The organism is Pseudomonas sp. SJZ103 (genome assembly GCF_007828335.1).
In the GTDB taxonomy this organism is placed as follows: domain Bacteria; phylum Pseudomonadota; class Gammaproteobacteria; order Pseudomonadales; family Pseudomonadaceae; genus Aquipseudomonas.
Map to the genome: position 1 here is coordinate 1 of NZ_VIUN01000017.1, position 56,302 is coordinate 56,302.

General features: G+C 60.8%; 54 protein-coding genes and 2 tRNA genes. 24 read left to right on the top strand and 32 right to left on the bottom strand.

Annotation, left to right across the window (positions count from 1 at the left end; genetic code table 11):
* Nucleotides 1-96 precede the first annotated feature (96 nt).
* Nucleotides 97-660 (bottom strand): NAD(P)H nitroreductase, encoded by a 564-nt coding sequence (locus FBY10_RS26935; RefSeq protein ID WP_145338419.1) that lies wholly within the window; start codon nt 658-660, stop codon nt 97-99.
* A 140-nt stretch (nt 661-800) separates the two neighbouring features.
* Between FBY10_RS26935 and FBY10_RS26940 the strand changes: the two genes are divergently transcribed.
* From FBY10_RS26940 to FBY10_RS26950, 3 genes are read left to right on the top strand one after another with little or no spacing between them, the layout of a single operon-like run.
* The gene (locus tag FBY10_RS26940) at nt 801-2,240 is read left to right on the top strand and encodes a di-heme oxidoredictase family protein (protein WP_145338418.1); all 1,440 of its coding nucleotides are present in this window, start codon (nt 801-803) and stop codon (nt 2,238-2,240) included.
* A gap of 31 nt (nt 2,241-2,271) precedes the next feature.
* Complete coding sequence (locus FBY10_RS26945) at nt 2,272-3,336, top strand: imelysin family protein (RefSeq protein WP_145338417.1); 1,065 nt, start codon at nt 2,272-2,274, stop codon at nt 3,334-3,336.
* Nucleotides 3,337-3,338: 2 nt separating this feature from the next.
* The gene (locus FBY10_RS26950) at nt 3,339-4,436 is read left to right on the top strand and encodes a DUF1513 domain-containing protein (protein WP_145338423.1); all 1,098 of its coding nucleotides are present in this window, start codon (nt 3,339-3,341) and stop codon (nt 4,434-4,436) included.
* Between the two features lie 123 nt (nt 4,437-4,559).
* On the opposite strand, the gene FBY10_RS26955 is transcribed toward FBY10_RS26950, so the two are convergent.
* The 10 genes from FBY10_RS26955 to FBY10_RS27000 form a co-directional block, all read right to left on the bottom strand.
* Nucleotides 4,560-4,787 carry a hypothetical protein gene (locus FBY10_RS26955; protein ID WP_145338416.1) on the bottom strand — a complete coding sequence of 76 codons (228 nt, stop codon included), beginning with the start codon at nt 4,785-4,787 and terminating at the stop codon, nt 4,560-4,562.
* Complete coding sequence (locus FBY10_RS26960) at nt 4,784-5,503, bottom strand: lipopolysaccharide kinase InaA family protein (RefSeq protein WP_131697934.1); 720 nt, start codon at nt 5,501-5,503, stop codon at nt 4,784-4,786. The genes FBY10_RS26955 and FBY10_RS26960 overlap by 4 nt, the downstream gene beginning before the upstream one ends.
* Nucleotides 5,504-5,507: 4 nt before the next feature.
* A complete protein-coding gene (locus FBY10_RS26965) occupies nt 5,508-6,188 on the bottom strand; it encodes a class I SAM-dependent methyltransferase (RefSeq protein ID WP_145338415.1) in 681 nt (226 codons plus the stop codon).
* Nucleotides 6,189-6,376: 188 nt separating this feature from the next.
* Nucleotides 6,377-7,657 carry a HAMP domain-containing sensor histidine kinase gene (locus FBY10_RS26970; RefSeq protein WP_131697936.1) on the bottom strand — a complete coding sequence of 427 codons (1,281 nt, stop codon included), beginning with the start codon at nt 7,655-7,657 and terminating at the stop codon, nt 6,377-6,379.
* Nucleotides 7,647-8,330 (bottom strand): two-component system response regulator ColR, encoded by a 684-nt coding sequence (gene colR, locus FBY10_RS26975; RefSeq protein ID WP_027605482.1) that lies wholly within the window; start codon nt 8,328-8,330, stop codon nt 7,647-7,649. Before colR ends, FBY10_RS26970 begins: the two co-directional genes overlap by 11 nt.
* A 262-nt stretch (nt 8,331-8,592) precedes the next feature.
* Nucleotides 8,593-10,239 (bottom strand): chaperonin GroEL, encoded by a 1,647-nt coding sequence (groL, locus tag FBY10_RS26980; protein ID WP_131697937.1) that lies wholly within the window; start codon nt 10,237-10,239, stop codon nt 8,593-8,595.
* Between the two features lie 50 nt (nt 10,240-10,289).
* Nucleotides 10,290-10,586, bottom strand: coding sequence for a co-chaperone GroES (gene groES, locus FBY10_RS26985; RefSeq protein WP_003175874.1), 297 nt, complete (start codon nt 10,584-10,586; stop codon nt 10,290-10,292).
* Nucleotides 10,587-10,832: 246 nt separating this feature from the next.
* Nucleotides 10,833-11,309 carry an FxsA family protein gene (locus FBY10_RS26990; protein ID WP_024077215.1) on the bottom strand — a complete coding sequence of 159 codons (477 nt, stop codon included), beginning with the start codon at nt 11,307-11,309 and terminating at the stop codon, nt 10,833-10,835.
* A gap of 66 nt (nt 11,310-11,375) precedes the next feature.
* A complete protein-coding gene (locus FBY10_RS26995; protein ID WP_131697938.1) occupies nt 11,376-12,107 on the bottom strand; it encodes a HugZ family protein in 732 nt (243 codons plus the stop codon).
* Between the two features lie 95 nt (nt 12,108-12,202).
* Entirely contained in the window at nt 12,203-13,210 is a 1,008-nt protein-coding gene (locus tag FBY10_RS27000) for a DUF481 domain-containing protein (RefSeq protein ID WP_131697939.1), read from the bottom strand.
* 144 nt (nt 13,211-13,354) lie between these two features.
* Here FBY10_RS27000 and FBY10_RS27005 point away from each other — a divergent pair, with 144 nt between their 5' ends.
* From FBY10_RS27005 to FBY10_RS27020, 4 genes are all read left to right on the top strand, one after another.
* A complete protein-coding gene (locus tag FBY10_RS27005) occupies nt 13,355-13,717 on the top strand; it encodes an MGMT family protein (RefSeq protein WP_145338414.1) in 363 nt (120 codons plus the stop codon).
* A gap of 43 nt (nt 13,718-13,760) precedes the next feature.
* The gene (locus FBY10_RS27010) at nt 13,761-15,293 is read left to right on the top strand and encodes an AmpG family muropeptide MFS transporter (RefSeq protein WP_131697941.1); all 1,533 of its coding nucleotides are present in this window, start codon (nt 13,761-13,763) and stop codon (nt 15,291-15,293) included.
* A 183-nt stretch (nt 15,294-15,476) separates the two neighbouring features.
* Nucleotides 15,477-17,192: a proline--tRNA ligase gene (locus FBY10_RS27015; RefSeq protein ID WP_065925012.1), complete on the top strand. Its 1,716-nt coding sequence runs from the start codon at nt 15,477-15,479 to the stop codon at nt 17,190-17,192.
* 20 nt (nt 17,193-17,212) lie between these two features.
* Nucleotides 17,213-18,166, top strand: a complete 954-nt coding sequence (locus FBY10_RS27020; RefSeq protein WP_131697942.1) for a hypothetical protein — start codon at nt 17,213-17,215, stop codon at nt 18,164-18,166.
* 74 nt (nt 18,167-18,240) lie between these two features.
* Here FBY10_RS27020 and dinB read toward each other — a convergent pair whose 3' ends face one another.
* Entirely contained in the window at nt 18,241-19,299 is a 1,059-nt protein-coding gene (gene dinB, locus FBY10_RS27025) for a DNA polymerase IV (protein WP_145338413.1), read from the bottom strand.
* A 281-nt stretch (nt 19,300-19,580) separates the two neighbouring features.
* Here dinB and FBY10_RS27030 point away from each other — a divergent pair.
* From FBY10_RS27030 to FBY10_RS27045, 4 genes are all read left to right on the top strand, one after another.
* A tRNA-Met gene (locus tag FBY10_RS27030) sits at nt 19,581-19,657 on the top strand.
* Nucleotides 19,658-19,864: 207 nt separating this feature from the next.
* A tRNA-Met gene (locus FBY10_RS27035) sits at nt 19,865-19,941 on the top strand.
* A 266-nt stretch (nt 19,942-20,207) separates the two neighbouring features.
* Nucleotides 20,208-22,850: a bifunctional lysylphosphatidylglycerol flippase/synthetase MprF gene (mprF, locus tag FBY10_RS27040; protein ID WP_131697943.1), complete on the top strand. Its 2,643-nt coding sequence runs from the start codon at nt 20,208-20,210 to the stop codon at nt 22,848-22,850.
* Entirely contained in the window at nt 22,850-24,130 is a 1,281-nt protein-coding gene (locus tag FBY10_RS27045; protein WP_145338412.1) for a virulence factor family protein, read from the top strand. Before mprF ends, FBY10_RS27045 begins: the two co-directional genes overlap by 1 nt.
* Nucleotides 24,131-24,266: 136 nt before the next feature.
* Here FBY10_RS27045 and recJ read toward each other — a convergent pair whose 3' ends face one another.
* Complete coding sequence (gene recJ, locus FBY10_RS27050; RefSeq protein WP_131697945.1) at nt 24,267-25,976, bottom strand: single-stranded-DNA-specific exonuclease RecJ; 1,710 nt, start codon at nt 25,974-25,976, stop codon at nt 24,267-24,269.
* A 96-nt stretch (nt 25,977-26,072) separates the two neighbouring features.
* A complete protein-coding gene (locus tag FBY10_RS27055; protein ID WP_032890801.1) occupies nt 26,073-26,615 on the bottom strand; it encodes a YaeQ family protein in 543 nt (180 codons plus the stop codon).
* A 148-nt stretch (nt 26,616-26,763) separates the two neighbouring features.
* Between FBY10_RS27055 and FBY10_RS27060 the strand changes: the two genes are divergently transcribed.
* Nucleotides 26,764-27,963, top strand: a complete 1,200-nt coding sequence (locus FBY10_RS27060; protein ID WP_145338411.1) for a CaiB/BaiF CoA-transferase family protein — start codon at nt 26,764-26,766, stop codon at nt 27,961-27,963.
* The gene (locus tag FBY10_RS27065; protein ID WP_145338410.1) at nt 27,963-28,847 is read left to right on the top strand and encodes a TIGR02285 family protein; all 885 of its coding nucleotides are present in this window, start codon (nt 27,963-27,965) and stop codon (nt 28,845-28,847) included. The genes FBY10_RS27060 and FBY10_RS27065 overlap by 1 nt, the downstream gene beginning before the upstream one ends.
* 170 nt (nt 28,848-29,017) lie before the next feature.
* Here the strand turns inward: FBY10_RS27065 and FBY10_RS27070 are convergent, their stop codons facing one another.
* A complete protein-coding gene (locus FBY10_RS27070; protein WP_131697948.1) occupies nt 29,018-29,302 on the bottom strand; it encodes a DUF3509 domain-containing protein in 285 nt (94 codons plus the stop codon).
* 315 nt (nt 29,303-29,617) lie between these two features.
* Here FBY10_RS27070 and FBY10_RS27075 point away from each other — a divergent pair, with 315 nt between their 5' ends.
* A complete protein-coding gene (locus FBY10_RS27075) occupies nt 29,618-29,839 on the top strand; it encodes a hypothetical protein (protein WP_145338409.1) in 222 nt (73 codons plus the stop codon).
* 81 nt (nt 29,840-29,920) lie between these two features.
* Here FBY10_RS27075 and thrC read toward each other — a convergent pair whose 3' ends face one another.
* From thrC to ffh, 9 genes are all read right to left on the bottom strand, one after another.
* Nucleotides 29,921-31,330 (bottom strand): threonine synthase, encoded by a 1,410-nt coding sequence (gene thrC, locus FBY10_RS27080; protein WP_145338408.1) that lies wholly within the window; start codon nt 31,328-31,330, stop codon nt 29,921-29,923.
* A 67-nt stretch (nt 31,331-31,397) separates the two neighbouring features.
* On the bottom strand, nt 31,398-32,702 hold the full coding sequence (locus FBY10_RS27085; protein ID WP_027605461.1) for a homoserine dehydrogenase: 1,305 nt from the start codon (nt 32,700-32,702) through the stop codon (nt 31,398-31,400).
* Between the two features lie 129 nt (nt 32,703-32,831).
* Nucleotides 32,832-33,563: a thioredoxin fold domain-containing protein gene (locus tag FBY10_RS27090; RefSeq protein ID WP_003175893.1), complete on the bottom strand. Its 732-nt coding sequence runs from the start codon at nt 33,561-33,563 to the stop codon at nt 32,832-32,834.
* Between the two features lie 141 nt (nt 33,564-33,704).
* Nucleotides 33,705-34,601 carry a site-specific tyrosine recombinase XerD gene (gene xerD / locus FBY10_RS27095; RefSeq protein WP_131697949.1) on the bottom strand — a complete coding sequence of 299 codons (897 nt, stop codon included), beginning with the start codon at nt 34,599-34,601 and terminating at the stop codon, nt 33,705-33,707.
* A 178-nt stretch (nt 34,602-34,779) separates the two neighbouring features.
* A complete protein-coding gene (gene rplS, locus FBY10_RS27100) occupies nt 34,780-35,130 on the bottom strand; it encodes a 50S ribosomal protein L19 (RefSeq protein WP_003175895.1) in 351 nt (116 codons plus the stop codon).
* 45 nt (nt 35,131-35,175) lie between these two features.
* A complete protein-coding gene (trmD, locus tag FBY10_RS27105; RefSeq protein WP_178116802.1) occupies nt 35,176-35,949 on the bottom strand; it encodes a tRNA (guanosine(37)-N1)-methyltransferase TrmD in 774 nt (257 codons plus the stop codon).
* Complete coding sequence (rimM, locus tag FBY10_RS27110; RefSeq protein WP_131697950.1) at nt 35,931-36,467, bottom strand: ribosome maturation factor RimM; 537 nt, start codon at nt 36,465-36,467, stop codon at nt 35,931-35,933. Before rimM ends, trmD begins: the two co-directional genes overlap by 19 nt.
* A gap of 5 nt (nt 36,468-36,472) precedes the next feature.
* A complete protein-coding gene (gene rpsP / locus FBY10_RS27115) occupies nt 36,473-36,724 on the bottom strand; it encodes a 30S ribosomal protein S16 (protein ID WP_003238923.1) in 252 nt (83 codons plus the stop codon).
* A 250-nt stretch (nt 36,725-36,974) separates the two neighbouring features.
* Nucleotides 36,975-38,351: a signal recognition particle protein gene (ffh, locus tag FBY10_RS27120; protein WP_010207982.1), complete on the bottom strand. Its 1,377-nt coding sequence runs from the start codon at nt 38,349-38,351 to the stop codon at nt 36,975-36,977.
* 234 nt (nt 38,352-38,585) lie between these two features.
* Here ffh and FBY10_RS27125 point away from each other — a divergent pair, with 234 nt between their 5' ends.
* The 3 genes from FBY10_RS27125 to FBY10_RS27135 all read left to right on the top strand — a co-directional run bounded on the left by FBY10_RS27125 (nt 38,586) and on the right by FBY10_RS27135 (nt 42,255).
* Entirely contained in the window at nt 38,586-39,398 is an 813-nt protein-coding gene (locus FBY10_RS27125; protein WP_122720320.1) for an inner membrane protein YpjD, read from the top strand.
* A gap of 12 nt (nt 39,399-39,410) precedes the next feature.
* Complete coding sequence (locus tag FBY10_RS27130; protein ID WP_145338406.1) at nt 39,411-40,649, top strand: transporter associated domain-containing protein; 1,239 nt, start codon at nt 39,411-39,413, stop codon at nt 40,647-40,649.
* Between the two features lie 295 nt (nt 40,650-40,944).
* A complete protein-coding gene (locus tag FBY10_RS27135) occupies nt 40,945-42,255 on the top strand; it encodes an MFS transporter (RefSeq protein ID WP_053135602.1) in 1,311 nt (436 codons plus the stop codon).
* A 95-nt stretch (nt 42,256-42,350) separates the two neighbouring features.
* Here FBY10_RS27135 and purT read toward each other — a convergent pair whose 3' ends face one another.
* From purT to FBY10_RS27160, 5 genes are all read right to left on the bottom strand, one after another.
* Nucleotides 42,351-43,532, bottom strand: coding sequence for a formate-dependent phosphoribosylglycinamide formyltransferase (gene purT, locus FBY10_RS27140; protein WP_145338405.1), 1,182 nt, complete (start codon nt 43,530-43,532; stop codon nt 42,351-42,353).
* A gap of 69 nt (nt 43,533-43,601) precedes the next feature.
* Complete coding sequence (locus FBY10_RS27145) at nt 43,602-44,069, bottom strand: VUT family protein (RefSeq protein ID WP_027605452.1); 468 nt, start codon at nt 44,067-44,069, stop codon at nt 43,602-43,604.
* A gap of 164 nt (nt 44,070-44,233) precedes the next feature.
* Nucleotides 44,234-44,449 (bottom strand): DUF1289 domain-containing protein, encoded by a 216-nt coding sequence (locus FBY10_RS27150; RefSeq protein ID WP_027605451.1) that lies wholly within the window; start codon nt 44,447-44,449, stop codon nt 44,234-44,236.
* Nucleotides 44,446-44,970 carry a gamma carbonic anhydrase family protein gene (locus tag FBY10_RS27155; RefSeq protein WP_145338404.1) on the bottom strand — a complete coding sequence of 175 codons (525 nt, stop codon included), beginning with the start codon at nt 44,968-44,970 and terminating at the stop codon, nt 44,446-44,448. The genes FBY10_RS27150 and FBY10_RS27155 overlap by 4 nt, the downstream gene beginning before the upstream one ends.
* Nucleotides 44,971-45,005: 35 nt before the next feature.
* Complete coding sequence (locus tag FBY10_RS27160; RefSeq protein ID WP_071489281.1) at nt 45,006-45,608, bottom strand: CoA pyrophosphatase; 603 nt, start codon at nt 45,606-45,608, stop codon at nt 45,006-45,008.
* A gap of 146 nt (nt 45,609-45,754) precedes the next feature.
* Between FBY10_RS27160 and FBY10_RS27165 the strand changes: the two genes are divergently transcribed.
* The 7 genes from FBY10_RS27165 to nagE all read left to right on the top strand — a co-directional run bounded on the left by FBY10_RS27165 (nt 45,755) and on the right by nagE (nt 54,258).
* Nucleotides 45,755-46,303 carry an NUDIX hydrolase gene (locus tag FBY10_RS27165; protein ID WP_131697954.1) on the top strand — a complete coding sequence of 183 codons (549 nt, stop codon included), beginning with the start codon at nt 45,755-45,757 and terminating at the stop codon, nt 46,301-46,303.
* Between the two features lie 37 nt (nt 46,304-46,340).
* Nucleotides 46,341-46,844, top strand: a complete 504-nt coding sequence (locus FBY10_RS27170; protein WP_131697955.1) for a murein L,D-transpeptidase family protein — start codon at nt 46,341-46,343, stop codon at nt 46,842-46,844.
* A 262-nt stretch (nt 46,845-47,106) separates the two neighbouring features.
* A complete protein-coding gene (locus FBY10_RS27175; RefSeq protein ID WP_131697956.1) occupies nt 47,107-47,865 on the top strand; it encodes a GntR family transcriptional regulator in 759 nt (252 codons plus the stop codon).
* Nucleotides 47,866-47,875: 10 nt separating this feature from the next.
* Nucleotides 47,876-48,982, top strand: a complete 1,107-nt coding sequence (gene nagA / locus FBY10_RS27180) for an N-acetylglucosamine-6-phosphate deacetylase (protein ID WP_131697957.1) — start codon at nt 47,876-47,878, stop codon at nt 48,980-48,982.
* Nucleotides 48,975-49,985: an SIS domain-containing protein gene (locus tag FBY10_RS27185; RefSeq protein WP_131698011.1), complete on the top strand. Its 1,011-nt coding sequence runs from the start codon at nt 48,975-48,977 to the stop codon at nt 49,983-49,985. Before nagA ends, FBY10_RS27185 begins: the two co-directional genes overlap by 8 nt.
* Nucleotides 49,986-50,014: 29 nt before the next feature.
* The gene (ptsP, locus tag FBY10_RS27190) at nt 50,015-52,525 is read left to right on the top strand and encodes a phosphoenolpyruvate--protein phosphotransferase (protein ID WP_145338403.1); all 2,511 of its coding nucleotides are present in this window, start codon (nt 50,015-50,017) and stop codon (nt 52,523-52,525) included.
* Nucleotides 52,526-52,551: 26 nt separating this feature from the next.
* Nucleotides 52,552-54,258: an N-acetylglucosamine-specific PTS transporter subunit IIBC gene (nagE, locus tag FBY10_RS27195; RefSeq protein ID WP_145338402.1), complete on the top strand. Its 1,707-nt coding sequence runs from the start codon at nt 52,552-52,554 to the stop codon at nt 54,256-54,258.
* Nucleotides 54,259-54,387: 129 nt separating this feature from the next.
* On the opposite strand, the gene FBY10_RS27200 is transcribed toward nagE, so the two are convergent.
* The 3 genes from FBY10_RS27200 to FBY10_RS27210 all read right to left on the bottom strand — a co-directional run bounded on the left by FBY10_RS27200 (nt 54,388) and on the right by FBY10_RS27210 (nt 56,084).
* On the bottom strand, nt 54,388-54,648 hold the full coding sequence (locus FBY10_RS27200; RefSeq protein WP_131697960.1) for a DUF6124 family protein: 261 nt from the start codon (nt 54,646-54,648) through the stop codon (nt 54,388-54,390).
* A 364-nt stretch (nt 54,649-55,012) separates the two neighbouring features.
* Nucleotides 55,013-55,462 carry a hypothetical protein gene (locus tag FBY10_RS27205; protein WP_131697961.1) on the bottom strand — a complete coding sequence of 150 codons (450 nt, stop codon included), beginning with the start codon at nt 55,460-55,462 and terminating at the stop codon, nt 55,013-55,015.
* Nucleotides 55,446-56,084, bottom strand: coding sequence for a DUF6036 family nucleotidyltransferase (locus tag FBY10_RS27210; RefSeq protein WP_131697962.1), 639 nt, complete (start codon nt 56,082-56,084; stop codon nt 55,446-55,448). The genes FBY10_RS27205 and FBY10_RS27210 overlap by 17 nt, the downstream gene beginning before the upstream one ends.
* Nucleotides 56,085-56,302 lie beyond the last annotated feature (218 nt).

Here is a 56,302-nt window from a genome sequence, read left to right on the forward strand (position 1 = left end):
CGACTACCGGTCGCCGGTCGTGAAGGAAAGGTTGGCGGCGTGAACCTTAATCAGTGTCCAAGATTACTTGACCAGTTCAAGCCCCCTCCCACATTGTCAAAGACCGGGCCAGGCCTGCACAAACGCCGCCACATCTTCCTTCGGCGCCGTACGCGGCGGGTTCTGCGGTGTCCCCAAATAAAGGAAGCCAATCACTTCCTCATCCGCGGTCAGCCCCAGGCCTTTGGCGACGTGGGCCGAGTAGGACAACTCACCCGTGCGCCACACCGCACCAATCCCCTGGGCATAGGCCGCCAGCAGAATGCCGTGGGCCGCGCAGGCGGCTGCCAGCCGTTGTTCGGATTTGGGCACCTTGAAGTGCTCCTGCAGACGGGCAATCACCACCACCACCAGCGGCGCACGCAACGGGCCGTTCTGGGCCTTGTCGATGGCAGCTTGCGGGGCATCGGGGTCTTGCAGGCGGGCGGCTTCGGCCAGCAGCGTGCCCATCTGCTCACGGGCGGCACCTTCCACGGTGAGGAAACGCCAAGGGCGCAGTTGGCCGTGATCAGGCGCACGCATGGCCGCGGCGAACAGCACATCGCGCTGCTCCTGGGTCGGTGCCGGTTCCAGCAAACGCGGCACGGAAACACGGTTGAGCAAAGCGTCGAGAGCCTGCATTGGCCACCTCCAGAAAAAAATGTGCGGTCATTCTAGCGGGAATGAATCGGGATGCCACCAAACGATAATTGCTCTTATTCAATCCGCCCGGCCCTGTTAGACTTTGCGACCTTATTTTCAGCCTTCGTCCGGGAAACTCGATGTTTCGTTCGCTTTTTCGCCTGTGCGCAGCATTGATGGCCTTGAGCCTGACCGCCTGCGATGACGCCCCTCGTTTCACCAAGGCCGAGCCGGGTGAATCGCGAGCCGGCGGCGCGACGACGGTGAACAAGCGCGACCAGAATGCGTTTTCCCTGCCCTCGGCCAACCTGTCGCCCACGCGCCGCCTGGATTTCAGCGTGGGCAACAGTTTTTTTCGCAGCCCTTGGGTGATCGCGCCGTCCACCACCACCGCCCGTGATGGCCTGGGCCCGCTGTTCAACACCAACGCCTGCCAGAACTGCCATATCAAGGACGGCCGTGGCCACCCGCCACTGCCCGACGCGGCCAATGCGGTGTCGATGCTGGTGCGCCTGTCGATCCCCGTGTCTATCCAGGAACAGCCGCCTTACGCCAAGCTCATCGAGCAAGCCGGGGTGGTACCCGAGCCCGTCTACGGTGGGCAACTGCAGGACATGGCAGTGCCAGGCGTACTGCCGGAAGGCAAGGTGCGGGTCGACTACACGCCGGTCAACGTCACGTTCAAGGACGGCAGCGTCGTCGAGTTGCGCAAGCCCGACCTGCAGATTACCCAGCTCGGCTATGGCCCGATGCACCCGGACACGCGCTTCTCCGCGCGCATCGCCCCGCCGATGATCGGCCTGGGCCTGCTCGAAGCCATCAGCGACGCGGACATCCTGCGCAATACCGAGCCGAAGACCGCCGACAAAGAAGCCCTCGTCGGCCGGGCGAATTGGGTCTGGGATGACGCCGAGCAAAAAACCGTACTCGGGCGTTTTGGCTGGAAAGCCGGGCAACCCAACCTCAACCAACAAAATGTTCACGCGTTTTCTGGTGATATGGGCCTCACTACCTCCCTGAGACCCTTCGATGACTGCACCGAGGCCCAAGTCGCCTGCAAACAGGCGCCCAACGGCAATGGCCCCGATGGCGAGCCGGAAGTCAGCGATAACATCCTGCGCCTGGTGCTGTTCTACACCCGCAACCTGGCCGTGCCCGTGCGCCGCGACGTCAACACACCGCAGGTGCTGGCCGGGAAAAACCTGTTCTACCAGGCCGGTTGCCAGGGTTGCCATAAGCCGACGTTCACCACCGCTGCGAATGCCGCCGAACCCGAGTTGGCCAACCAAGTGATTCATCCCTACAGCGATTTGCTGTTGCACGACATGGGCCCAGGCCTGGCCGACAACCGCACAGAATTCAAGGCCGGTGGCCGCGACTGGCGCACGCCGCCGTTGTGGGGCATCGGGCTGACGCAGACCGTCAGTGGCCATACCCAGTTCCTGCACGACGGCCGCGCCCGCAACCTGCTCGAAGCCGTGCTGTGGCACGGCGGCGAAGCACAAGCGGCTCAGCAGCATGTGTTGTCCTTCAATGCCGAGCAGCGTGCTGCGTTGCTGGCGTTCCTGAATTCTTTATAAGCTTCGCCCCAATTACAAAAGGGAGCTCGACATGTTCCGTCCCAAGTTGTTGTTCACCAGCCTGGCCGCCCTCGCCCTGGGTGCCTGCTCGCCACAAGACCCGCAAGCAGTGACCTCGGCGGCGATCGCCAAGCAGGTGATCCTGCCGACCTACAGCCGCTGGGTCGAAGCCGACCGCCAGTTGGCCGTCAGCGCCCTCGCCTACTGCCAGGGCAAGCAAAGCCTGGACACCGCCCGCGCCGACTTCCTCCACGCGCAAAAAGCCTGGGCCGAGTTGCAACCGCTGCTGATCGGCCCGCTGGCTGAGGGCAACCGCTCGTGGCAGGTGCAGTTCTGGCCGGACAAGAAGAACCTCGTGGGCCGCCAGGTCGAGCAACTGGTCGCCGCCCAGCCGCAGATCGACGGCGCCGCACTGGCAAAATCCAGCGTGGTGGTACAGGGCCTGTCGGCCTACGAATACATCCTCTACGACGCCAAGACCGACATCGCCGACGACGCGCAGAAAGCCCGCTACTGCCCGCTGCTGGTGGCCATTGGTGAGCGTCAGAAAGCCCTGGCCGAAGAGATCCTGGCCAGCTGGAACAGCACCGACGGCATGCTCGCGCAGATGAGCAAGTTTCCGAACCAGCGCTACGCTGATTCCCACGAAGCCATCGCCGATCTGCTGCGCGTACAAGTGACCGCACTGGACACCCTGAAGAAAAAACTCGGCACGCCCATGGGCCGCCAGACCAAGGGCATCCCGCAGCCGTTCCAGGCCGATGCATGGCGCAGCCAGTCATCCCTGCAAAGCCTGGAAGCCAGCCTCGCCGCCGCCCAGACCGTGTGGGTCGGCGTCGACAACAAGGGCCTGCGTGGTTTGCTGCCGGCGGATCAAAAGCCATTGGCCGACAAGATCGACGCGGCCTATGCCGCCTCGCTGAAACTGTTCGCCAGCAACCAGCGCACCCTCAACGAACTGTTGAACGATGACGCCGGGCGCCAGCAGCTCAACGACATTTACGACAGCCTCAACGTGGTCCACCGCCTGCACGAAGGCGAGCTGGCCAAAGCGCTGGGGATCCAACTGGGCTTCAATGCCAACGACGGTGACTGATGATGCTCAGGCGACAGGCTTTGGCGATCGGCAGCGTGCTGCTCAGCGCACTTACGTTGGGTGGCTGGACGCTGTTCAAAGGGAAGGACAAGCGCCCGCTGCTGCTGTCGGCGCGCGATGATGCAGACGGCAAGCACTACGCCGTGGGCTTTCACCTGGACGGCAAGCAGGTATTTGCCACTCAGGTCGGCCAGCGCTGCCACGACATCATCAACCACCCGACGTTGCCGATTGCACTGTTTGTCGCCCGCCGCCCGGGCACCGAGAGCTATTTGATCGACCTGCGCGATGGCACCCTGCTGCAAACCATCACCTCGAACGCCAACCGCCACTTCTATGGCCATGCGGTCATCCACAAGAGCGGCGATTGGCTGTACGCCACCGAGAACGACACGTCCGACCCCGGCCGTGGCCTGCTCGGTGTGTATAAGTTCGAAGGCGAGCGCCTGGTACACAGCGGCGAGATCTCAACCCATGGCATCGGCCCGCACCAGGTGTCGTGGATGCCCGACGGCGAAACACTGGTGGTGGCCAACGGCGGCATTCGCACCGAAGCCGAAAGCCGCGTGGATATGAACCTCAACGCCATGGAACCGAGCCTGGTGCTGATGCAGCGCGACGGCACCTTGATCAGCAAGGAAACCCTTGGCCAGCAGATGAACAGCGTGCGCCATATGGGCATCGCCAGCGATGGCACCGTCCTCACCGGCCAGCAGTTCATGGGGCCTTCCCAGGAGCGCTCCGAGTTGCTGGCAATCAAGCGTCCGGGGCAGCCGTTCGTGGCCTTCCCGGTGGCCGATGAGCAGTTGCAGGCCATGGGGCATTACACCGCCAGCGTCGCCGTACACAGCGAATTGCGCCTGGTGGCGTTGACCGCACCGCGTGGCAACCGCTTCTTTATCTGGGACATGGACACCGCCGAGCTGCGCCTGGATGGACCGTTGCCCGATTGCGCGGGCGTTGGCGCAGTGGCCGATGGTTTTGTCGTCACCTCGGGCCAGGGCCGTTGCCGCTACTACGATTGCCGCCAGAAACAGCTGGTCGCCAAACCGTTGGAATTACCGGCGGGGCTCTGGGATAACCACCTGCATCTGATCTGACCTGCGTAGACACCGTCTAATCCACCACCGCACAAATCCGTAGCAGCCGCGCTGCGGGTAAGGTTTGAAAGGCAAAAAAAAGGGCCTCGCATCGCAAGGCCCTTTTCGGGGGTTTGAATCGTTTCAACTCTGCGGCGTCATCGCTTGAGACATCCCAAACATGAACAACAGCAACTCATGATCAGGCTTGGCCGCCACACTCGCCTTGGCGACGCGGGGCAACAGGCATTGCGTGCCGTCTTGCACCGCGCTGAGCACTTGTGTGCGAGGCTGCTCCCACGCCGCCAGGGCCAGCGCTGCAACGCCCATGGCCCCGACCAGGAACAAACCTCGTGCTATTTCTAGCTTCATTTGGTTAAACCCTTGATAGCGCTGCCAAACGCCGTCTCGTAAAAGTAGCTGAGTTTTTCCCAGTCGGTGCTGTTCCACGACGAATGGCGACGCAGTTGCAACATGTCATGGGAGGCTGCCCGATAAGCGGTCAAGCGCTGGCGGCATTTTTCGAAGTCCAGCAGCGCCACTTCCACTTGGGCCAAGTCACCCTCGCCCGTCACCCGCACGAAAATATGCTTGATGTACAGGCAACCGTGCTGCCAGCGCCCTTTATGCATGCGGGCCAGGGTGCCGGCCAACTCCTTGAGCAAGCGCTCGTGCACTCGCTCGCCGTACTGTTCGCGGCCACCGGCAGCGTACCAGTGTTCAATTTCTTCAAAGCCGTCGAGGGCGGCGGTTACCAGCAGTGCCTTCCAGCGGTGCTCGGGGTCACGACGCGCCTCACAAAAGACCATTTCGGGCACGCGTACATCCAACCGCCGCAGGCCCCTGAGGGCATCACGCTCGCGCAGCACGGTGGGGCGCCCAAACGGGTGCAGCCAACTGCGGTAGATATGGCCCGTCTGGCGCTTGCTGTAGAGCAACCGGCCATTGGCACTGAGTACGCGCTGTACACCACTTTCACCGCCACGCCGGAGATTGGGTTCTTCGACCCATTCGCCTTGCTGACGCCAGAAATAATCGAAGCGTTCTTCGGGAGCTACGTGACTGCCTGCTACGCACTCAACTGCCATCCTGTTACCTCTTGCGCAATACATATACACGCCACATGGCGTAGAGCGGAATGAAGTCCAGGGATTCCTGAACACGGAAACCGGCTTGCTCGAACTCTGCCTCAACAGTAGCAGCCGGTAACACAAATCTGTTTTGGTAACCTTCCTGCTCACCTTTCCTGCGACGCTGCCCTTCAAGACGCTTGCGTTTCCAGGCTTTGAAATTGCCATCCACCCACAGCGAAATGATCACGCTGTCACGGGTAACCCGCTGAAACTCCCGCAGAATTGCCTGACGGTGCGCCGGATCACCAATGTGGTGGAGCAGGCGCATACAGAAAATGCTGTCGACCGAGTTATCCGGCAAATCGATATCGAAGGCAGATGTCTGCAAGGGCCGTACCCGTTTCACCACATCCGCGGGTTGGGCGACCGTCGCGACCTTCAACATGGAGGCCGAATTATCGGCGCCGATGATCACGCGGTTGGGCTTTTCCGCCAGCAACGGCCAGAAACGCCCGGCGCCGCACGGCAGGTCCAGCACCAGGCCAGGCTCGCCGGCCATCGCCAACGCGCCACGGGCCAATTGCTCGTCGCGTTTGTGGGACAACCGGCGCGCCAGATTGTCCTGATGCTTGAGCAAATATTCGTGGGCGTGCTGGTCGTCGTACTTTTCGGAAAATTCGAGTTTGATCGGGGTAGGCATCAACGGATCTCCAGTTGCTGATGCCTACAACCTTAAGCAGCGACCTGTGATCAACAGGTCAACCCATTGTGAAAAACTTGTTCTGTCCAATCTCATACATTTCAAGACTTTACAGATACAGGCAATATCATGGGGCCATCTTCGCCGATTTACGGGGATCTCTGGCAGGATAGCGGCAGGGGGAACGGTCAGGCGTTGACCTGACTCAACTGGACATGAAAGCGACAGCCATGGGGCTCCATGGTGCTGAGGGTAACGCTCCAGCCCTGGTTCTCGCAGATACGCTGGACCAGCGACAACCCCAACCCCAGGCCCTCACCGCGCTTCTCACTGCCGCGTACGAACGGCTCGAACATCGCTTCGCGCTTGTCTTCGGGAATGCCGACGCCGCTGTCTTCCACCACAAAGCCGGTCGGTTCCAGGGTAAGCCGGATAAAGCCGCGTTCGGTGTAATGCAGGGCATTGCGCAACAGGTTGCCCATCACGGCATGCAGGAAGGTCGCGTTGTAGCGCGTATCCAGAGGGTTGCCCGGCTGGTAGATCAACTCCAGGCCCTTGTGCTCGATAGGCTCGCGCCAGATGCCGAGCAGATCATCAGCCACCTGGGACAGATTGACCTTGGGCGACATGCTCCCGTCATCATGCTGAGCCCGGGCCAGCATCAGGAAGGTTTGCACCAGTTCGCGCATTTCTTCGCAGGCACGGGCGATTCGCTCGACCTGGTTACGCCCACGCTGATCGATGGCCGGGTTTTCCAACAGCAGTTCGCAGGAACTGGCCAGCACCATCAACGGTGTGCGCAGTTCGTGGCTGACATCGCTGGTAAACAGCTGCTCGCGGGACAACGCCTGGCGCAGGCGCCCCAGCGTGGCGTCGAAGGCCACGGCCAACTCCCCCACTTCGTCGGCGGCGTAGTCCGGTGCCAGGGGCGGCGCCAGGCCCAGCAACTGGTCGCGGTGCCGCACCTGGCGGGCCAGGCGCACCACCGGCGCCATCACCTTACGGGCCAGCACCCAGCCGAGGAACACCGCCAGCGCCAAGCTGAGCACGAAGCCCACCAGCACCACGGCAAACAGCACGCGCTCGCGCTCTTCGAAATCGCTTTGATCCTGCAGCAGCACATAGCGCCGACCGTCGACCACTTCTACCATCGCGTGGTACGACAGCGCCTCGCGAAACACCTCATGAAACCCTGGTTCCAGATGCCGCAGGTCCTTGGGCAATTCAAAATCGCCGGGGCCACCGCTGAAGTAAAACAGCTGGTCGGGCTCGGGCCGGTGCCGCCAGTCCTCGACGGTGTCCATCAGCAGCAGGCGCTGCAAGTCACCGCCCAAGCCTGCCGAGATCAACTTCTCTTCCACCAGGTGCACGGTGGCGACGATGCCCATGGCGAAGGCCCCCGCCACCAACGCACTCATCAAGGCAAAGGCGATGATGATCCGCTGGGCAAGGCTTTGCTTAAACTCCATCACGGCCCTCGGCCAAGCGGTAACCCACCCCATGCACCGTTTGCAGCAACGGTTTGGCGAACGGCTTATCGATCACTTGACGCAACTGGTGGACGTGGCTGCGCAGACTGTCGCTGTCCGGGCAGTCATCGCCCCACAGGGCCTCTTCAAGCACTTCCCGACGCAGTACGTGGGGACTTTTCTGCATCAATACGGCGAGCAGCTTGAGGCCGACCGGGTTGAGTTTGAGCAGGCGCCCTTCGCGGGTCACTTCCAGGGTATCAAGGTCGTAATTCAGATCGGCCACTTGCAGGGCGCGACGACCGCCACCTTGGGCACGGCGCAGCACGGCTTCGATGCGCGCGGCCAATTCCGACAGGGCAAACGGTTTGAGCAAATAATCATCGGCGCCGGACTTGAAGCCCTGCAGCCGGTCATCCAACTGGTCGCGGGCGGTGAGCATGATCACCGGCGTGTCGCGGCGGGCGTCTTCGCGCAGGCGTTTGCACAAGGTGTAGCCATCGATGCCAGGCAGCATGATGTCGAGCACGATCAAGTCGTAATGCTCGGTCGCGGCCAAATGCAGGCCCGACAAACCGTCCTGCGCACAGTCCACGGTGTAGCCTTTTAGCCCCAGGTAGTCGGCCAGGTTGGCCAGAATATCGCGGTTGTCTTCAACCAATAGAATTCGCATGGGCAGTGTCTCCGTACGCGGTAACGGCCGTGTTGGCTCGCGCAGCTTAAGGCCAACGCTGACTCACGACTAGGGTACCTGAGCGAGTCTATAAGCTTTTTTAACCAACAGGCGCAGTTCACAAGTTTTTCACTATCGCTTCACCCCGTCGGTACATCGGGCGTGCCAAGCTCATGGCCTTCACGCCGATCAAAAACTTGGCGTAAAAAAACCCGCCTGCATCACTGCAGGCGGGTTTTTTCAGTCGCAGGGTAAGGCTGGCTTACATCATGCCGCCCATGCCACCCATGCCGCCCATGTCTGGCATACCGCCGCCAGCCGAGCCTTCTTTCTTCGGTGCATCAGCGATCGCAGCTTCGGTGGTCAGGATCAGGCCGCCGATGGAGGATGCTGCTTGCAGCGCGGAACGAGTCACCTTGGTAGGGTCCAGGATGCCCATTTCGATCATGTCGCCGTAGACGCCAGTCGCAGCGTTGTAACCGTAGTTACCTTTGCCGTTCTTGACTTCGTTGACCACAACACTTGGCTCGTCGCCGGAGTTGGCAGCGATCTGGCGCAGCGGTGCTTCAACAGCACGACGCAGCACAGCGATACCGACGTTCTGGTCAGCGTTGTCGCCAGTCAGGTTAGTCAGCGCTTCCAGAGCACGGATCAGCGCAACGCCACCGCCAGGTACCACGCCTTCTTCGACGGCTGCGCGGGTTGCGTGCAGGGCGTCTTCAACGCGGGCTTTCTTCTCTTTCATTTCAACTTCGGAACCAGCGCCAACCTTGATCACTGCAACGCCACCGGACAGCTTGGCCAGGCGCTCTTGCAGTTTTTCACGGTCGTAGTCCGAGGAAGTCTCGGCAACCTGCGCACGGATCTGAGTGATGCGCGATTGGATGTCGCCGTCAACGCCAGCACCGTCAACGATGATGGTGTTTTCCTTGGAGATGGTCACGCGCTTGGCGCTACCCAGGTTTTCCAGGGTGGCGCTTTCCAGGCTCAGGCCGATCTCTTCGGAGATAACGGTACCGCCGGTCAGGACGGCGATGTCCTGCAGCATGGCCTTGCGACGGTCGCCGAAGCCTGGAGCCTTGACGGCTGCGACTTTAACGATGCCACGCATGTTGTTCACAACCAGGGTCGCCAGGGCTTCGCCTTCAACGTCTTCGGAAACGATCAGCAGTGGGCGGCCGGCTTTGGCAACGGCTTCCAGCACTGGCAGCATTTCGCGGATGTTGGAGATTTTCTTGTCGACCAGCAGGATCAGCGGGCTGTCCAGCTCGGCAACCATGGTTTCCGGCTTGTTGACGAAGTACGGGGACAGGTAACCACGGTCGAACTGCATGCCTTCAACAACCGACAGTTCGTTTTCCAGGCCAGTGCCTTCTTCAACGGTGATCACGCCTTCTTTACCGACTTTTTCCATGGCTTCGGCAATGATGTCGCCGATGGAGCTGTCGGAGTTGGCGGAGATGGTGCCTACCTGGGCGATAGCCTTGGTGTCGGCGCAAGGCTTGGACAGGTTTTTCAGCTCAGCGACGATGGCGATGGTCGCCTTGTCGATGCCGCGCTTGAGGTCCATCGGGTTCATGCCGGCAGCAACGGCCTTGTAGCCTTCGTTGACGATGGCCTGAGCCAGAACGGTAGCCGTGGTGGTGCCGTCGCCTGCGTCATCGTTGGCACGGGAGGCAACGTCTTTGACCAGCTGCGCGCCCATGTTTTCGAAACGGTCTTCCAGTTCGATTTCTTTGGCGACGGAAACGCCGTCCTTGGTGATGGTCGGAGCGCCGAAGCTCTTCTCGATGATCACGTTACGGCCTTTCGGGCCCAGGGTCGCTTTTACTGCGTCAGCCAGGATGTTGACACCGGTGAGCATTTTCTTACGGGCGGAATCGCCGAATTTAACTTCTTTAGCAGCCATGATCGATATTCCTTAAATACTTTGTAGTAACGGGAAAATGAGCGGGGAAATCAGTCTTCCAGAACAGCGAGAATCTCGTTCTCAGCCATAACCAGCAGGTCTTCGCCGTCGACTTTCACAGTGTTGCTGCCGGAGTAAGGGCCAAATACAACCTTGTCACCGACTTTAACGGCCAGCGCACGTACGTCACCGTTTTCCAGAGTCTTGCCTGGGCCTGCAGCGACGATCACACCGTGGTTGGCTTTTTCAGCAGCCGAACCTGGCAGAACGATACCGCCAGCGGTTTTCTTTTCTTCTTCGCTGCGACGGATTACGACGCGGTCGTGCAGAGGACGAAGCTTGCTCATTGTCGATCTCTCCTAATTGTGTTTTTCATCGGCCGGTATCGATACCGGCGGGTTGTATTCCGGCAGTGCCGGTCGCGGTTCGCTGGGCGAAACACGGAAGTCTGTCCGGTGTCGCCACCAGAAACCTTGCGGTGACCGTTACATAAGGGCGCATAAGCTTATTACAAGGGGCCGGCGATGATTTTTTTGCGTCTGCCAGCCTATAAAAGCAACACGGCACCCGAAGGTGCCGTGCCAGTGAAGCGGTTATTTGCTGTCGCGATGCTCGAACTCGCCTTCGATCACATCGCCTTCTCGCCCCAACGGTTGGCGCGGAGCCGGGCCGCCACGGGGTTGCAGGTCGTCGGCGAACGCACGTTGGCGAATCGCGGCCTCTTCGGCGCGCTGGCGCATCTTGCCCGCCAGCAATTTACGGGTGAACGGCAGCAGCATGACCAGGCCCACTACATCGCTGATAAAGCCCGGCAGGATCAACAGGCCGCCCGCCAACGCCATCATCAGGCCTTCGAGCATGGTCTGGGCCGGCAGTTCGCCGCGGTTCAAGCTCTCACGGGCACGCAGCGCCGTGGCGAGGCCGGCGACGCGCAGCACCAGGACGCCGAGCATCGAGCCGAGAATGATCAGCAACAGGGCCGGGAAGAACCCGATCGCACCGCTGACTTGAACGAATACGAACAGCTCCAACACCGGGAACAGCAGAAAGAGCAATAAAAAAGGGCGCATCAAATGGTTCCTCAACGCAAGAATGCCTTGCCAGTCCACCTTAGATGACGTCGCCGTTTCGTGAATTCAAGCTTCAGCAGCGGCTTTTTTCGGCCAGACCTCGGCGTGGGCCAATGAAACCAAGGCTTCGCGTACTTGTGTCGGCGTGTTGCAAGACTCGGCAAATGGCAGCCAATGCAGGGCTTGGCCGATACGCAGGTGCATGCCTTCGCTGTCGATGCCGGCCAATTGCGCAGGCTCGAACGTCGGCAAGCCGGCCAACTCGACGTAGTGGGCAATGGCCTTGGTGTGGTCGCTGTTCATGTGCTCGATCATGCTGCGCTCGGCCTTGCCCGCGAAGGGGTTGGCCAGGGTCAACTGGTCGATCCAGTGAATCGCGCCAAACCCGCCGATATAACGGTGGCGTACCGGCTTGAGCATCCAGAAATCGAAATCGTGGGCTTTGTGGTAGTTGGCCGAATCGGGGAAGTAGCGGTAATAGCGCTCGGCGGCCGCCTCGATGGCGGCCCCCTCCTCGAGTTTCTCGGCTTCGGCCAGATAGGTCAGGCGCCCCACGGCCTGCACATCATCCGCTTCGCGCTCGCCGACCAGCAGCGAACACTTGGGATCTTTTTGCAGGTTATGGGTGTGCTGGGCGATGCGGCTGATCAGGATCAACGGGCGGCCCTGATCGTCCAGGCAATAAGGGACAACCGATCCAAACGGAAAGCCGGGCATGGCTTTGGACAATGTGGAGAGAGCCCCACGGTACTCCTTGAGCAACAGCTCTCGGGCGTTCTTGGCAACCTGCGTGCTCAACGTATGACTCCTCGGGTATTCAGCCGCCCATAGCGTATGGGAATGGATCTCAACACAAGGTAATCAATCTACGCGCCGGTTGCCAGGGGCTCGATTTACCAGGCGACGCCGAAGCCTGCGGTATAGCGGGTCTTGCTCAGGCTGCTTTCCGAATCGCCGCTGATCACGTCGCGCTCGGCCTTAAGGTTGAGCGACGCCCACTCGGTGACTTTGTAGCGCAGGCCCATTTCCGCATCAAGGGAGTACTCCGCCGGGCCGTCGATAGGCTTGCCCACCTCGCCATTGGTGAAGAACTCAACGGTCTTGCCCACCAGGTAGCGGTTGTAGTTCCACTTCATGGCGAGGGAATAGAAGTTGTCCTTGCCACCTTCGGCGTATTCGTAATCGGTGCGGTTGACCAACGAACCGAGGGAGAATGCACCCAGTTCGTCGTCCCAGAACTGGTAGCCCGGGCCGGTACCGACGGTACGTTGGCGCGCCAGGTCTTCAACCTTGTCGCGCTTGTAGGTCAGACGACCCTGCCAGAACCAGTGCTCGGTGATGAAGCGGTCCAGGTCATACTCCAGGGCCCAGTTGTCGGTGGTGGTGACGTCGTCCTGGAACTCGCGGTTGTATTCACCCTGCCCGGTATGGCGCCATTGGCCATGACGCGCGGTGGTCTTGAAGTCGATGTCGTAGTCGTTGGTGTCTTTTTCGGCGCGCTTGTAGTCCAGCGCCATGTCGACATTGCCCTTCCACACCAGGTCTTCGATCACCGGCTTGGGCTTGATGATCTGCTGGATACTTGCCAGCTCGACGGTCTTGGGCGCCTCACCATTGGCCAGCACCACCTTGCCATCGTCCGCCGCCTGCAGGGACTTGGCTTTCTCGCCGGTGTAGGCGTCCTGCTTGACCAGCAGCTCCTGGTCGCTCTCCAGGGTTTTCACCTGCTTCCAGTCCACCGGAATGGCGCCGGCGTAGTCGGTCTGGATCAGTAGCTTGCCACCGTCGAAGACCTTGATCTTGCCGGTCAGGCGGTCACCGTTTTTTAACCAGACGGTATCGGCCAGCAGGGGCGTGGAGGCACTGAAGACAGCAAGGCACAGCAGGGTTCTGGACAACATAAGCGGATGGGGAGCTCGAGGTTGGCGAAAAGGGGCGATTATCGTGTTAGATAGCTAGGACTGACTCAAGGATTTGTGTTGAGTTCAATTCTCAACAGCATACTTACAGACGTTTCTTACAAAAGACCGACGATCCCAACGGATATGCCCACAGTGAATCAGCCTGCCGATGCTCCACAAAACCACGCCGAGATGCGCCGCACTGCGCTGTACCTGACACTGGCGCAAGTCCCGCAAGGGTGCGTCGTGAGCTACGGTGAGCTGGCGCAACTGGCCGGGCTGGGACGCGCGGCACGCTGGGTCGGGCGCACCTTGAGCCAACTTCCCGAGGGCACCACATTGCCCTGGCATCGCGTGCTGGGTGCCGGTGGTCGGATAAGCCTGCCGGTGGGCAGCGTCTCAGGGGACGAGCAGCGGGCGCGCTTGCGCGATGAGGGCGTCACGGTGCGCAACAATCGCGTGGATATTCAGCGCCATGGCTGGCGCCCGGTAGAGCACAGCGGTTAGAGTGCGCGCTTTGTTTCCGTGAATCTGAGGCAGACTCCAGCCCATGCCCCGTAAAACCTGGCGCGCCGCGCTCGCCGCCTATGCCAGCCCCTCGACGTTAGTGCTGTTGTTGCTCGGCTTTGCCGCCGGCTTGCCTTACATGTTGGTGTTCTCGACGCTTTCGGTGTGGCTGCGTGAGGCCGGTGTGGCCCGCGAGACCATCGGCTATGCGAGCCTGATCGGTTTGGCGTATGCCTTCAAATGGGTCTGGTCGCCGCTGCTCGACCAATGGCGCCTGCCACTGCTCGGTAAACTCGGACGTCGTCGCTCCTGGCTTGTGCTTGCACAGTCGCTGGTGATCCTCGGATTGATCGGCATGGGCTTCTGCGACCCGCAGAAACACCTGTCCTGGCTGATCGCCATTGCCGTCGTGGTTGCTTTCGCTTCCGCCACCCAGGACATCGCAGTCGACGCCTATCGCCTGGAAATCGCCGACGACAGCCGCCAGGCTGCCCTGGCCGCCAGCTATATGTCCGGCTACCGCATCGCCGCCCTGCTGGCCACGGCCGGTGCGCTGTTCTTTGCCGAAGGCTTCGGCTCCACTGGCTTCAACTATAAGCACTCGGCCTGGACCGGCACCTATGTGCTGTTCGGCGTGCTGATGATCCCGGCGCTGCTGACCACCCTGTTCATGCGCGAACCGAATGTGCCGCTGCGCACCCAGTTGCAGGCCGGACGCTACAGCTTCGTGCATCAGCTGGTATCGGTGTTCGTACTGATCGTCCTGCTAGTGTCCGTACCGGCGATGTTCACCCAACTGTTCAACACCGACTTCGCCAGCGTGCTGTTTCAGGGTGTCAGCCTGTGGGACTTGCTGATGGACGACCGCGCTTTCCTGCGTGCCATTCTCTATATCATCCTCACCGCGTTATGCCTTTCGGCCATGGGTCGGCGGGGCCTGGCGCCGGTACTCACGCCGGTCAACGACTTTATCCTGCGCTACCGCTGGCAGGCATTGCTGCTGCTGGGGCTGATCGCCACCTATCGCATGTCCGACACAGTGATGGGCGTGATGGCCAACGTGTTCTACATCGACCAGGGCTTTACCAAGGACCAGATCGCGGGGGTCAGCAAGATCTTCGGCCTGATCATGACCCTGCTCGGCGCCGGCATGGGCGGCCTGCTGATCGTGCGCTTCGGCATCCTGCCGATCCTGTTTATCGGCGGCGTGACCTCGGCGGGGACCAACCTGCTGTTCGTGATGCTTGCCGACATGGGCCCCGACCTGCAGATGCTGATCTTTACCATCTCCCTGGATAACTTCAGCTCGGGCCTGGCCACGTCGGCATTCGTGGCGTACCTGTCGAGCCTGACCAACCTCAAGTTTTCCGCCACCCAATATGCGCTGCTCAGCTCGATCATGCTGTTGCTGCCTCGCCTGATCGGCGGGTATTCGGGGGTGATGGTGGAGAAATTCGGGTATCACAATTTCTTCCTGATCACCTGCATGCTGGGTGTGCCGACACTGTTGCTGATTGCGCTGCACTGGTATCAGGAGAATCGGCGGATTCGGTTGAATCCACCCGCCGAAGACTGACAATGCGGGAGGGGGCTTGCCCCCGATAGCGGTGGGTCAGTGACACATAAGCGCCTGACACCCTGCTATCGGGGGCAAGCCCCCTCCCACATCCCCCTCTGCATTCTGATGCCTGTACTCCAGCAGTTTGCGCCCGTACAATCCCAAGTCATTTCAAGTCCAAGCAACCGACAACGGCCTACCATGCGTACCAGTCAATATTTGCTCGCCACACAGAAAGAAACGCCTTCCGACGCGGTCGTGATCAGCCATCAGCTGATGCTGCGCGCCGGCATGATCCGCAAACTGGCCTCCGGCCTGTACACCTGGCTGCCCATGGGCTTGAAGGTGATGCGCAAGGTCGAAGCCATCGTTCGTGAAGAAATGAACGCCGCCGGCTCTCTGGAAGTGTTGATGCCGAGCACCCAACCGGCCGAGCTGTGGCAGGAATCCGGGCGCTGGGAAGAGTACGGCCCTGAGTTGCTGCGCTTCAAGGACCGTCATGGCCGCGACTTCTGCGCCGGCCCGACCCACGAAGAAGTGATCACCGACCTGATGCGCAACGAGTTGAGCAGCTATAAACAGCTGCCCCTCAACCTGTACCAGATCCAGACCAAATTCCGCGATGAAATCCGCCCACGCTTCGGTTTGATGCGCGGCCGCGAATTCATCATGAAGGATGCCTATTCGTTCCACGCCGACCAGGCATCGCTGCAGGCCACCTACGACCGCATGCACCAGGCCTACTGCAACGTGTTCACACGCCTGGGCCTGAAGTTCCGGGCGGTTGAAGCGGACAATGGCTCCATCGGCGGTGCCGGCTCCCACGAATTCCACGTGCTGGCCGAGTCCGGCGAAGACGATATCGCGTTCAGCAACGGTTCCGACTACGCGGCGAACATCGAGAAAGCCGAAGCCGTGCCACGGGAAACGTCCCGTCCAGCCCCGGCTGAAGAACTGCGCCTGGTGGATACGCCAGAGACCAAGACCATCGCGGCCCTGGTGGAGAAATTCAATCTGCCGATTGAAAAGACCATCAAGACCCTGATCGTCCACGCCGAAGAAGAAGGCAAGCTGATCGCCCTGGTGATCCGTGGCGACCACGAACTCAACGAAATCAAGGCCGCCCAGCAACCTGGCGTGGCCAGCCCGCTGGTCATGGCCAGCGATGCCGAACTGCGCGACGCCATTGGCGCCGGTGCCGGCTCCCTCGGCCCGCTGAACCTGCCGCTGCCGATCATCATCGACCGCTCAGTCGAGCTGATGAGCGACTTCGGTATCGGCGCGAACATCGACGACAAGCACTACTTCGGCGTGAACTGGGAGCGTGACCTGCCGGTTCCGACCGTGGCCGACCTGCGCAACGTGGTGGCCGGCGACCCAAGCCCGGACGGCAAGGGCACCCTGGAAATCAAGCGCGGCATCGAAGTCGGGCACATCTTCCAGCTGGGCAACAAGTACAGCAAGGCGATGAAGTGCGAAGTGCTGGGCGAGAACGGCAAGCCGATCACCCTCGACATGGGCTGCTACGGCATTGGCGTTTCCCGCGTGGTTGCCGCTGCCATCGAGCAGAACAACGACGAGAAAGGCATTATCTGGAGTGACGCCCTGGCGCCTTTCCAGGTTGCCCTGGTACCGCTGCGTTACGAAACCGAGCAAGTACGCGAAGCCACCGACAAGCTGTATGCCGAACTGACGGCCGCTGGTTTTGAAGTGCTGCTGGATGACCGGGACAAGAAAACCAGCCCGGGCATCAAGTTCGCCGACATGGAGCTGATTGGCATTCCGCACCGGATCGTGGTCAGTGACCGCGGCCTGGCCGATGGCAATCTGGAATACAAGAGCCGGACCGAAGCCGAAGCCCAACCGTTGCCGGTGGCTGACGTGCTGTCTTTCCTCCAGGCGCGTATTCGTCGCTGAAAACCAGATCAAGAGAAGTCATGTTCAAGCGAAACACCAGAGCCCTGGGGGGCGCCGCCTTGTGCGGCGCCCTGCTGGTCAGCGGCTGCGCCAATCAGATGTCGCAACGCAGTGAGCACGAGGAGCGGGTCGAGCGTAAGTTGCTCGACCACAGCCTGCAGATCGATGTAGGCGAACCCAAAGTGTTGGAACTGCCGCAACGCCGGGTTCGTATTCACGAGCAAAAGACCTTTGAGGTCACCGAATTCGAAGTCACCCGTCGTTACGACCGCTACACGCCCTACCAGCCCTGGCGCAAACTCTATGAGATGCCCTTGGGTGCAGTGGCTTTGGTGGCGGGCGCGGGCGCCAACGTGGCGAACATCTTCGCCCTCGGCAACCTGCCGACCAGCATGACCCACGACTGGCTGACCTACGGCGTGGACGGCCTCAACCCGTTCATGAACGTGCAGTCCCATGGCCGTGCGCAACAGAACCTGGCCGGTATCGATGAGGTCCAGCGTGACAAGCGCGTGGAGTATTCGAGCCTGCCCTGGAGCGAACGCCCGGTCCAGGTCACCGCCGGCAAACAGACCCATGAGCTGACCACCGACCGCAACGGCGTCCTGCGCCTGAACCTGTTGGACAGCCCGTTTGCCGAGCAGGACCTGAACCGCGTCACGACCTTGAAGATCAGCGTGGAAGATGGCCAGGACGACGTGCACTCGGACTCGACCCTGGCAATCAGCAGCACCCTGCGCGGCAAATTGCTGGAAGCCCACGGACTGATCTACGACGATCTCGAAGACGATGAAGTCAGCCAGTGGGTGCACCGGGTCAAGCGTCTGTCGGAGCTGGGCCTGGAAGAAGAAGCCAGTGAGCTGGAACAAAGCCTGATCGAATTGACCCGCAATGATCCCGAGTTGCAGCAGGAATTCCTGCAAGCGTTGACCAAGGATGCGGGGCGGTTAGTCGCAGATCCCGGAGCACACTGAGACTTCGAAAACGCTATAGATCCAAATGTGAGAGGGGCGGTGCGACTTGCCTCTCCCACATTTTTTCCCGGTTTCTACCAAGAAAACTCTAACTGTTCGTTCCCGCCACTCAGGTCCAGCAACCGCACGCCAACCCCCAGCAACCGCACCGGTTTACCGCCACGATTGAACGCCTGGGTCATCAACTGTTGATAACTCTCCAGATCCCGCGCCGCTCCCGCCTGCTCCAACGTCGTCTGGGTAAAGTCATGAAACTTCACCTTAACGAACGGCTTTCCCGCCTTATAACTGCTGTCGATACGCGCCATGCGCCCGGCCAGGGTTTCCATCAACTCTGGAAGTTTCGCCAGGCAGCTTGAGAGATCCGGCAGGTCCACATCGTAGGTATTTTCCACACTGATGGACTGCCGCCGGCTGTCATTCTGTACCACACGGTCATCTATCCCACGGGCCAGGCTCCACAGCCGCTCGCCAAAACTGCCGAACTCACGCACCAGCGCCAGCTTGTTCCACTCGCGTAATTGCAGGCAGTCTTCGATGCCCAGGCGCGCCAGTTTGTCCGCCGTCACCTTGCCCACGCCGTGCAACTTGCTTACCCGCAGTTGGGAGACAAAGTCCTCGACCTGATCCGGGGTAATGACAAACAGGCCATTGGGCTTTTTCCAATCGCTGGCGATCTTGGCCAAAAACTTGTTCGGTGCCACGCCGGCGGACACGGTGATGTGCAACTGGTTGGAGACCCGGCGCCGTATATCCTGGGCGATGCGCGTGGCGCTGCCGCCAAAGTGCGGGCTGTCGGAGACATCCAGGTAGGCCTCGTCCAGCGAGAGGGGCTCGATCAGGTCGGTGTAGTCGCGGAAGATCGTCTGGATTTCCTTCGACGCTTCCTTATATGCATCCATGCGCGGCTTGACGATGGTCAGGTCCGGGCAGAGCTTCAGGGCATGGCGCGACGACATGGCTGAACGCACCCCATACGCCCGCGCTTCGTAGTTGCATGTAGCAATCACGCCCCTTCGATCTGCCGATCCACCTACCGCCAGGGGCTTTTGCGCCAGGCTCGGGTCATCGCGCATCTCAATGGCGGCGTAGAAGCAATCACAGTCGACGTGGATGATTTTGCGCTGCGTCATAGATAGAAGGGGGTGTAATCCAACGGGTGAGCAGTATCGCATTCACCCCTGTATATAGCACCAGTAGTTTGAATCTTCCGCCTAAGCGGTAGGAAATTTCCCAGATGAATTTATTTTCTCAATCGAAATTAGCCCCCCAATAGAGCTGAAACCCTTAGCCCTATTGGCCTGCACGATTGAAATGGCTCTGTTTGGAGAGCTAACCGATTGAACCACAAGCCCTTTTCTTCGATTCACAGGTTGACACACACGCGATCCTCTGTAGAATGCCGACACACAGACGCGGGATGGAGCAGTCTGGTAGCTCGTCGGGCTCATAACCCGAAGGTCGTCGGTTCAAATCCGGCTCCCGCAACCAAACATCAAAAAAGGCTACTCGAAAGAGTGGCCTTTTTTGTGCGCGTCTGTTTTGTGTCTGTACGAAAATTGTAAGACAAAAAAATCTTTACCCATCGCGCACTTACCTTCCACAGCCGCCCTTCACCGCTCATTTCACACTTATTTGACCCATCGGCTCATTAACGGTTGACACCTCGCCGTTGCGCTGTAGAATGCCGCCCACAGACGCGGGATGGAGCAGTCTGGTAGCTCGTCGGGCTCATAACCCGAAGGTCGTCGGTTCAAATCCGGCTCCCGCAACCAAACATCAAAAAAGGCTACTCGAAAGAGTGGCCTTTTTTGTATCCGATGAAAAAGTTCATCTGAAACAATGGCATGGCATCTTTCATGAAACCGTACGCGGTTTGTAGAGTCCATCTCATCGCACGCTATGCTTACGCCTCTACGACCAATGGCCGCAGTCGCCGCACCCGGTGATCCGCGTTAATATTTGTAATTATTTTGTCCATAGGGATTGGTAACTTGGCTGGATACCTCCATCCTGTCGCGCACAATCCACGAGGTGATTGATGCGCGCCAACTCGTCTGAACCACAAGACACCGTCACAGCAGAACAACCTATCGCTCCGACCCGCTTGCGCTGGCTGGATCTGTTGAGCAAATACCGGCAACCCATAGGGCTGGCCGTGACCTTGTTGCTGTTCGCAATCGCGCTGATCGCCTGCCGACACCTGCTATTGGAGCTGGACCTCTACGCCCTCCACGACTCGATCCTGGAAGTGCCCAAACCCGCTTTGCTCGGTGCGTTCGCCGCCGCCATCGCGGGGTTCGTCATTCTGTTGGGCTATGAGTTTTCCGGCGCACGCTATGCTGGGGTGAACCTGCCTGCCAAGACCTTGGCCCTCGGCGGCTTTACTGCCTTTGCGATCGGCAATGCCATTGGCCTTTCGATGCTCTCGGGCGGCTCGGTGCGCTACCGTTTATATGCACGCCATGGCATCGGGGCTTCGGAAGTCGCCCACATGACCGTGTTCGCCAGCCTGGCACTGGGCTGCGCCCTGCCCCCGCTGGCTGCGTTGGCCACGTTGAGCAACTTGCCGGCAGCGTCGACCTACCTGCATTTGCCACAAACTGTGCTCGGCGGCGTTGCCGGCGCGGTGCTGTTGCTGTCGGTCGTATTGTGCATAGGTATCTATCGCCGCCGCCTGCCGGAACAGCCCTACCCTGACAACCTGCTGGTAAAAGCCGGGCGTCGGACCTTGCGCCTGCCTGGCCGGCGCCTGACGTTCCTGCAACTGATCATCACCGCACTGGACGTTGCCGCTGCCGCTACCGTCCTTTATATGCTGCTGCCGGAAGCACCGCCTTTCGGCCCGTTCCTGCTGGTGTATCTGCTGGCGCTGGCCGCGGGTGTGCTCAGCCATGTACCAGGCGGTGTCGGGGTATTCGAGGCAATCCTGCTCGCGGCCTTCGCCGACAAGCTCGGTGCAGCGCCACTGGCGGCCGCCCTGCTGCTGTATCGCATGATCTACGTTGTATTACCGCTGCTGATCGCCTGCGTGTTCCTGCTGGTCAACGAAGCGCAGCGCCTGTTCCAGACCCAACAGAGTCTGCGGGTGGCTTCCGGCCTGGCGGCCCCGGTGCTGGCCGTACTGGTTTTTTTGTCCGGCGTGGTCCTGCTGTTTTCCGGCGCCACGCCGGAGATCGACTCACGCCTGGAAAACATCGGCTTCCTGATTCCCCACCGCCTGATTGACGCCTCGCACTTCGGTGCCAGCCTGATCGGCGTGCTGTGCCTGTTGCTGGCCCAGGGTCTGCGTCGACGCTTGTCGGCTGCGTGGATGCTGACCATGGTGCTGCTGCTGGTGGGCGCCCTGCTCTCGCTGCTCAAGGGGTTCGACTGGGAAGAAGCCAGCCTGATGACCATGACGGCGATACTGCTGGCGATCTTCCGCCGCTCGTTCTATCGCGCCAGCCGCCTGACCGAGCTGCCTTTTTCACCGCTGTACCTGGTAGCCAGTGTCTGTGTGCTGGGTGCTTCTATCTGGCTGCTGCTGTTCGCGTATCAAGATGTACCGTACAGCCATCAACTGTGGTGGCAGTTCACCCTCGATGCCAACGCCCCGCGCGGCCTGCGCTCGCTGCTGGGCGCCGCCGTGCTGCTGGTCATCGTTTCGCTGACCTGGCTGCTGCGCACCGCACGCCCGGTGATCCACCTGCCGACACCCGATGAGCTGGAACGCGCCACCAAGATCCTGATGGCATCGTCGCAACCCGACGGCGGCCTGGCGCTGACCGGCGACAAGGCGCTGCTGTTCCACCCCAACGATGAAGCCTTCCTGATGTACGCCCGTCGCGGGCGCAGCCTGGTGGCCTTGTATGACCCGATCGGCCCGACTCAACCCCGTGCCGAAATGATCTGGCAGTTCCGTGACCTGTGCGACATCCATCATGCGCGCCCGGTGTTCTATCAGGTACGCGCCGAGAACTTGCCCTATTACATGGACATCGGTCTCACCGCGATCAAGCTGGGGGAAGAGGCCCGCGTCGACCTGAAACGCTTTGACCTGGAAGCCAAGGGCAAAGAGATGAAGGACCTGCGCTACACCTGGAACCGTGGCACCCGGGACGGCCTGTCCCTGGAGATTTTTGAACCCGGCACGGCGCCGATGGATGAATTAAAAGTCATCTCGGATGCCTGGCTTACCGGTAAGAATGTGCGGGAAAAGGGCTTTTCCCTCGGACGCTTCAGCGACGACTACCTCAAGCACTTTCGCATCGCGATCATTCGCTTCGAAGGTCGCCCGGTGGCCTTCGCCAACCTGCTCGAGACCTACAACCATGACCTGGCCAGTCTCGACCTGATGCGCGCCCACCCGGATGCGCCCAAGTTGACCATGGAATTCATGATGGTCGGCCTGATTCAACACTATAAGAGTCACGGCTATGCTCGCTTCAGCCTCGGCATGGTGCCGTTGTCGGGCCTGCAACCGCGACGCGGCGCGCCACTGACCCAGCGCCTGGGCTCGATGGTGTTCCGTCGCGGCGAGCAACTGTATAACTTCCAAGGCTTGCGCCGCTTCAAAGACAAGTTCCAGCCTGACTGGGAACCCCGTTACATGGCTGTGCCCGCGGGACTTGACCCGCTGGTGGCACTGGCCGATACCGCCGCCCTGATCGCGGGCGGCTTGACTGGATTGGTGAAACGCTGATGATTCGACGCTCCTGGCGGTATGTATTGGCCTTTGTAGTGCTGCTGGCCCTGATCCTGGGTGGCGGCTTTTGGTTCTGGAACCGCCCTGCCCCGCAGCCGACCCTGGAGCAACTGCCCCAGGCCGACGGCTCGGTGATGACCCGTGTGACCCCGGCAGGCACCCCGAAAGCCCGCGTCGCGGTGGCGGTGATGGCTGGCGAAACCCTGACGGATAGCCAACTGATTACCCTGAGCCAAGGCGGCAAGGCGCAGATCGTCCAGGTGATCCTGCCAAAGGATGACTGCAAGCTGCAGGAACAAGCGCTGCAAAGCGCCCTGGGCCAGCTCAAAGGGCCCGCGACCCTGGTCAGCGGCATCGGCCCTGGCGCCGCCCTCGCCTGGCGCTGGCTGGCCACACAGAACGACGACAAGGCCAACGCCATCTCCGTCGGCTTCGCGTTGGTACAGGAAGGTTGCAAGGACCCACTGCCGAAAACCGCCGCACACGGTAATTGGCTGGTGGCCTGGAACGATAACCCTGACGATGAAAGCGCCAGTTTCGTACGTGACACCCCGCGTGCCACCACCAGTATCAGCGACTACGACATTCACTATCCGCAAGTGCTGAACAACGAACTGCGCAAGCAACTGGTGGGTTCGGACAACGGCGGCCTGGCGATTCCCGTCGTGGAAGTGCCGGCTGGCCAGGCCAAGGACACCGTGACCCTGTTCCTCTCCGGTGATGGCGGCTGGCGTGACCTCGACCGCGATGTGGCCGGCGAGATGGCCAAGATCGGTTACCCGGTGGTCGGCATCGACACCCTGCGCTATTACTGGCAGCACAAGACCCCGGAACAAAGCGCCAAGGACCTTACCGAGCTGATGCAGCACTACCGGCAGAAGTGGGGCACCAAGCGCTTCGTACTGACCGGCTACTCGTTCGGTGCCGACGTACTGCCGGCGATCTACAACCGCCTGCCGGAAAACGAACAGCAGCGTGTGGACGTCATCATCCTGCTGGCATTCGCCCGTACCGGCAGCTTTGAAATCGAAGTGGAAGGTTGGCTGGGCAACGCCGGCAAAGAAGCCGCGACCGGCCCGGAAATGGCCAAGCTGCCGGCTGACAAGGTGGTGTGCATCTACGGTGCCGAAGAAGTCGACGAGAGTGGCTGCACCGACAAGACTGCCGTGGGCGAGACTGTGAAGCTGCCGGGCGGGCATCACTTCGATGAGAACTACCCGGCGCTGGCCAAGCGGTTGGTGGATATCATCGTGAAGCACCAGGCCAAAACCGAATAAACCCGAGCCTTATACAAATCAAACTGTGGGAGGGTGCTTGCTCCCGATAGCTGAGTGTCAGTCAACAATGCTGTGACTGACCCAATGCTATCGGGGGCAAGCACCCTCCCACAGTTTTTTGCGGCGTCGGTAAGATCTAGCGCGGTTCGATGTGGGCAATCATCAGTTGCACGGTTTCATTCCCACGAAACTCGTTCACGTCCAGCTTGTAAGCCAACTCCACCCAACGTACGGACGGGTTCGGCCAGACTTCCCGGTCGACGCCAAAGGCAATGCCATCGAGCTTCACCGACCCGCACTCGCTCTTGAGCACCACTTTCAGGTGCCGCTCCCCCACCACTCGCTGCTCTACCAGCTGGAACACACCATGGAACAGCGGCTCTGGAAAGTGTTGCCCCCACGGCCCGGCATGCCGCAATGCGCGCGCCAGTTCCAGGTGAAACTCTTCCACCGCGAGGGTGCCATCGGACAGCAGACGCCCGGTGAGGTCTTCTTCGCGCAGTTGCCGACGCACTTCGGCGTCAAAGGCTTCGGCAAACAGTGGGAAATTTTCCTCGGGCAAGGTCAGCCCCGCCGCCATGGCGTGGCCGCCGTATTTGGTGATCAGGTTGGGATGCTGGCTCGCGACCACCGCCAGCGCATCGCGGATGTGAAAGCCCTGCACAGAGCGTCCAGAGCCCTTCAGCAGCCCATCGCCGGCATCGGCGAAGGCGATGGTCGGGCGGAAGTACCGCTCCTTCATGCGCGACGCAAGAATGCCGATCACACCTTGGTGCCAGTCCGGATCAAACAGGCACAAGCCGTAGGGCATCGATTCCACCGGCAAGTCCTTGAGCTGGGCCAGGGCCTCGCGCTGCATGCCTTGTTCGATGGATTTGCGGTCCTGGTTCATGCCGTCCAGTTGCGCGGCCATTTCCCGTGCCGCGGCGAAATCCGTGGTGAGCAGGCATTCGATGCCCAGGCTCATATCGTCCAGGCGCCCAGCGGCGTTCAAGCGTGGCCCGAGGATAAAGCCGAGGTCGGTGGACGTGATGCGCGCCGCATCGCGCTTGGCCACTTCGAGAATCGCCTTGATCCCCGGCCGTGCGCGACCGGCGCGAATACGCTCCAGGCCCTGATGCACGAGGATGCGGTTATTGGCGTCCAGGGGCACCACGTCGGCGACGCTGCCAAGGGCCACCAGGTCGAGCAGTTCGCCGATATTCGGTTGAGGCGTGTTCTCGTACCAGCCCAGACTGCGCAAACGCGCGCGCAGGGCCATCAGCACGTAGAAGATCACGCCAACGCCGGCCAGGGCCTTGCTCGGGAACTCACAGCCCGGCTGGTTCGGGTTGACGATGGCATCCGCCGCCGGCAACTCGTCGCCAGGCAAGTGGTGATCGGTCACCAACACCTGCAACCCCGCCGCTTTCGCCGCCGCCACGCCTTCGACACTGGAGATGCCGTTGTCCACGGTAATCAGCAACTGCGGCTCGCGCTGCAGCGCCACGGCGACGATCTCCGGGGTCAGGCCGTAGCCGTACTCGAAGCGATTGGGCACCAGGTAATCGACATGCGCCGCACCGAGCAGACGCAGGCCCAGGGTGCCCACGGTGCTGGCGGTAGCGCCATCGGCATCGAAGTCACCGACGATGAGGATGCGCTGGCGCTGTTCCAGTGCCGTCACCAGCAAGTCCACTGCCGCGTCGATGCCCTTGAGCTGCTGATAGGGAATCAACCGCGCCAGGCTCTTGTCCAGCTCAGCCTCGGACTGCACACCACGAGCGGCGTAAAGACGGGTCAACAGCGGCGGCAATTCACCAAGGAAGGGCAGGACGGCGGGCAGTGGGCGGGGATCGATACGCATGGGTGACGGGAGCTTCTCTTGAATACAAAGGTTAAACGACAACTCTGAAGGCAACACAGATCAAATGTGGGAGGGGGCTTGCCCCCTCCCACATTTTCAACCGCGTTCGCCGACCAGCCATTGCAGTTGTACTTCGTGCTGGCCACGGTCGTCAGTGACGAAGATCGTGCCTTCGCTGATCATCACGTCCCACTTGATCACGCGGGGCATGTCCTTGGCCAGAACCTCCAGAATCTCCTGGGGCACCGCCGCGATGTGCACATTCTTCAGGTTATTGGCCACCGGCACGACCTTGCCCTCCCACACGCGCAGGCTGCCGTAGGCCAGCAGACTGGTGCGCTCGGTGCGGCGCGAGCACCAGGTCAGGCGGTCGGCATCCGGCTGGCCGACTTCGATCCAGTGCAGGACCCGATCGTCCAGGCTTTTTTCCCACAGGGCTGGCTCGTCTACATCTGACAGGCCACGACCGAACGCCAACTGTTCGTTGTAAAAAAGGGCGTAGGCCAGCAGACGCACGGTCATGCGTTCTTCGGTTTCCGACGGGTGACGGGCGATGGTCTGCTTGACGCTCTCGTACACCGAGCGATCAAGGTCGGTGAGGTTGAGTTCGAATTTATAGGTCGTGGACGGCTGGGCCATGAACGGGCTTCTAGAGACAGGGAAAGGCGGCCAGTCTAACCGATGGCGAGGTCATTCACCGAATCCTGCGCTGCATCATCCTTATCCCTGGGCTACTCGCCTATGTTAAAAGGCTTCACATCATCGTTCTGCGCAGACAAGGATCCCCATGTCGTTTAATGCCAAACCACTTGCAGGCCTGAAAGTCATCGAACTCGGCACCCTGATCGCCGGGCCGTTCGCTTCACGTATCTGCGCCGAATTCGGCGCGGAGGTGGTCAAGGTCGAATCCCCGGACGGCGGCGACCCGCTGCGCAAATGGCGCAAGCTGTATGAAGGCACCTCGCTGTGGTGGTTTGTGCAGGCGCGCAACAAGAAGTCGCTGACGCTGAACCTCAAGCATCCGGACGGCCTGGCGATTCTCAAGCAACTGCTGGCCGACGCCGACATCCTTATCGAAAACTTCCGTCCAGGCGTGCTGGAAAAGCTTGGCCTGAGCTGGGAAACCCTGCACGCACTGAACCCGAAACTGGTCATGGTGCGCCTCTCGGGTTTCGGCCAGACCGGGCCGATGAAAGACCAACCCGGGTTTGGCGCAGTGGGCGAGTCCATGGGCGGGCTGCGCTATATCACCGGTTTCGAAGATCGCCCGCCGGTACGCACCGGGATCTCCATTGGCGACTCCATCGCCGCGCTGTGGGCGGTCATCGGCGCCTTGATGGCGCTGCGTCATCGCGAGGTCAACGGAGGTGTGGGCCAGGTGGTGGATGTGGCGCTGTATGAAGCCATCTTCGCCATGATGGAAAGCATGATCCCCGAATTCGACGTATTCGGGTTTATTCGCGAACGCACCGGCAACATCATGCCCGGCATCACGCCGTCATCGATCCACACCAGCGCGGACGGTAAGCACGTTCAGATCGGCGCCAACGGTGATGCCATCTTCAAACGTTTCATGAGTGCCATCGGCCGGGAAGACCTGGCGAACGATCCACAACTGGCCAGTAATGACGGGCGCGATAGCCGTCGTGATGAACTCTATGGCGTGATTGATCGCTGGGTTAACTCGCTGCCGCTGGAGCAGGTGGTGGAGCAACTCAACAAGGCCGAAGTGCCCGCCAGCCGTATCTACAGCGCCGACGACATGCTGGGCGACCCGCAATTCCTCGCGCGCGAGATGTTCCTCAAGGCCCGGCTTCCCGGCGGCAAGGACTTCAAGATGCCGGGCATCGTGCCCAAGCTGTCGGATACACCGGGCAGTTGCGAATGGGTGGGGCCGCAACTGGGTGAACACAACGGCGTGGTGTTGGGCGAGCTGGGATACGACGCCGCCGCCATTGTCCGCCTGCGTGAGAAAGGCGCAATCTGATGCCCCACGGCTGCAAACACTGGCTCATTGCGCTGTACCTGGCCGTCATGCTGGCCGGCAGCTGGCCCGTACCGGCGAGTGCCGAGGGCACGTTGATCTGGTTGTTGCGCGACTTGCCGCCGCTGACCATCTTCGAAGGGCCAAGCAAAGGCCTGGGGGCACTCGACCAGTTGCTGCCGATACTGATCGGACACTTGCCGGAGTATCGCCACCAGGTAATGCACGTCAATCGCGCGCGCGGCATGCAGATGCTGCGCGAGCCCACGCTCACCTGCGATCCATCATTGCTGTGGACGGCCGAGCGGGCCAGGTACATCGTATTTTCCAGGCAGGCGTTTGTGGTCGTCAGTAATGGCATCACGATTCGACAGAGCCAGCAGGACGCCTTGGCGGCGTTTATCGTAGACGGCCAGTTTGACCTGCAGGCCTTCTTCGCCGCCCCTAAGGCAAGGGTCGGCGCGATTGCGGAACGCAGCTACGGCCCCGTTATCGATGAGCGGCTGAAACAGGCCGACACACACAAACTGGCACTGCACTACGGCAACGATGCCCTTGGCAGCTTGCTGCAGATGCAGCGCCTGGGCCGGCTGGAGGCGGTGCTGGGCTATTGGCCGGAAATCCGCTACCACGCGATGCAACAGGGGATCGCAACCGAAGACCTAAGCTTCTACCCCATCAAGGGCACAGCACCTTACCAGCGCACGTATATCGGCTGCTCGGATACGCCTCAGGGGCGCGAGGCCATGGAACGAATCAACCAGGTTCTGCTCAGCCTCCCGCTGGCACAAGTACAACAGTCCTATGCCGCCTGGCTAGACCCTGCCATGCGTGAACATTACCTGCGAGACAACCCGAGTTTTTTCCAGGATTCACCAGAACCCTGACAAATCCCAGGCAAAAAGAAACCCCGAAGAGTGGGGAGACACTTCGGGGTTAAACGTGGCCTACAAAGACCAGTACAACAAGGCACAAACACCGGAGCACAATGTTTGCTCTTGCTGTTACGAAATCTGACCGGCCATGACGTGGGAAGTTTCCATGGGTAAACAATTCTTCATGCAACGGCAGCCCCACGGGTCTGGGCAGCGCTGCGCAAGGCCGCGATGACCGAGGGCTCCAGGCGTCCTTCAGCGATCTTGAGGTCACGCAGCAGGCAATCCACCACATCCACCAATAGGCGCTTATCGAGCAATTGCGCCCGGTCGACTTCACGCTCGACCATGATCGCGCCGGCGGGGTTCTTCACGGTTACCAGGCACTCTTCCTGCACACCTGCGGTGGTCAACGTCACCTGATAAGGGCTCAGTGCTTCTTCGAGCAATAGGCTGATACTTTCCATCTCGATCACCACTCAATAGTTCGCAAACATTCTTGTAAACGGGAGCTGCATCTATCCTAAGTGACTGGTTGTGACGTAGGAAAGTTCGCTTTTTCGTTTATGCGGGGTTGTCGGGGGATGACGTTTCCAGCATGCGCTTGCAACATGACAGGCAAAAAACGGCAGCACATAAATGCTTACGCAATGGGCTGCTGTTTTTGGGGTTTGCCAGGCGCTGAAGCCGGGAGTGAATCCTATACTCGGTGAGCGCTGGTTACGCTGCGATGCAGATGAAAGCGCATGTCATCAGGCCCTTATTGCGAAGGATAAATAGCGATGGCAGAACAAAATGAGCAACAAACGTCGACAGACAGAATGCACGCCGAGGTATCACGTATTTTTGCTGAAATAGCACGTATGAACACAGAGCAAAACAAACTCAACAAAGAATCCCTGAAGATAACCTGTGAGACTTTCTGGTACCCGGTGGGTATCGCGACAGGCTTCTATGCCGCCGTGGGCACGGTCATAGTGGTCGCGCAGAAACTATTCTCGTAACGCGAGACCGGGCCTGCCAGAAACAAAAAACGCCGCTGACCCAAGGAAGGGAAAGCGGCGTTTTTGTCTTCGTGATTTGCCTTACAAAGGCTTACCACGGTTGCCATGCTGGCTGACAAACGCCTGCATCGCCTTCAAGTCATTCGGCAGCACCGTGCAACGCTCTTCACGCTCTAACAGGTCTGTCAGGTGCACCGGCAGTTCCAGCGCCTTGCCGACACCCGCCTTCTCCACCGCTTCCGGGAATTTCACTGGATGGGCGGTGCCGAGGATCACCATCGGGATATCCAGGCTTCGACGGCATTCGCGGGCGGCCTTCACCCCAATGGCGGTGTGCGGGTCGAGCAGCTCGCCGGTCTGGGCGTAGACCTCGGCGATGGTTTCACAGGTCTGCGCGTCATCCACGGCCAGGGAGTCGAACAGCTTGCGGGTTTCGGTCCAGCGCTCTTCATCAACGCTGAAACCGCCGCCGCTCTTGAAGGTGTCCATCAAGCCGGCAATGGCTGCGCCGTTGCGACCGTGCATGTCGAACAGCAGACGCTCGAAGTTCGACGACACCATGATGTCCATGGACGGCGACAGGGTGGCGTGCAGGGTTTCCTTGACGTACTGGTTGCCGCTCATGAAGCGGTGCAGGATGTCGTTGCGGTTGGTGGCAACGATCAACTGGTTGATCGGCAGGCCCATGTTACGGGCCAGGTAGCCGGCGAAGATGTCGCCGAAATTGCCGGTCGGCACCGAGAACGACACCGAGCGCGCCGGGCCGCCCAACTGCAGCGAGGCGTGGAAGTAGTAGACGATCTGGGCCATGATCCGCGCCCAGTTGATCGAGTTCACCGCCACCAGTCGCGTGCCTTTGAGGAAGCCCTGGTCAGCGAAGCTGTTCTTGACCATTTCCTGGCAGTCATCGAAGTTGCCTTCGATGGCGATGTTGTGGATGTTCTCACCGAAGATGGTGGTCATCTGGCGACGCTGCACTTCCGACACACGCTTGTGCGGGTGCAGGATGAAGATGTCGACGTTTTCGCAGTGCTTGCAGCCTTCGATGGCGGCCGAACCGGTATCACCCGAGGTCGCGCCGATGATCACCACGCGCTCGCCGCGCTTCTCCAGCACGTAGTCCAGCAGACGACCCAGCAGTTGCAGGGCGAAGTCCTTGAACGCCAGGGTCGGGCCATGGAACAGCTCGAGCACCCATTCGTTGCCGTTGAGCTGGCGCAAAGGGGCGATGGCGCTGTGGGAAAACACGCCGTACGTCTCTTCCAGAATCTTTTTGAAGTCCGCATCGGGGATGCTGCCGGTGACGAACGGGCGCATCACCCGGAACGCCAGCTCGTGGTACGGCAGGCCGGCCCACGAAGCGATTTCTTCCTGGGTAAAGCGTGGCAGGTTTTCCGGCACGTACAGGCCGCCGTCGGTGGCAAGGCCTGCCAGCAAGACGTCTTCGAAATTCAGGGCCGGTGCCTGGCCGCGGGTGCTGATGTAACGCATGACTGGCTCCTCTAAAACATTCTCGAACAGAGGCCGCCGCACACGCGGGGCCTCTGGAACAGATCGGTTAGTTCAGGTGTTCGACGCGAATCCGCACCACCGGGCCCACGACGCCTTGCAAGGCCTCCAGAGCAGTGATGGCATCGTTGATGTGCTGCTCGAGCACGCGGTGGGTCAGCAGGATCATCGGCACCTGGCCGTTCTGCTCCTCGACTTCCTTCTGCATGATCGACTCGATGTTGATACCGCGCTCCGACAGGATGCTGGCCACCTGGGCCAATACGCCTGGGTGATCCTTGGCCTGGATGCGCAGGTAGTAGGCGCTTTCGCAGGCCTCAATCGGCAGGATCGGGTGCGCCGACAGCGAATCCGGCTGGAAGGCCAGGTGCGGCACGCGGTTTTCCGGGTCGCTGGTCATAGCGCGAACCACGTCCACCAGATCGGCGATCACCGACGAAGCGGTCGGCTCCATGCCGGCACCGGCGCCGTAGAACAGGGTGGAACCGGCGGCATCACCGTTGACCATCACGGCGTTCATCACGCCATTGACGTTGGCGATCAGGCGGTCGGCCGGGATCAGCGTCGGATGCACACGCAACTCGATACCCGCCGGAGTGCTACGCGCGACACCGAGGTGCTTGATGCGGTAGCCCAGGGCTTCGGCGTAGTTCACGTCGGCAGTGGTCAGCTTGGTGATGCCTTCGGTGTAGGCCTTGTCGAACTGCAACGGGATACCAAAGGCGATGGACGCCAGGATGGTCAGCTTGTGCGCCGCGTCGATGCCTTCCACGTCGAATGTCGGGTCGGCTTCGGCGTAACCCAGCGCCTGGGCTTCGGCCAGCACGTCTTCGAAGGTACGGCCCTTCTCGCGCATTTCGGTGAGGATGAAGTTACCGGTGCCGTTGATGATACCGGCTACCCAATTGATGCGGTTGGCGGACAGGCCTTCACGGATCGCCTTGATCACCGGGATACCACCGGCAACCGCAGCTTCGAACGCGACGATCACGCCCTTCTCGCGGGCCTTGGCGAAGATCTCGTTGCCGTGCACGGCAATCAGCGCCTTGTTGGCGGTGACCACGTGCTTGCCGTTTTCAATAGCCTTGAGCACCAGCTCGCGGGCCACGGTGTAACCGCCCACCAGCTCGATGACGATATCGATTTCAGGGTTGGTGGCCACGGCGAAGACATCGTTGGTAATTGCAATACCGGTCGTTTGGAACTGAGGCTTTGGCGAACGCGTGGCAATTTGCGCCACTTCAATCCCACGCCCTGCACGGCGGGAAATTTCTTCAGCATTACGCTGAAGTACGTTGAAGGTGCCGCCACCGACGGTCCCTAACCCACAGATGCCTACTTTGACCGGTTTCACTGAAGAACTCCCCATGAAACGGCCGACGCTAGGTCGGCCGTGGAAAACAGCCGCACAACTGCGGCTTTCAATTAATAGCCCGTCGACTTATCCGCGGGCCATGATCGTCAAAGGTTCGACGATGCTGGTTTATTTGGCACTCAGCGCCAGTTTGGCAACTTGTGGTGCCGGCTGGTAGCCCGGAATCACCTGGCCGTCAGCCAAAACGATGGCCGGTGTACCGTTGACGCCGATGGACTGGCCCAGGGCAAACTGCTTCGACACCGGGTTGGCGCACTTGGCGGCCTTGATTTCCTTGCCATCGACCATCTTGTCCATGGCCGCTTTCTTGTCGGCCGAGCACCATACGGCCTGCAGCTGCTCGTCGCCCGGCGAACCCAGACCCTGGCGCGGGAACGCTACGTAGCGTACTTCAACACCCAGCTTGTTCAGCGCAGGCACTTCGGCATGCAGCTTATGGCAGTACGGGCAGGTGGTGTCGGTGAACACGGTGATATGGGTCTTCGTTTCGCCGATAGCTGGGTAAACCACGGTTTCCGCCACCGGGATGCCGTTGATCAGCTTGGATACACCCAGGCGCTCGGCTTTCTCGGTCAGGTTGACCGGCTTGCCGTCCTTGAGCTGGAACAGGTAGCCCTGAACGATGTACTGACCGTCTGCACTGGCGTACAGCACACGGCTGCCCTTGAGCTTGACTTCATACAGGCCGGCCATCGGGCTGGCGCTGATGCTTTCGATCGGGGTGTCGAGCTGCAGGTTGGCCAGGCTCTTGCGGATGGTCTGCTCGGCAGCGTCATCGGCGACGGCAAAGGTGGAAACCAACGCAATGGCTGCGGCGGCAATAATCTGGGTCAAGCGCATGGAAACTCCTGAAGGCAGATGCAGGGACGGGCGCAGGCACGCCTATACGCAAACACGGGTGCGGGCCGTCCCTTTGCTAACCGGCAAAGCCTACCACAGTTGGGCCGCAGGGCAGCCCGTGGCGGGATAAATTGGCGGTTTTCAGCCTCGTGGGTGGTGCTTGGCATGCATTTCCTGCAAGCGCGCACGCGCCACGTGGGTATAGATCTGGGTGGTGGATAAGTCGCTGTGCCCGAGCAGCATTTGCACCACGCGCAAATCCGCGCCGTGGTTGAGCAAATGGGTGGCGAATGCATGGCGCAAGGTGTGGGGCGACAGGCTCTTGCCGATCCCCGCCACCTTGGCCTGGTGCTTGATGCGATGCCAGAACGTCTGGCGGGTCATCTGCTCGCCACGCTGGCTGGGAAACAGCACATCGCTTGGCCGCCCGCCAAGCAGCTCGCTACGGGCATCGCGCATATAGCGCTCGACCCACACAATTGCTTCCTCCCCCATTGGCACCAGCCGCTCCTTGCTGCCCTTGCCCATTACCCGCAGCACCCCCTGGCGCAGATTGACTTGCTCGAGTGTCAGGCTGATCAGCTCCGTGACCCGCAGGCCGCAGGCATACAACACTTCCAGCATCGCGCGGTCACGCTGGCCGATGGCTTCGCTGAGGTCGGGCGCAGCAAGCAAGGCATCGACGTCGGCTTCCGACAGGGATTTGGGTAAAGGCCTACCCAGTTGCGGCATATCGATTTGCAGGGTTGGATCGAGGGCGATCAGTTTCTCCCTCAGCAAATAGCGATAAAAACCACGCACGCCAGAGAGAAACCGCGCAGTGGAACGGGGTTTGTAGTTCTGCTCCAAACGCCAGGCCAGGTGATCGAGGATCAGCTCGCGGCCGGCATTGATCAGTTCCAGGTGTTTCTCCTGCAACCAGCCGTTGAACAGCGCCAGGTCGCTGCGGTAGGCCTGGCGGGTGTTGTCTGACAGGCCTTTTTCCAGCCAGAGGGCGTCGAGGAAGCGGTCGATCAGGGGGTGGTCAATGGCAGGCATGAGGGCTCAGCTAAGGAAAGTGCGGGTATCGGGTAGATCCTATCGCAGCCCAGCCATGTACACACGCTTGAAGGTATGAACCGTCGCAGCAGGCCGCATTTTCCGCCAAAGGCAGCTCAAATCGCGGGCACAAAAAAGCAGCCCGTAGGCTGCTTTTTTCTGCATCGGGAAGCTGGACTTAAGCCAGTTTTTCCTTGATGCGAGCTGCTTTACCGGACAGGTCACGCAGGTAGTACAGCTTGGCTTTACGTACGTCACCGCGACGCTTAACGGCCATGCTGTCGATTTGCGGGCTGTAGGTCTGGAAAGTACGCTCTACGCCAACACCGTTGGAGATTTTACGAACAGTGAAAGCACTGTTCACACCACGGTTACGCTTGGCGATTACCACGCCTTCGAACGCTTGCAGACGCGAACGGTCGCCTTCCTTCACTTTCACCTGGACGACAATGGTGTCGCCTGGGGCAAAGGTAGGGATCTCTTTGGTCATCTGCTCTGCTTCGAGTGCAAGGATGATTTTGTTAGTCATGCTGTGCTCCTAAGGTAAGTCAATGGACCTACCATCGATACGTTGTTAACTATCGTCCCGCGCGAGGATGTATTCCTCGAGCAGCTTCTTCTCTTCTCCAGAAAGCGAGCGGCTTTCCAGAAGATCGGCGCGTCGTTCATAGGTCCGGCCAAGGGACTGCTGTAAACGCCAACGCCGGATGTGTGCGTGATTGCCACTTAGCAATACGTCGGGAACACGCTGATCCGCATACACCTCCGGTCGGGTGTAGTGCGGGCAATCCAGCAAACCGTCCGTGAAGGAATCTTCCTCCGCGGAGTCCGCATGCCCTAAAGCTCCAGGCAGCAGTCGTGTAACCGCATCTATCAGGACCATCGCCGGCAGCTCGCCGCCAGACAGGACATAGTCCCCAATCGACCACTCTTCATCGACATGAGCATCAATAAAACGCTCGTCAATGCCTTCATAGCGACCGGCAATCAGGATCAGTGCTTCCTCATTCGCCAGTTCGCGGACCCCAGCCTGTTTCAGCTGGCGGCCTTGAGGGGACAGGTAAATAACCTTCGCCTTCTCCCCGGCAGCGACCCTGGCCTGAGCCAACGCGTCTTCCAGGGGCTTGATCTTCATCACCATGCCCGGGCCACCGCCAAATGGGCGATCGTCCACAGTGTGATGTCGATCCGTCGTGTAGTCTCGCGGGTTCCAACAGGTAAGCTGCAACAGCCCCTGTTTCACCGCCCGACTGGTGATGCCGTACTCGCTGATGGCGGAAAACATCTCGGGAAACAAACTGATCACTTCAATGCGCAAATTAGCCACGCTTAGAAGTCCGCGTCCCATTCCACCTTCATCTCGCCCACTGCCAGGTCGACAGCCAACACGCATTGCTCGGTATAGGGCAACAGGCGTTCGCGATCATCCAGGCTGCCAGCGCAAGGCTTGACCACCATTACATCATTGGCGCCGGTTTCCAGAAGATGATCGATTTTCCCGAACAATTGCCCGAGTTGATCAATAACCTTCAGACCTTCCAGCTGGTACCAGTAGTACTCGCCATCGGTCAATTCAGGGAACAGGTTGCGCGGCACGCAGATCTCATAACCGGCCAGAAGACGAGCTTCTTCACGATCATCAAGACCCTTGAGCTTTGCGACCAGGAACTTATCGCTCCCGCGTCCACTGACCAGCTCGACCTGTTTCACACTACCTTCGCGCTTAAGCGTCCAGGTTTTGTACTGCAACAGGTTTTCAGTCGGATCAGTAAAGGAATACACCTTCACTTCGCCGCGAACGCCATGAACAGAATAAATCTTGCCAATAACGATCAGATCATCAGCAACAGTTGGCGTCGCGTTCATATTGCTCAGGCTGCGGCCTTAGCCGAGTCCTTCAACAACTTGGCAACACGCTCAGAAGGTTGTGCACCAACGCTCAGCCAGTAGGCTACGCGCTCTTGGTTCACGGACAGGCGGACTTCTTGACCACGAGCGATCGGGTTGAAGAAACCTACTTGTTCCTTGTGAGAGCCGTCACGTGGGTTGCGGCTGTCAGTTACGGTCAAGTGGTAAAACGGGCGCTTTTTGGAGCCGCCAAGGGCAAGACGGATTGTTAGCATGTGAACATCGTTCCTGTAGTCGGTGCTGCAAATCTAAATGCACAGCGGGCATAGGTGCCCGAAAGGCCGCATATTCTAAGGAATATCCGGACTTTTGCAAATGTCTTTTTCTGGCGCCTATCAGCGTGCCATTCAGATCTGCTAGAGAGCCGTCGGTTAAAACGGCAGGTCAGCCCCCGCCAACGGCGGGTTTGCTGGAGATCCCACATCCCTGTGGGTCGGAGCAGGAGTGAACTCCCGCTCGAATTCTTTACATTTTCGGCATGCCGCCGCCGGGCAACATACCGCCCATGCCGCGCATCATCTTGGCCATTCCGCCCTTGGCGGAGAATTTCTTCATCATTTTCTGCATCTGCTTGTGCTGCTTGATCAAGCGACCGATATCCTGCACCTGGGTGCCGGAACCCATGGCGATCCGACGCTTGCGCGAACCACTGATCAGCTCAGGGTCGCGGCGCTCGGCCGGGGTCATGGAATTGATGATGGCTTCCATCTGCTTGAACTGCTTCTCCGCCGCGCCCTGGGCATTGCCCATTTGCGCCAGGTTCACACCGCCGATGTTCGGCAGCTTGTCCATCAGGCCGCCGAGGCCGCCCATGTTCTTCATTTGTTGCAGCTGGTCGCGGAAGTCTTCAAGGTCGAAGCCCTTGCCCTTCTTCAGCTTCTTGGCCAGTTTATCGGCCTTGTCCTTGTCGAGGGTGGCTTCGGCCTGTTCGATCAGGCTGAGCACGTCACCCATGCCGAGGATACGCGAGGCGATACGCTCAGGGTGGAACGGTTCGAGCGCGTCGCTCTTCTCGCCCATACCGATGAACTTGATCGGCTTGCCGGTGATGGCACGCACCGACAGCGCGGCACCGCCACGGGCGTCGCCGTCGACCTTGGTGAGGATCACGCCGGTCAGCGGCAGCGCGTCGCCGAAGGCCTTGGCGGTGTTGGCCGCATCCTGGCCAGTCATGGCGTCGACCACGAACAGCGTCTCGACCGGATTGATCGCGGCATGCAGCGCCTTGATCTCGCCCATCATCTCTTCATCGATGTGCAGGCGACCGGCGGTATCGACGATGACCACGTCGATGAATTTCAGTTTTGCTTCTTTAATAGCGGCGTTGGCGATGTCGACCGGCTTCTGGCTCAGGTCGGACGGGAAGAAGGTCACACCCACTTCGCCCGCGAGCATTTCCAACTGCTTGATGGCCGCCGGACGGTACACGTCGGCCGACACCACCATCACGGACTTCTTCTTGCGCTCTTTAAGGAAGCGCGCCAGCTTGCCGGCGGTGGTGGTCTTACCCGCACCTTGCAGGCCGGCCATCAATACGACGGCCGGTGGCACGGCGCTGAGGTTCAGGTCTTCGTTGGCCGCGCCCATCAGGCTTTCGAGTTCGGCCTGGACGATCTTCACAAAGGCCTGGCCCGGAGTCAGGCTGCGGGACACTTCAGTGCCGACCGCACGTTCCTTGACCGAGTTGACGAAGTCCTTGACCACAGGCAAGGCGACATCGGCTTCCAGCAACGCCATGCGCACTTCACGCAGGGTGTCTTTAATATTGTCCTCGGTCAGCTTGGCCTTGCCGGTTACGTGGCGCAGCGTCTGCGAGAGACGGTCAGTCAGGTTTTCAAACATGCGCGATCCTTTCAGGCCCTATTCATCGAAATGCATTGGTAGACCGAGGTAATGGCGGCCCAGGCTGTGGTAAATCGCTATTAAAAACAGCGCTCGGCGAGCCTGCGGCGTGGGCAGGTCGCGGATTATAGCGAAGACTGCGCCCATGCACACCCGCTGTCTGGCCCTGGAGTCTTTCGTGGAACGCAGGTGTATGCCAAACTCAGCGCCTTTCGGGCTTGCCTCTCAGGATTTATGCTCCCCTTGTCACCCAGTTTGCTACCCAGCCTCGCCGCCGCCATCGTGTATGCCGCTGCGACCCTTTATCAGGGCACTCGTCTGGCCAAAGGCGCCAAGGCGGACAAACGCCTGCTGGTCGGCCTGGGCGTCCTCGCCCTGCTGGCCCATGCTGCGAGCCTGTTCACCCACCTGATGACGCCGGTTGGCCTTGGCCTGGACTTCTTCAGCGCCGCCAGCCTGATCGCGGCGGCGGTCATTGCGCTGACGCTGATGGCCTGTTATCGGATTCCTGTCGAGAACCTGCTGGTCCTGCTCTTCCCATTGGGCGTGCTGACGGTGCTGCTCGCGCAGTTCGCCCCCACCGGCACGGTGCAGGTGATCGATGAGGAGCCAGGCATCCTCGCCCATATCCTGCTGTCGATCCTGGCCTACGGCATGTTCACCATCGCGGTGTTCCAGGCCTTGCTCCTGCTGCTGCAGGACCACCAGCTCAAGCACAAGCACCCTTCCGGGCTGATCAAGAACTTCCCGCCCCTGCAAACCATGGAAAGCCTGTTGTTCGGTTTCCTGTGGGCCGGCTGGACGCTGCTGTCGCTGTCGCTGATTTCCGGTTGGCTGTTCGTCGAAAACCTGTTTGCCCAGCACCTGGTGCACAAGACCCTGCTGGCGTGCCTGGCCTGGGTGGTGTTCAGCGTATTGCTGTGGGGCCGCAACCGCCTTGGCTGGCGCGGACACAAAGCGATTCGCTGGACCCTGGCCGGTTTCTGCCTGCTGATGTTGGCCTATTTCGGCAGCAAGCTGGTTCGCGAATACATCCTGCATATCTGACGGGCAGCAAAAATGGACAACTTGCCCCTGGGGCCGATGCTCGCGGTAATCGCCTTGCTGGTGTTATGGGCGGCGCTGTTTACCGCCATCGAAGCCGCACAACAACACCTGCTGGCCCTGCGCCCCGGTACACGCCAGGGCGACAAGGCTGCCGCCCGCCTGAGTTTCCCGCGCCACAGCCTGATCCTCTGCAACAGCCTGTGCCGTGCGGCCGTGGTAATCCTCTGCACCCTGCTGGCGATTTATGCCTGGGCACAGAGCGGCCCGTGGCTCGGCTGGCTGATCTCCTGCGCCGTTCTGCTGATCCTGGCCGACTACCTGCCACGCGCCCTGGCAACCCGTCATCCACAAGCGGTGCTGGGCTTCGGCAACACGTTGCTGGGCGTGCCATTGAAAATCCTCTATCCCGCCGCCTGGCTGCTCAATGGCATCAGCCTGTTGCTGCTGCGCCCGTTTGCCCGAAAGCCCGGCGTGGTGAAAAACAGCGATGAGCCACAGCCCGGCCACGACGATGAACCGCAGCCCGAGGCCGACGACGGCCGCACCCCTGGCATGCCGGGTATCCACGCCCTGGACAACATCACCGTCAATGACATCCTGGTGCCCCGCAGTGAAGTGGACGGTATCAACCTGGATGACTCGATCGAAGAAATCATCGAGCAATTGCGCACCTCCTCGCGCACTCGCCTGCCGGTGTTCCACAGTGACATCAACCAGGTTGAAGCCGTACTGAACACCCGGCTGATCCAGCACCTGCTGCCGGACGCCAGCCTGACCAAGGAAGCCCTGCTGGACGCTTCCTACGAACCCTACTTCGTCCCCGAAAGCACGCCCCTGCAACTGCAACTGCTGAACTTCCACAAACAGCAGCGACGCCTGGGCATGGTGGTGGATGAATACGGCGAAGTACTGGGTATCGTCACCCTGGAAGATATTCTCGAAGAAATCGTCGGCGAATTCGAAAACGAGCAAAGTGCGGACAACCCGCATATCGAAGCGCAGCCGGATGGCCGCTATATCATCGACGGCGCCGCTTCGATCCGCGAATTGAACAAGAGCCTGGGCTGGCACCTGCCCAGCGACGGCCCCAAGACCCTCAACGGCCTGGTAACCGAAGCACTGGAGACCATTCCGGATTGTGCGGTGTGCCTGAAGATCGGCCGCTACCGCCTGGAAATCCTTGAGACCGAGGACAACCGCGTCAGCAAGGTGCTGATCTGGCATACCAGCCACGTGCCAGTAGCCTCATAACTTCCTGATAAACCACAATCCAGTGTAGGAGGGGGCAAGCCTCCTCCCACATTTTGATTTGCGGCGCTCCAGTCACTTGTTGTAATTCCAAACCCCTTCCTATAATCCCTGCGGCTTACCCAAGCCCCCGCCCGACCGCGTGCTACCCGCACTCAGCGCGTCCAGGCACCGCTTTACCATGTCCGACCGGTGTCCGCTCCCATCCCGAGCCGCCCCGAGCACTACCCTGATCCAAGGGTGTTCGACCCAATAATAATCCGCGTCCAAACGCGCAACGACCGTCAGGGATACCTCCATGAGCACCACCTATAACGAGGCCGCGACCGCCGCCCCGACCAACTCGACCGCACGTGTCGCCACCGCGAGCATCGTCGGCACCGCCATCGAGTTCTACGACTTCTATATCTACGCCACGGCTGCCGCGCTGGTGATCGGGCCGGTGTTCTTTCCGCAGACCTCCGGTACCGCGCAGATGCTGGCGTCGTTCCTGACCTTCGGCATCGCCTTTATCGCCCGCCCACTGGGCTCAGCGCTGTTCGGCCACTTTGGCGATCGCATCGGCCGCAAGTCGACCCTGGTGGCCTCGCTGCTGCTGATGGGCGTGTGCACCACGCTGATCGGCTTGCTGCCCGGCTATGACAGCATTGGTGCCTGGGCGCCGATCCTGTTGTGCGTGCTGCGTTTCGGCCAGGGCCTGGGCCTTGGCGGCGAGTGGGGTGGCGCGGCACTGCTGGCCACCGAGAACGCGCCGAAAGGCAAGCGCGCCTGGTTCGGCATGTTCCCGCAACTGGGCCCCTCGATCGGGTTCCTGGCAGCCAACGGTTTGTTCCTGATCCTGGCGATGAGCCTGAATGACGAGCAGTTCCGCAGTTGGGGCTGGCGTATCCCGTTCATCCTCAGCGCAGCCTTGGTGATGGTCGGCCTGTATGCGCGCCTGAAGCTGCATGAAACCCCGGTGTTCGCCAATGCCGTGGCGAAGGAAGCCCCGGTGAAAGTGCCGCTGGTGGAGCTGTTCAGCCAGCATTGGCTGCCGGTCCTGCTGGGCGCCGCGTCGATGGTGGTGTGCTATGCGCTGTTCTACATCACCACGGCCTTTTCCCTGAGCTACGGCGTTTCGACGCTGGGCTACAGCCGCGAGACGTTCCTTGGGTTGCTGTGCTTTGCAGTGCTGTTCATGGGTCTGGCCACACCGCTGGCGGCGCTGGCCAGTGATCGCTATGGGCGCAAGCCGGTGCTGATCGTCGGCGCGGTCCTGGCGATTCTGTCGGGCTTCACCATGGAGCCACTGCTGACCCACGGTTCGACCTGGGCCGTAGCACTGTTTTTGGCCCTGGAGCTGTTCCTGATGGGCGTGACCTTCGCGCCGATGGGTGCGCTGTTGCCGGAATTGTTCCCGACTCGCGTGCGTTATACCGGGGCTTCGGCGGCGTATAACTTGGGTGGGATTGTCGGCGCTTCGGCCGCACCGTTCTTCGCGACCAAGCTGGTGGCGATGGGTGGGCTGAGTTATGTCGGCGGGTATGTGTCGGCGGCAGCGTTGCTCAGCTTGATTGCGGTGCTGTGCCTGAAAGAGACGCGGGATAACGATTTGAACAGGGTTGCCTGATAAACAGCTATTGGGGGCAAGCCCCTCTCACATTTTGACCGCATTCCTACAGATTAAACGCGGTCAGTGTGGGAGGGGGCTTGTCCCCGATGCTTTTAGAGCTCTACAACAACCGCTTGGGAAGCACGGGTCGCCTTGGCTCGAGCCGCTTCAATCGACTCATCCCGCGCCAACGCCACGCCCATGCGGCGCTGGCCATTCACTTCTGGCTTACCAAACAGACGCAACGCCGTGTCCGGCTCGCTCAAGGCGGCGCCGAGGTTGGCGAATGCGGTCTGGGTCGACTGCCCTTCCACCAGAATCACCGCCGAAGCCGAAGGCCCGAACTGACGGATCAACGGGATTGGCAGGCCCAGGATGGCGCGCGCATGCAGGGCAAACTGCGACAGGTCCTGGGAAATCAGGGTCACCAGGCCGGTGTCATGGGGGCGCGGCGACACTTCGCTGAACCACACCTGATCGCCTTTGATGAACAGCTCCACGCCAAACAGGCCACGACCGCCCAACGCCTCGGTCACTGCCTTGGCCACACGCTCGGACTCGGCCAGGGCAATCGGGCTCATGGCTTGCGGCTGCCAGGATTCCTGATAGTCGCCCTTCTCCTGACGATGACCCACCGGCGCGCAGAAGGTGGTGCCGCCGATGTGACGCACGGTCAGCAGGGTGATTTCATAGTCGAAATCGATAAAGCCTTCGATGATCACCCGGCCTTTACCGGCACGCCCGCCTTCCTGGGCGTAGTCCCAGGCTTTCTGCACATCGTCGGCGCTGCGCAGCAGGCTCTGGCCCTTGCCCGACGAACTCATCACCGGCTTGACCACGCAAGGGAAGCCCAGGTCCTGGACAGCCTTGCTGTAGTCCTCGAAGGTGTCGGCGAAGTGGTACGGCGAGGTCGGCAGGTCCAGCTCTTCGGCGGCCAGGCGACGGATACCTTCGCGGTTCATGGTCAGCGACGCGGCGCGGGCGGTCGGGATCACGGTGAAGCCTTCGGCCTCCAGCTCCACCAGGGTCGCGGTGGCGATGGCTTCGATTTCCGGCACGATGAAATGCGGCTTTTCCGCTTCGATCACCGCACGCAGGGCGGCGCCGTCGAGCATATTGATCACATGGCTGCGATGGGCAACCTGCATGGCCGGTGCATTGGCATAGCGATCCACGGCAATCACTTCAACGCCCAGGCGTTGCAGTTCGATCACCACTTCCTTGCCCAGCTCACCGCAGCCACACAGCAAAACGCGGGTCGCGGTTGGCGACAATGGAGTTCCGATTCGGGTCATCTCAGGTCCTCAGGGGAGCGGATCATGGGGAGAAAGGCCGGCATTTTACATGAACTGTAAAAATTGGCCTCAGTTGGCGACGGCCCGCTTGCGGATACGCCAGGCCATGATCAGCCACACCACCGTGACCCCGGCGAACTTCGACGCCAGGGCCGTGCCCACCACGGCAGGAGTGAGTGCGCCGATCAGGCCGAAAAAGATAAAGGTGTCGAGAGGAATGCTCAGTGCCGAACTTATCCACAGGCGGTCGTGGAGCGGGCGCTTGGTGATGCTGAACACCAGCCAGTCGATGCATTCCGATACCGCGAATGCCGTGGCGCTGGCCAGGGCAATGGACGGGTCGGAGGTGATATACGACAACGCCAGCGCCGCCAGCATGGCGATGATCGCACCGTGGCCGAAGCGGGTTTGCACCATGTCACGCAGGATAAACACCAGGCCACCCCAGGCCGACCAGATGACGTCCAGGTGCGGGGCGGTGGAGAAGGCGAAGTTGATCAGCACGACGCTGCTGATGTAGGCGATCAGGAAGAGCATGGGGCGAGGGACCTGTGAACAAGGGGCACAGGGTACTTCACATTTGGAAATATGTCGTCTTGGCGGGCCTCATCGGGGGCAAGCCCCCTCCCACACTTAACCGCGTTTAAACTGTAAGAATGAGGTCAAAATGTGGGAGGGGGCTTGCTCCCGATGGCGATCTATCAGGCGCCGGATTTACCAGAAGCCATAAACACCAACCCTCCCGCCACCGCCCGCTCATGACACAAGCCCAGCACCACCCGGCGTTCGGCGTTGTCCATGCGGCTCCAGCGCGTGATTTCATCCACGGTGCGCTGGCAGCCGGTGCAAATATCGTCGTCATCCAGCGCGCAAATGCTCACGCACGGCGAGGCGACAGGGCGTTCAACTGCACTCATTCTTCCTGCTCGACCAGGTCACGCGCATACCGCTGGGCGTTATGCACATAGTGTGCGGCGCTGGCTTCGAGCATGCGTTTTTGCGCGTCAGTCAATTCACGTACCACTTTTCCTGGCGAGCCCATCACCAGGGAACCGTCAGGGATTTCCTTGCCTTCGCCGATCAACGAATTGGCGCCGATAATGCAGTGCCTGCCGATCTTGGCGCCGTTGAGGATCACCGCGTTGATACCGATCAGGCTGTAATCGTCGACCGTGCAGCCGTGCAGCATAGCGTTATGGCCGATGGTCACGCCGGTGCCCAGGGTCAGCGGGTAGCCCATGTCGGTATGCATCACGCTGCCGTCCTGCACGTTGCTGTTCTTGCCGATCAGGATCAGTTCGTTGTCGCCGCGCAGCACCGCGTTGAACCAGACGTTGGCGCCCTCCTCCAGCTTGACCTTGCCCACCAGCGTGGCATTCGGCGCCACCCAGCTGTGTGGATGGGTCTCGACGCGGGCATCGCCCAGGCGGTATTTCATGGTGTTCCCTCACGGCTGGCCGTTCAAACGACGGCTTAGGTATTGATGAAGCTCTTGGGCGGCTGGTGCAGGCTGATCTTGGCGTCGTCATAAAGGAGGTTGATCAACTCGACGATCATGATTGCCGTCAGGCCCCAGATCTTGTATTCGCCGAAGCGATAACTGGGCACGTACCAACTGCGGCCCTGGTAATCGATTCGGTGGGTATGTTCGCGCGGGTCCTGTCGGAAAAAATCCAAGGGCACGCTGAAGACGGCGGCAATCTCGGCATCGTTGGCCAGGTATTCGACGTAATCGGGGATCACCCCCACATAGGGCGTGACCCGGATGCCGTGCAGGGAGATCAGCGGGCTGAGCGGGCCGATGACTTCCACCAGGCCGGGGGGCAGGCCGATTTCTTCTTCAGCTTCACGCAGGGCGGTGAAGATCAGGTCCGGGTCTTCGGGGTCGCGGCGCCCGCCGGGAAAGGCCACTTCGCCACCATGGGTCGACAGGCCGCTGGCGCGCAGGGTCAGGATCAGCTCGGGTTCGTCACTGCGGGTAATCGGCACCAGTACCGCGGCCTCGGGGAAACGCCCGTCGGTTTCCAGCGTGTGGGGGGTGTGGTTGCTTACCCGGCGAAGTAGCTCGTCCAGCATGAGTCATCTCGGTCTGTTGGCTACCTTGCATCATGCACCAAAGCCGCCGGGTGCCCAACCCCAAAACCTGGGGCATGTCGCTAAACGACAACTTGCAGGGCCCTGCCGGCCAAGCCAAGATAGACGCACTTTCCAGGAACCCCAGCATGAATTTCTGCAGCCAGTGCGGTAAACCGGTTACCCAACGCATTCCCGACGGCGACGCCCGTCTGCGTTTTGTGTGTGATCACTGCTCGACCATTCACTATCAAAACCCCAATATCGTCGCCGGTACCGTGCCGGTGTGGGGCGATAAGGTGCTGCTGTGCCGCCGCGCCATCGAGCCGCGCCTGGGTTACTGGACCCTGCCCGCAGGTTTTATGGAAAACGGCGAGACCGTGGAACAGGCCGCCATGCGCGAGACCCTGGAAGAAGCCTGCGCCCACGTACGCAACCTGAGCATCTATACCCTGATTGATGTGCCGCACATCAGCCAGGTGCATATTTTCTACCGTGCCGAACTGGTCGACCTGGACTTCGCCGCAGGCCCCGAAAGCCTCGAAGTGCAGCTGTTCGACGAGGCTGACATCCCTTGGTCCGAGCTGGCTTTCCGCACGGTCGGGCGTACCCTAGAATACTTTTTCGCCGACCGCCGCCAGCAGTCGTTCCCGGTGCGCAGCGAAGCCGTGCCACCTCTTTCCAAGCCCGCCCAATAACCATTCGGCCGCTCGTCGCCACAGGGATACCGTTTTAATGCGTTGGTTGCTTGCTCTGATCTGCCTGTCGTTCGCCACGCTGTCGTCAGCCTCTACCGTGGAAACCCTGGGTGGCAAGACGGTCGAAAAAGTCCTGGTGCTCAAGTCCGCCCACCAATTGCAGTTGATCAACGACGGCAAGCCCTTCAAGACCTACCGTATTTCCCTGGGCAAAAACCCCAAGGGCCACAAGCTGATCGAAGGTGACCGCCGCACACCGGAAGGCCTGTACTGGATCGACTGGCGCAAGACCAGCGACCGCTACTATCTGTCCATGCACATCTCCTACCCCAATATCAGCGATGCCGCCCGCGCCCGACGCGAAGGGGTGAAGCCCGGCAGCATGATCATGATCCACGGCACGCCCGACACCGAAGAGTACCCGGAGCAGTGGTTTCACACCCTGGACTGGACGGACGGCTGCATCGGCATGCGCAACGTCGACATGCGCGAAGTCTGGAACCTGGTCAAGGACGGCACGCTGATCGAGATTCGGCCCTGACGTTGGACCGCTCGTAAAATAAATCAAAAAAGATTCCTGCCCTCGGCAGCCCCTGCCAGTGAATACCAATTCACTGCGCGGGCTGCGCACCTCTGCGCGCTATAAAGACCTCTCTAATACCACTTGATACCAGGCACCGTTAAGGTGCCCTTAAACCGCTACATGCACCGTTTTGGAAGCATTGACATGGTATTTAAGTGGTATTAGCTTCCGGCCAATACCGGGCGACAACACTCCAATAACCGCATCGGAAACCCCATAGATGAACCCCATCCTGACGCTGCGTCCCGACGACAAGCAATCCACACCGCTGTACCTGCAATTGGCCCGCAACCTGGAAGCGGCGATCCATGCCGGCCAGTGGAAATCCGAACAGGCCCTGCCCTCGGAACGTGCCCTCAGCGAGCAGCTAAGCATTTCGCGGGTCACCGCCCGTAAAGCGTTGGAAGTGTTGTTTGCCCAAGGCCTGATCCGCCGCAGCCAGGGCTCCGGCACCTTTATCACGCCACGCCTGGAGCAACCACTGTCGCGCCTGTCGGGGTTCAGCGAGATGTTGCGCCTCAAGGGCTTTGTGCCCAGTTCCCAATGGCTGGAACGTGACATCACCCCGCCGACCCATGAAGAACTGATCCGACTGTGCCTGTCGCCGAACGACAAGGTCGCGCGCCTCAAACGCCTGCGTAAGGCCGATGACACCGTGATGGCGATCGAGATGACCGCCATGCCCGCCTCGGTACTGCCGCAGCCGCAAGCCATCGGCAATTCGCTGTACGAATACCTGGAAGGCATCGGCAAACCCATCGTTCGCGCCCTGCAACACATCCAGGCGATCAACGCCTCGGATGAATTCGCCAAGCTGGTGGGCATCGCCCCCGGCACCGCCATGCTGCTGATGACCCGGGTCGGCTACACCGCCGACAACACACCGATAGAAATCACCGACACCTACTGCCGCAACGACTACTACGACTTTGTCGCAGAGCTTCGCCGTTATGACTTTGCCGCCGAGTTGCGGCCTTAGAGAACTGCCCATGTCCGAAGACAATATCCTCACGCCCCACGGCTGGATGCGCGGCCGCCTGGTGCACCAGCACGGCAAGGTCATCGCCATTGAAGGCGAGCCTTGCGATCCGGCTGAAAACGACTTGCCGTACCTGCTGCCGGGTTTTATCGACCTGCACGTCCACGGTGGCGGCGGTAAAGACATCATGGAAGGCGCCGACGCCTTCGAGACCATCACCCGCACCCACGTGCGCTTCGGCACCACGTCGCTGCTGGCCACCACCATGACTGCCCCGGTGGAGGAAATCTCCAGCGTGCTGGGCCAACTCGGCCGCTTCTGCGAACAGCGTCCTGCAGGCAGCGCCCGGGTACTCGGCGTGCACCTGGAAGGCCCCTACATCAATCCGGGAAAACTCGGCGCGCAACCCAACTTCGCTCATACCGCATTGATGGCCGAAGTCGAAGCCTACCTGCGCCTGGCGCCGATCCGGGTGATCACCATCGCCCCGGAAATCGCCGGCCACGACGCCCTGATCCGCGCCCTCAGCGAGCGCGGCGTGCGTATGCAGATCGGCCACACCCTGGGCAGCTATGAAGAAGGCGTCGCCGCCCTCGCCGCCGGCGCCACCAGCTTTACCCATTTGTACAACGCCATGAGCCCGCTGCATCACCGCGAACCCGGCATCGTCGGCGCCGCGCTGGCCCACGCCCAGTACGCCGAGTTGATCCCGGATTTGCTCCACGTGCACCCCGGCGCCATGCGCGTGGCCCTGCGCGCGATCCCGTGCCTGTACTGCGTCACCGACTCCACCGCCGCCGCCGGCATGCCCGACGGCGAGTACAAGCTGGGCAGCCACACCGTGACCAAATGCCTGGGCGGCGTGCGCCTGGCCGACGGCACCCTGGCCGGCAGCACCCTGACCATGGATCAGGCGCTGCGCAACCTGGTGAAAATCGGCCTGCCCATCAGCGAAGCCTCACAACGCCTGTCGCAATTTCCGGCGGACTACCTGGGCCTGGAACAACGCGGTCGCCTGCAACCCGGCAGCTTCGCCGACTGCGTGCGCCTGGACCGCTCCCTGCACCTCACCGACGTCATGGTCGAAGGAGAAACCATTGTCTTCAAAGATGCTTGAAGAGGCCTTGGCCTCCTGTGACGCCGTCGCGGCGCAACTGCAACGCCTGGAACCGTTGCTGGAAGAAGTCGCCGGCCGCCTGCGCCGCCAGCCGCCACAAGTGGCGATGACCATTGCGCGGGGCAGCTCGGACCACGCCGCCAGCTACTTCGCCTACCTGGCCATGCAGCATGTCGGCATCCCGGTGGCGTCGTTACCGATGTCGGTGGTGACCTTGTTGCAAGCACCAATGAAAGTCAGCGGCCAGGTAGCGTTCGGTTTCTCCCAGTCGGGGCAAAGCCCGGACCTGGTCAACAGCCTGCGCCTGCTGCGCAAGCGTGGCGCCTTGAGCATCTCGCTGGTCAACGTCGAAGACTCACCGCTGGAAGCCGCCTGTGAATTCCATGTGCCCCTGTGCGCCGGGCCGGAACTCAGCGTCGCCGCGACCAAGAGCTTTATCGCCACCCTCAGCGCCAGCGCGCTGCTGATCGGCCACTGGAACCAGGAGCCCGACTTGCTGCAAGCCTGCCATGCCCTGCCCGCTGGCCTGCGTGAGGCCGCCGGGCAGGACTGGACGCACGCCATCGAGGCGCTGCGTGGCTGCCAGCAACTGATGGTGATCGGCCGTGGCGCCGGTTTTGCCATCGCCCAGGAAGCGGCGCTCAAGCTCAAGGAAACCTCGGCGATCCAGGCCGAAGCCTTCAGCAGCGCCGAGGTGCGCCACGGGCCGATGGCCTTGATCGGCGCGGACTACCCGCTGCTGGTCTTCGCACCACGGGGTGCCGAGCAAGCCGGCTTGTTGAGCCTGGCCGCCGATATGCGCCAGCGCGGCGCCCGCGTGCTGCTCGCCGCGCCGGACGATATCGCCGAACGCGACTTGACCCTGAGCCGCGCCGAACACCCGAGCCTGGATCCGATCCTGGCGATCCAGAGTTTCTACGTCATGGCGGCCGGCCTGGCGGTCGCTCGGGGCATGGACCCGGACCAGCCGCGCCACCTGAGCAAAGTTACCCGCACTCACTGAGTCGCGCTTTCCTGATGAGTACCGTGCCCATGTCCAACAACAATAATGAATTAACCCTCAACGCGCCCCTAAGCGGGCCGTTACTGGCCCTGGGCACCGTGCCTGATGACGTGTTCGCCAGCGGCGCCATGGGCGACGGCATCGCTATCGACCCGCTCAACGATTGCCTGCATGCGCCGTGTGATGGCGTAATCATCCATGTCGCCCGCACCGGCCACGCCTTGACGATTCGTTCCGACAATGGCGCCGAAGTGTTGCTGCACATCGGCATCGACACGGTCGAATTGAATGGCGAAGGGTTTGCCCTGCTGGTCAAGGAAGGCGCCCGGGTCCGCAATGGGCAGGCGCTGGTACGCTTTGACCTGGACCTTATCGCCCGCCAGTGCAAAAGCCTGATCAGCCTGATCATCCTCACCAATGGCGAACACTTTGAACTGCGCCCGCTTGCCGCGAAAACCGTCAAGCTGGGCGAACCGCTGTTGCAGGTCGTGCCACGCGCAACCGCGCCGCTGCAAACGGCTGTGGATAACGTCGTCGCCGAAGCCAGCGCCAGCGTGCGCGTGACTCACCGTGGCGGCCTGCACGCACGACCGGCGGCGCTGATCCGCAAGACCGCCCAGGGTTTCAGCAGCCAGGCAAAGGTGCACTTCGGCGCCAAGTCGGCCGCTTGCGACAGCCTGATCGGCCTGATGGGGCTGGGCATTGGCGAAGGCGACGAGGTGCGCGTGACCTGTCGCGGTAAGGACGCCGAGGCCGCGCTGCAGGCGCTGGTCGCGGCCTTGTCCGTCGCGGTTAAGCAAGAACACCACGCACCGGTCGTCGCCATGCCACGCCGGGCAACTACTGAGGCAGATGTGTTGCAGGGCGTGTGTGCGGCGCCGGGCCTGGTCTGCGGGCCGTTGTTCCGGCTGGCGGGTATCGAGTTGCCGTCAGACCCCGGCAATCACGGCACCGACGAACAACTGCAACGCCTGGACGCGGCCCTGGAGCAGGTGCGCGGTGAGGTCCGCAGCACCCTGGACCAGGCTCGCCAACGCAAGGCCGTCGAAGAAGAAGAGATCTTCGCCGCCCACCTCGCCCTGCTCGAAGACCCGGCCCTGCTGGAGGCCGCCACCGACGCCATCGAACACGGCAGCGCCGCCACCCACGCCTGGCGCGATGCGATCCAGGCGCAGTGCGCGGTATTGCTGGCCCTGGGCAAGCCGCTGTTCGCCGAACGCGCCAACGACCTGCGCGATCTGCAACAACGGGTGCTGCGCGCACTGTTGGGCGAAGCCTGGCATTTCGAGTTGCCTGCGGGGGCGATTGTCAGTGCCCATGAACTGACCCCTTCGGATTTGCTGCAACTGAGCGCGCAACAGACTGCCGGGATCTGCATGGCCGAAGGCGGCGCCACCTCCCATGTGGCGATCCTGGCCCGGGGCAAGGGCTTGCCTTGCGTGGTCGCCCTGGGTGCTGAAGTGCTCGCTGTACCGCAAGGCCAGCGCGTGGTGCTCGACGCCGTCAACGGCCGCCTGGAGCTGGCCCCCAGCGAGGCGCGCCATGCCGAAGTACACCAGATGCGTGACGCACAAAAACTGCGCCGCCAGCAACAACAGGCCCAGGCCCAATCGCCGGCCCTGACCCGCGATGGCGTGAGCATCGAAGTGGCTGCCAATGTTGCGTCGAGTGCCGAGGCGCACATAGCGTTTGAGAACGGCGCCGATGGCGTCGGCCTGCTGCGCACCGAATTCCTCTTCGTCGACCGCCGCACCGCGCCGGATGAGCAGGAACAATGCCACGCCTATCAAGCCGTGCTGGACGCCATGGGCGACAAATCCGTGATCATCCGCACCATCGACGTCGGTGGCGACAAGCAGCTCGATTACCTGCCGCTGCCCGCCGAAGCCAACCCGGTGCTGGGCCTGCGCGGCATCCGCATGGCCCAGGTACGTCCGGAACTGCTCGACCAGCAACTGCGCGCGCTGCTGCGAGTTTCGCCGTTGGCGCGCTGCCGCATCCTGCTGCCGATGGTCAGCGAAGTCGACGAACTGCTGCAGATTCGCCAGCGCCTGGATGAGTTGTGTGCAGAGCTGGAACTGACCCAACGCCCCGAGCTGGGGGTGATGATCGAAGTGCCCGCCGCGGCGCTGATGGCCGAGCAGTTGGCCGAGCACGCGGACTTCCTGTCCATCGGCACCAACGATCTGTCCCAGTACACCCTGGCCATGGACCGCGACCACGCCGGCCTCGCCGCACGTGTCGATGCGCTGCACCCGGCGCTGTTGCGGCTGATCGCCCAGACCTGTACCGGCGCGGCGAAACACGGGCGCTGGGTCGGCGTGTGCGGCGCCCTGGCGTCCGATCCGCTGGCCACGCCGGTGCTGGTCGGCCTGGGTGTCAGCGAACTGTCGGTGAGCCCGCCGCAGATCGCAGAAATCAAGGACCGCGTCCGTCACCTGGACGCGGCGCAATGCCGGCAACTCAGCCAGGGCCTGCTTGACCTGAGCAGCGCCAAGGCAGTTCGCCAAGCCTGTCAACACCACTGGCCGCTGAGCTGACAACAACAAGAAAAAGGAGACCCGCCATGCACCAATTATTTATCGAAGGGCTGCAACGCCTGGGCCGCGCGCTGATGCTGCCCATCGCCATCTTGCCGATTGCCGGCCTGCTGCTGCGATTGGGTGACACCGACCTGTTGAACATCGCGGTGATGCACGATGCCGGCCAGGCCATCTTCGCCAACCTGGCACTGATCTTCGCCATCGGCATCGCCGTGGGCTTTGCCCGCGACAACAACGGTACGGCCGGGCTGGCCGGTGCGATTGGTTACCTGGTGATGGTCTCCACCCTCAAGGTGATGGACAGCAGCATCAACATGGGCATGCTCGCCGGTATCGCCAGCGGCCTGATGGCCGGTGCGCTGTATAACCGCTTCAAGGACATCAAGCTGCCGGAATACCTGGCGTTCTTCGGCGGGCGGCGGTTTGTGCCGATTGTCACCGGGTTCTCGGCCGTTGCGCTGGGGGTGATCTTTGGCCTGATCTGGCCGCCGATCCAGCACGGCATCAATAGCTTCGGCGTGTTGCTGATGGAAAGTGGCAGCTTCGGCGCGTTCGTGTTTGGCGTGTTCAACCGCCTGCTGATCGTCACCGGTTTGCACCATATCCTCAACAATATGGCGTGGTTCGTGTTCGGTACCTTCACCGACCCGGTCACCGGCGCCGTCGTCACCGGCGACCTGACCCGCTACTTTGCCGGCGACCCGAAAGGCGGCCAGTTCATGACCGGCATGTTCCCGGTGATGCTGTTCGGCCTGCCCGCCGCGTGCCTGGCGATGTACCGCAACACCCTGCCGGAGCGGCGCAAGGTGATGGGCGGGATCTTCCTGTCGATGGCGCTGACGTCGTTCCTGACCGGGGTGACCGAGCCGATTGAATTCGCGTTCATGTTCCTCGCACCGTTCCTGTACCTGATCCACGCGCTGCTCACCGGCCTGTCGATGGCGGTGACCAATATGTTGAATATCCACCTGGGCTTTACCTTCTCCGGTGGGTTTATCGACATGGTGCTGGGCTGGGGCAAGTCCACCAATGGCTGGCTGGTGATCCCGGTGGGCCTGGCGTATGCCGCGATCTACTACAGCGTCTTCAGTTACTGCATCCGCCGTTTCAACCTGAAAACCCCGGGCCGTGAGGATATCCAGGTGGCGAAGGCCGAAGCGATGAGTGATAACCAGCGCGCCACGGCTTACATCCGGGCCTTGGGCGGTGCGGCCAACTTGCTCAGTGTGGGCGCCTGCACCACGCGCCTGCGGTTGGACATGGTCGACCGCAACAAAGCCGTGGATGCCGAATTGAAAGCCCTGGGTGCGATGGCCGTGGTGCGGCCTGGCAATGGGGGGAGTTTGCAGGTGGTGGTCGGGCCGCTGGCGGACAGCATTGCCGATGAAATTCGGTTGGCGATGCCATCGTTTGTAGCCTCTGCCCCCGTAACGGCTGCGCCTGTGGATAAGTCGGCTGCGGTGAATGCGCAGGAGGCCGAACAATGGCTGGCCGCACTGGGCGGTCGAGGCAATGTGCGCCAGCTGGAAGCGGTGGCGATGACCCGGCTGCGGGTGGAGTTGGGCGATGATTCGGTGGTGTCCGAAGCTCAACTGACGGCGTTGGGTTGCCAGGGTGTGCGCCAACTGGACAGCGGGGTCTGGCACCTGGTGATGGGTGACAAGGCGTCGGGGTTGGGGGACGCACTGGAGCGCTTGGTCAGTGGCCGTGACGTAGGCGCCAGGGTATAGAGCTGCGGTGACCGTACTGACCAATCGCGGGCAAGCCCACTCCCACATTTTGATCGGTGCCCGACTTGGCAATACGGTCAAATGTGGGAGCGGGCTTGCTCGCGAATGGGCCTCATCGGTGCCGAATTACTACTGCGCAGGCACCTCGGATAAATCCAGTACTCGATCCACCATCAACTGGATCCCCTCCACCATCCGGTGAATGCCCAGCACCGCATCACGCTGCGAGCCGTCGATGTCAAACGCCAGATGGGCCGCCAGCGCCTGCACGGATGCCAGATCCTGGGATGCGTTGGCAAGCAAGGTTTCGCTGTTCAGATGGGGCAGTACGGTGAAGAGTTGGTCGGTGGGTTGAGAGGCGGATGGGGGGTTTGGACTGTCTTTGATCATGGTAAACCTCTGGTGTGAAGTAAGAGCTACCAGCGTCACTTGCAGTTGATGGGTGGCAGCTGTGTGCAGGCCTGCAAGACCGAGAATCACCAGTAAATCTCGGTAGACCCGAAGGTCTCCCGCACACAGCCGCCATAAATGACGACCATGAAAAAGCGCCGCAATTATAAAGGCGCTTGTGACTAACTGGTGAGGTTTCGGCGGGCTTGCAGTCCCGGTCGCTGAATAAGCAGCGACTGGCGAAGGTTAGTGAGGTGAGTTCCGAGGGACAACCTGAACAGATTGTGGGAAATCTCCGAGAGCTGAAGATATCGCAGACAATAAAAAACCGGCCTGAACCGGGTCCTCTGATCGCGACCAACGCTTAGGTAGATGCTGCCGCACGTTGTTGCGCCTCGTAGTGGCGGGTCTGAAAAGGTATCAATGCCTGAGCCTTCAAACCCAGCCCTTCACTCAACCCCCAAGACACTGCCAACTCATCACGACGACGGCGAAGCGCAACAGTACCTTGTGGTTTTACGTCTTGCCTGGAAGCAGAAAACAACTCAAGCGCCTTCAACGCCTCCATTACCCGACTGTCTGTCGCACACGAAAAACGCGTGAATCGCTCAAGCAAGTAGCCTGCGCGACGAAGTTCCACCTCACTGGAGTGTTCCTCCAGAAAAGCTCTCACCTCGCCCACAAGGTTCGCTTCCGAGTACCAAACCGCTTTCGCTGCACTGACAAGAGCAGTGTCATCAGCCTGATTCAAAGGTTCTTTGACCAGAGTCCCCAAGGCGCAAGAGAGGACTGGACCATCAAAAGGCTTCGTCAACTTCAGTGTCCAGATAATCGTGCAAAATATTGGTCAGAATGGATCTAGGTGGCTCTTTGTTACCAACATACATATCAATCGCCTGCAACGCCAGCCGGCGGAACTCAGTGGTCACAATGAAGCCGGCCCTAAGCAACGCCATGATATCGCCAATGTCCTGATCAGTCGCTCTACCCAGTTTGGAAATTGCAATATCGATAGGCGCAGCTATACGCAGATGCAATGCAGACTCATCAGGAAACTCTTCGAGGGGAAGACTGCGTTCCCAGTAATCTTCGTGAAGCGGGCCAAAACCCGTGTTGTACTGAAGATCGTAATTCAGTTCCATTACACGGCCAGACTGCTGGTCGAAAAACTGCTCTGGAAACTCGGCCAGCAATGTCCGCAGACGCAGCTTGTCCTGAATATTCGCGCAATAAATCTCTGCATCCACGTCAGTGGAAACACGGTGGTGCGTATATAAATGAACAGCGCAACCACCGAATACAATGACCTTGACCGCGCCTGACGCGGCGCCCTCAAGCATTAACTCCACCTCGATGGACTTGAACATCGAAACCAATGCTTGCCCCAGTGCAGTACTCGTATTGAGTCTAGGAACGACGACGTCTGGTAACTCCATTATTGAATCTCAAGCCGGTGCAACGTTACTGAACGGGTCTTGAGTTCAAACCCCGATCACTGAATTGTCAGCGACCGGCGAAGGTTATTGAGGCGGGTTCCTAGGGACAACCTGAAAGGGTTGTAGGAAACATGCAGATTGTCGTCGGGTAGATTCATTCCCACAAATCAAAAAACTTACTTATCTACCTCTCTGCCGATGGCCCGCCTGCGCATGCT

Excerpts from the sequence above, each read along its gene's own strand:
- FBY10_RS26935 (WP_145338419.1), bottom strand. The coding sequence starts at position 660 with ATGCAGGCTCTCGACGCTTTGCTCAACCGTGTTTCCGTGCCGCGTTTG.
- FBY10_RS26940 (WP_145338418.1), top strand. The coding sequence starts at position 801 with ATGTTTCGTTCGCTTTTTCGCCTGTGCGCAGCATTGATGGCCTTGAGC.
- FBY10_RS26945 (WP_145338417.1), top strand. The coding sequence starts at position 2,272 with ATGTTCCGTCCCAAGTTGTTGTTCACCAGCCTGGCCGCCCTCGCCCTG.
- FBY10_RS26950 (WP_145338423.1), top strand. The coding sequence starts at position 3,339 with ATGCTCAGGCGACAGGCTTTGGCGATCGGCAGCGTGCTGCTCAGCGCA.
- FBY10_RS26955 (WP_145338416.1), bottom strand. The coding sequence starts at position 4,787 with ATGAAGCTAGAAATAGCACGAGGTTTGTTCCTGGTCGGGGCCATGGGC.
- FBY10_RS26960 (WP_131697934.1), bottom strand. The coding sequence starts at position 5,503 with ATGGCAGTTGAGTGCGTAGCAGGCAGTCACGTAGCTCCCGAAGAACGC.
- FBY10_RS26965 (WP_145338415.1), bottom strand. The coding sequence starts at position 6,188 with ATGCCTACCCCGATCAAACTCGAATTTTCCGAAAAGTACGACGACCAG.
- FBY10_RS26970 (WP_131697936.1), bottom strand. The coding sequence starts at position 7,657 with ATGGAGTTTAAGCAAAGCCTTGCCCAGCGGATCATCATCGCCTTTGCC.
- colR (WP_027605482.1), bottom strand. The coding sequence starts at position 8,330 with ATGCGAATTCTATTGGTTGAAGACAACCGCGATATTCTGGCCAACCTG.
- groL (WP_131697937.1), bottom strand. The coding sequence starts at position 10,239 with ATGGCTGCTAAAGAAGTTAAATTCGGCGATTCCGCCCGTAAGAAAATG.
- groES (WP_003175874.1), bottom strand. The coding sequence starts at position 10,586 with ATGAGCAAGCTTCGTCCTCTGCACGACCGCGTCGTAATCCGTCGCAGC.
- FBY10_RS26990 (WP_024077215.1), bottom strand. The coding sequence starts at position 11,309 with ATGCGCCCTTTTTTATTGCTCTTTCTGCTGTTCCCGGTGTTGGAGCTG.
- FBY10_RS27000 (WP_131697939.1), bottom strand. The coding sequence starts at position 13,210 with ATGTTGTCCAGAACCCTGCTGTGCCTTGCTGTCTTCAGTGCCTCCACG.
- FBY10_RS27005 (WP_145338414.1), top strand. The coding sequence starts at position 13,355 with ATGCCCACAGTGAATCAGCCTGCCGATGCTCCACAAAACCACGCCGAG.
- FBY10_RS27010 (WP_131697941.1), top strand. The coding sequence starts at position 13,761 with ATGCCCCGTAAAACCTGGCGCGCCGCGCTCGCCGCCTATGCCAGCCCC.
- FBY10_RS27015 (WP_065925012.1), top strand. The coding sequence starts at position 15,477 with ATGCGTACCAGTCAATATTTGCTCGCCACACAGAAAGAAACGCCTTCC.
- FBY10_RS27020 (WP_131697942.1), top strand. The coding sequence starts at position 17,213 with ATGTTCAAGCGAAACACCAGAGCCCTGGGGGGCGCCGCCTTGTGCGGC.
- dinB (WP_145338413.1), bottom strand. The coding sequence starts at position 19,299 with ATGACGCAGCGCAAAATCATCCACGTCGACTGTGATTGCTTCTACGCC.
- mprF (WP_131697943.1), top strand. The coding sequence starts at position 20,208 with ATGCGCGCCAACTCGTCTGAACCACAAGACACCGTCACAGCAGAACAA.
- FBY10_RS27045 (WP_145338412.1), top strand. The coding sequence starts at position 22,850 with ATGATTCGACGCTCCTGGCGGTATGTATTGGCCTTTGTAGTGCTGCTG.
- recJ (WP_131697945.1), bottom strand. The coding sequence starts at position 25,976 with ATGCGTATCGATCCCCGCCCACTGCCCGCCGTCCTGCCCTTCCTTGGT.
- FBY10_RS27055 (WP_032890801.1), bottom strand. The coding sequence starts at position 26,615 with ATGGCCCAGCCGTCCACGACCTATAAATTCGAACTCAACCTCACCGAC.
- FBY10_RS27060 (WP_145338411.1), top strand. The coding sequence starts at position 26,764 with ATGTCGTTTAATGCCAAACCACTTGCAGGCCTGAAAGTCATCGAACTC.
- FBY10_RS27065 (WP_145338410.1), top strand. The coding sequence starts at position 27,963 with ATGCCCCACGGCTGCAAACACTGGCTCATTGCGCTGTACCTGGCCGTC.
- FBY10_RS27070 (WP_131697948.1), bottom strand. The coding sequence starts at position 29,302 with ATGGAAAGTATCAGCCTATTGCTCGAAGAAGCACTGAGCCCTTATCAG.
- FBY10_RS27075 (WP_145338409.1), top strand. The coding sequence starts at position 29,618 with ATGGCAGAACAAAATGAGCAACAAACGTCGACAGACAGAATGCACGCC.
- thrC (WP_145338408.1), bottom strand. The coding sequence starts at position 31,330 with ATGCGTTACATCAGCACCCGCGGCCAGGCACCGGCCCTGAATTTCGAA.
- FBY10_RS27090 (WP_003175893.1), bottom strand. The coding sequence starts at position 33,563 with ATGCGCTTGACCCAGATTATTGCCGCCGCAGCCATTGCGTTGGTTTCC.
- xerD (WP_131697949.1), bottom strand. The coding sequence starts at position 34,601 with ATGCCTGCCATTGACCACCCCCTGATCGACCGCTTCCTCGACGCCCTC.
- rplS (WP_003175895.1), bottom strand. The coding sequence starts at position 35,130 with ATGACTAACAAAATCATCCTTGCACTCGAAGCAGAGCAGATGACCAAA.
- trmD (WP_178116802.1), bottom strand. The coding sequence starts at position 35,949 with ATGGGACGCGGACTTCTAAGCGTGGCTAATTTGCGCATTGAAGTGATC.
- rimM (WP_131697950.1), bottom strand. The coding sequence starts at position 36,467 with ATGAACGCGACGCCAACTGTTGCTGATGATCTGATCGTTATTGGCAAG.
- rpsP (WP_003238923.1), bottom strand. The coding sequence starts at position 36,724 with ATGCTAACAATCCGTCTTGCCCTTGGCGGCTCCAAAAAGCGCCCGTTT.
- ffh (WP_010207982.1), bottom strand. The coding sequence starts at position 38,351 with ATGTTTGAAAACCTGACTGACCGTCTCTCGCAGACGCTGCGCCACGTA.
- FBY10_RS27125 (WP_122720320.1), top strand. The coding sequence starts at position 38,586 with ATGCTCCCCTTGTCACCCAGTTTGCTACCCAGCCTCGCCGCCGCCATC.
- FBY10_RS27130 (WP_145338406.1), top strand. The coding sequence starts at position 39,411 with ATGGACAACTTGCCCCTGGGGCCGATGCTCGCGGTAATCGCCTTGCTG.
- FBY10_RS27135 (WP_053135602.1), top strand. The coding sequence starts at position 40,945 with ATGAGCACCACCTATAACGAGGCCGCGACCGCCGCCCCGACCAACTCG.
- purT (WP_145338405.1), bottom strand. The coding sequence starts at position 43,532 with ATGACCCGAATCGGAACTCCATTGTCGCCAACCGCGACCCGCGTTTTG.
- FBY10_RS27145 (WP_027605452.1), bottom strand. The coding sequence starts at position 44,069 with ATGCTCTTCCTGATCGCCTACATCAGCAGCGTCGTGCTGATCAACTTC.
- FBY10_RS27150 (WP_027605451.1), bottom strand. The coding sequence starts at position 44,449 with ATGAGTGCAGTTGAACGCCCTGTCGCCTCGCCGTGCGTGAGCATTTGC.
- FBY10_RS27155 (WP_145338404.1), bottom strand. The coding sequence starts at position 44,970 with ATGAAATACCGCCTGGGCGATGCCCGCGTCGAGACCCATCCACACAGC.
- FBY10_RS27160 (WP_071489281.1), bottom strand. The coding sequence starts at position 45,608 with ATGCTGGACGAGCTACTTCGCCGGGTAAGCAACCACACCCCCCACACG.
- FBY10_RS27165 (WP_131697954.1), top strand. The coding sequence starts at position 45,755 with ATGAATTTCTGCAGCCAGTGCGGTAAACCGGTTACCCAACGCATTCCC.
- FBY10_RS27170 (WP_131697955.1), top strand. The coding sequence starts at position 46,341 with ATGCGTTGGTTGCTTGCTCTGATCTGCCTGTCGTTCGCCACGCTGTCG.
- FBY10_RS27175 (WP_131697956.1), top strand. The coding sequence starts at position 47,107 with ATGAACCCCATCCTGACGCTGCGTCCCGACGACAAGCAATCCACACCG.
- nagA (WP_131697957.1), top strand. The coding sequence starts at position 47,876 with ATGTCCGAAGACAATATCCTCACGCCCCACGGCTGGATGCGCGGCCGC.
- FBY10_RS27185 (WP_131698011.1), top strand. The coding sequence starts at position 48,975 with ATGCTTGAAGAGGCCTTGGCCTCCTGTGACGCCGTCGCGGCGCAACTG.
- ptsP (WP_145338403.1), top strand. The coding sequence starts at position 50,015 with ATGTCCAACAACAATAATGAATTAACCCTCAACGCGCCCCTAAGCGGG.
- nagE (WP_145338402.1), top strand. The coding sequence starts at position 52,552 with ATGCACCAATTATTTATCGAAGGGCTGCAACGCCTGGGCCGCGCGCTG.
- FBY10_RS27200 (WP_131697960.1), bottom strand. The coding sequence starts at position 54,648 with ATGATCAAAGACAGTCCAAACCCCCCATCCGCCTCTCAACCCACCGAC.
- FBY10_RS27210 (WP_131697962.1), bottom strand. The coding sequence starts at position 56,084 with ATGGAGTTACCAGACGTCGTCGTTCCTAGACTCAATACGAGTACTGCA.